Source organism: Bradyrhizobium sp. B120, assembly GCF_049075665.1.
GTDB lineage: Bacteria > Pseudomonadota > Alphaproteobacteria > Rhizobiales > Xanthobacteraceae > Bradyrhizobium.
In genome coordinates, this window is record NZ_CP185242.1 from 3,244,558 (window position 1) to 3,300,325 (window position 55,768).

The 55,768-nt window shown below is 65.7% G+C and carries 53 protein-coding genes and 1 riboswitch (2 of these 54 running past the window's edge); of the genes, 35 read left to right on the forward strand and 18 right to left on the reverse strand.

Going from position 1 to position 55,768, the window contains the following annotated elements:
* The 12 genes from ACOIX3_RS14720 to ACOIX3_RS14775 form a co-directional block, all read left to right on the forward strand.
* Positions 1–754: the 3' portion of a class 1 fructose-bisphosphatase gene (locus ACOIX3_RS14720; RefSeq protein WP_420971734.1), read on the forward strand. The gene continues 266 nt to the left of window position 1, outside the view; the window shows 754 of its 1,020 coding nt (coding positions 267–1,020); its start codon lies beyond the left edge, outside the window; the stop codon is at positions 752–754.
* A gap of 10 nt (positions 755–764) precedes the next feature.
* Entirely contained in the window at positions 765–1,640 is an 876-nt protein-coding gene (locus ACOIX3_RS14725; RefSeq protein WP_420970530.1) for a phosphoribulokinase, read from the forward strand.
* On the forward strand, positions 1,637–3,658 hold the full coding sequence (gene tkt / locus ACOIX3_RS14730; protein WP_420970531.1) for a transketolase: 2,022 nt from the start codon (positions 1,637–1,639) through the stop codon (positions 3,656–3,658). The genes ACOIX3_RS14725 and tkt overlap by 4 nt, the downstream gene beginning before the upstream one ends.
* 15 nt (positions 3,659–3,673) lie before the next feature.
* Positions 3,674–4,756: a class II fructose-bisphosphate aldolase gene (gene fba, locus ACOIX3_RS14735; RefSeq protein WP_420970532.1), complete on the forward strand. Its 1,083-nt coding sequence runs from the start codon at positions 3,674–3,676 to the stop codon at positions 4,754–4,756.
* Positions 4,757–4,789: 33 nt separating this feature from the next.
* Positions 4,790–6,253 carry a form I ribulose bisphosphate carboxylase large subunit gene (locus ACOIX3_RS14740; RefSeq protein ID WP_212310925.1) on the forward strand — a complete coding sequence of 488 codons (1,464 nt, stop codon included), beginning with the start codon at positions 4,790–4,792 and terminating at the stop codon, positions 6,251–6,253.
* A gap of 12 nt (positions 6,254–6,265) precedes the next feature.
* A complete protein-coding gene (locus tag ACOIX3_RS14745) occupies positions 6,266–6,691 on the forward strand; it encodes a ribulose bisphosphate carboxylase small subunit (protein WP_420970533.1) in 426 nt (141 codons plus the stop codon).
* A gap of 110 nt (positions 6,692–6,801) precedes the next feature.
* Positions 6,802–7,728, forward strand: a complete 927-nt coding sequence (gene cbbX / locus ACOIX3_RS14750) for a CbbX protein (RefSeq protein WP_420970534.1) — start codon at positions 6,802–6,804, stop codon at positions 7,726–7,728.
* A gap of 32 nt (positions 7,729–7,760) precedes the next feature.
* Positions 7,761–8,441 carry an HAD-IA family hydrolase gene (locus ACOIX3_RS14755; RefSeq protein ID WP_420970535.1) on the forward strand — a complete coding sequence of 227 codons (681 nt, stop codon included), beginning with the start codon at positions 7,761–7,763 and terminating at the stop codon, positions 8,439–8,441.
* 609 nt (positions 8,442–9,050) lie between these two features.
* Positions 9,051–10,124 (forward strand): multiple monosaccharide ABC transporter substrate-binding protein, encoded by a 1,074-nt coding sequence (gene chvE / locus ACOIX3_RS14760; protein WP_420970536.1) that lies wholly within the window; start codon positions 9,051–9,053, stop codon positions 10,122–10,124.
* A 57-nt stretch (positions 10,125–10,181) separates the two neighbouring features.
* Positions 10,182–11,762 (forward strand): multiple monosaccharide ABC transporter ATP-binding protein, encoded by a 1,581-nt coding sequence (gene mmsA, locus ACOIX3_RS14765; RefSeq protein WP_420970537.1) that lies wholly within the window; start codon positions 10,182–10,184, stop codon positions 11,760–11,762.
* Positions 11,759–12,949, forward strand: a complete 1,191-nt coding sequence (gene mmsB / locus ACOIX3_RS14770) for a multiple monosaccharide ABC transporter permease (protein WP_420970538.1) — start codon at positions 11,759–11,761, stop codon at positions 12,947–12,949. Before mmsA ends, mmsB begins: the two co-directional genes overlap by 4 nt.
* 57 nt (positions 12,950–13,006) lie before the next feature.
* Positions 13,007–13,840, forward strand: a complete 834-nt coding sequence (locus tag ACOIX3_RS14775) for an inositol monophosphatase family protein (protein WP_420970539.1) — start codon at positions 13,007–13,009, stop codon at positions 13,838–13,840.
* Positions 13,841–14,130: 290 nt separating this feature from the next.
* On the opposite strand, the gene ACOIX3_RS14780 is transcribed toward ACOIX3_RS14775, so the two are convergent.
* Entirely contained in the window at positions 14,131–15,357 is a 1,227-nt protein-coding gene (locus ACOIX3_RS14780; protein ID WP_420970541.1) for an ABC transporter substrate-binding protein, read from the reverse strand.
* A 181-nt stretch (positions 15,358–15,538) separates the two neighbouring features.
* Here ACOIX3_RS14780 and ACOIX3_RS14785 point away from each other — a divergent pair, with 181 nt between their 5' ends.
* Entirely contained in the window at positions 15,539–17,170 is a 1,632-nt protein-coding gene (locus ACOIX3_RS14785; RefSeq protein ID WP_420970542.1) for a flavin-containing monooxygenase, read from the forward strand.
* Positions 17,171–17,325: 155 nt separating this feature from the next.
* On the opposite strand, the gene ACOIX3_RS14790 is transcribed toward ACOIX3_RS14785, so the two are convergent.
* Together ACOIX3_RS14790 and ACOIX3_RS14795 are read right to left on the reverse strand one after the other, a co-directional pair.
* Positions 17,326–18,372 carry a LacI family DNA-binding transcriptional regulator gene (locus tag ACOIX3_RS14790; RefSeq protein WP_207836715.1) on the reverse strand — a complete coding sequence of 349 codons (1,047 nt, stop codon included), beginning with the start codon at positions 18,370–18,372 and terminating at the stop codon, positions 17,326–17,328.
* 128 nt (positions 18,373–18,500) lie between these two features.
* Positions 18,501–19,427, reverse strand: coding sequence for a LysR family transcriptional regulator (locus tag ACOIX3_RS14795; protein ID WP_420970543.1), 927 nt, complete (start codon positions 19,425–19,427; stop codon positions 18,501–18,503).
* Positions 19,428–19,540: 113 nt separating this feature from the next.
* On the opposite strand from ACOIX3_RS14795, the gene ACOIX3_RS14800 reads away from it, so the two are divergent.
* The 5 genes from ACOIX3_RS14800 to ACOIX3_RS14820 are packed head-to-tail and all read left to right on the forward strand — an operon-like array spanning position 19,541 to position 24,742.
* Positions 19,541–20,797 (forward strand): CaiB/BaiF CoA transferase family protein, encoded by a 1,257-nt coding sequence (locus ACOIX3_RS14800; protein WP_420970544.1) that lies wholly within the window; start codon positions 19,541–19,543, stop codon positions 20,795–20,797.
* Between the two features lie 57 nt (positions 20,798–20,854).
* Positions 20,855–22,078 (forward strand): ABC transporter substrate-binding protein, encoded by a 1,224-nt coding sequence (locus tag ACOIX3_RS14805; RefSeq protein ID WP_420970545.1) that lies wholly within the window; start codon positions 20,855–20,857, stop codon positions 22,076–22,078.
* 20 nt (positions 22,079–22,098) lie between these two features.
* A complete protein-coding gene (locus ACOIX3_RS14810) occupies positions 22,099–22,716 on the forward strand; it encodes a DsbA family protein (protein WP_158231186.1) in 618 nt (205 codons plus the stop codon).
* A gap of 18 nt (positions 22,717–22,734) precedes the next feature.
* Positions 22,735–23,469, forward strand: a complete 735-nt coding sequence (locus ACOIX3_RS14815) for a glutathione S-transferase N-terminal domain-containing protein (RefSeq protein WP_420970546.1) — start codon at positions 22,735–22,737, stop codon at positions 23,467–23,469.
* A gap of 1 nt (position 23,470) precedes the next feature.
* A complete protein-coding gene (locus tag ACOIX3_RS14820; RefSeq protein ID WP_420970547.1) occupies positions 23,471–24,742 on the forward strand; it encodes a CaiB/BaiF CoA transferase family protein in 1,272 nt (423 codons plus the stop codon).
* A 25-nt stretch (positions 24,743–24,767) separates the two neighbouring features.
* On the opposite strand, the gene ACOIX3_RS14825 is transcribed toward ACOIX3_RS14820, so the two are convergent.
* From ACOIX3_RS14825 to cobU, 5 genes are read right to left on the reverse strand one after another with little or no spacing between them, the layout of a single operon-like run.
* Positions 24,768–25,505, reverse strand: a complete 738-nt coding sequence (locus ACOIX3_RS14825) for a CbtA family protein (protein ID WP_420970548.1) — start codon at positions 25,503–25,505, stop codon at positions 24,768–24,770.
* Between the two features lie 10 nt (positions 25,506–25,515).
* The gene (locus ACOIX3_RS14830) at positions 25,516–25,695 is read right to left on the reverse strand and encodes a CbtB domain-containing protein (protein ID WP_092127074.1); all 180 of its coding nucleotides are present in this window, start codon (positions 25,693–25,695) and stop codon (positions 25,516–25,518) included.
* Positions 25,696–25,724: 29 nt separating this feature from the next.
* Complete coding sequence (locus ACOIX3_RS14835) at positions 25,725–26,069, reverse strand: hypothetical protein (RefSeq protein WP_420970549.1); 345 nt, start codon at positions 26,067–26,069, stop codon at positions 25,725–25,727.
* On the reverse strand, positions 26,047–26,679 hold the full coding sequence (bluB, locus tag ACOIX3_RS14840; protein ID WP_420971735.1) for a 5,6-dimethylbenzimidazole synthase: 633 nt from the start codon (positions 26,677–26,679) through the stop codon (positions 26,047–26,049). The genes ACOIX3_RS14835 and bluB overlap by 23 nt, the downstream gene beginning before the upstream one ends.
* A gap of 32 nt (positions 26,680–26,711) precedes the next feature.
* Entirely contained in the window at positions 26,712–27,215 is a 504-nt protein-coding gene (gene cobU, locus ACOIX3_RS14845) for a bifunctional adenosylcobinamide kinase/adenosylcobinamide-phosphate guanylyltransferase (protein ID WP_420970550.1), read from the reverse strand.
* 167 nt (positions 27,216–27,382) lie between these two features.
* On the opposite strand from cobU, the gene cbiB reads away from it, so the two are divergent.
* Complete coding sequence (gene cbiB / locus ACOIX3_RS14850) at positions 27,383–28,306, forward strand: adenosylcobinamide-phosphate synthase CbiB (RefSeq protein WP_420971736.1); 924 nt, start codon at positions 27,383–27,385, stop codon at positions 28,304–28,306.
* A gap of 11 nt (positions 28,307–28,317) precedes the next feature.
* Positions 28,318–29,283, forward strand: a complete 966-nt coding sequence (gene cobD, locus ACOIX3_RS14855) for a threonine-phosphate decarboxylase CobD (protein WP_420970551.1) — start codon at positions 28,318–28,320, stop codon at positions 29,281–29,283.
* Here cobD and ACOIX3_RS14860 read toward each other — a convergent pair.
* Both ACOIX3_RS14860 and cobO read right to left on the reverse strand, forming a co-directional pair.
* On the reverse strand, positions 29,280–30,728 hold the full coding sequence (locus ACOIX3_RS14860) for a cobyric acid synthase (RefSeq protein WP_420970552.1): 1,449 nt from the start codon (positions 30,726–30,728) through the stop codon (positions 29,280–29,282). The genes cobD and ACOIX3_RS14860 overlap by 4 nt on opposite strands.
* 11 nt (positions 30,729–30,739) lie before the next feature.
* The gene (gene cobO, locus ACOIX3_RS14865) at positions 30,740–31,393 is read right to left on the reverse strand and encodes a cob(I)yrinic acid a,c-diamide adenosyltransferase (RefSeq protein ID WP_298367847.1); all 654 of its coding nucleotides are present in this window, start codon (positions 31,391–31,393) and stop codon (positions 30,740–30,742) included.
* A 36-nt stretch (positions 31,394–31,429) separates the two neighbouring features.
* Positions 31,430–31,646, forward strand: a riboswitch (cobalamin riboswitch).
* A 92-nt stretch (positions 31,647–31,738) separates the two neighbouring features.
* Between cobO and ACOIX3_RS14870 the strand changes: the two genes are divergently transcribed.
* Genes ACOIX3_RS14870 through cobJ form a run of 7 tightly spaced genes read left to right on the forward strand, consistent with a single transcriptional unit; the run spans position 31,739 to position 39,646 of the window.
* Positions 31,739–32,113, forward strand: coding sequence for a DUF1636 family protein (locus ACOIX3_RS14870; RefSeq protein WP_420970554.1), 375 nt, complete (start codon positions 31,739–31,741; stop codon positions 32,111–32,113).
* Positions 32,110–33,144, forward strand: coding sequence for a cobalamin biosynthesis protein CobW (cobW, locus tag ACOIX3_RS14875; protein ID WP_420970555.1), 1,035 nt, complete (start codon positions 32,110–32,112; stop codon positions 33,142–33,144). The genes ACOIX3_RS14870 and cobW overlap by 4 nt, the downstream gene beginning before the upstream one ends.
* The gene (gene cobN / locus ACOIX3_RS14880) at positions 33,144–36,392 is read left to right on the forward strand and encodes a cobaltochelatase subunit CobN (protein WP_420970556.1); all 3,249 of its coding nucleotides are present in this window, start codon (positions 33,144–33,146) and stop codon (positions 36,390–36,392) included. The genes cobW and cobN overlap by 1 nt, the downstream gene beginning before the upstream one ends.
* The gene (gene cobG / locus ACOIX3_RS14885) at positions 36,389–37,552 is read left to right on the forward strand and encodes a precorrin-3B synthase (RefSeq protein WP_420970557.1); all 1,164 of its coding nucleotides are present in this window, start codon (positions 36,389–36,391) and stop codon (positions 37,550–37,552) included. The genes cobN and cobG overlap by 4 nt, the downstream gene beginning before the upstream one ends.
* On the forward strand, positions 37,552–38,181 hold the full coding sequence (locus tag ACOIX3_RS14890) for a precorrin-8X methylmutase (protein WP_420970558.1): 630 nt from the start codon (positions 37,552–37,554) through the stop codon (positions 38,179–38,181). The genes cobG and ACOIX3_RS14890 overlap by 1 nt, the downstream gene beginning before the upstream one ends.
* Before the next feature lie 2 nt (positions 38,182–38,183).
* On the forward strand, positions 38,184–38,915 hold the full coding sequence (locus ACOIX3_RS14895; protein WP_420970559.1) for a precorrin-2 C(20)-methyltransferase: 732 nt from the start codon (positions 38,184–38,186) through the stop codon (positions 38,913–38,915).
* Positions 38,912–39,646 (forward strand): precorrin-3B C(17)-methyltransferase, encoded by a 735-nt coding sequence (gene cobJ / locus ACOIX3_RS14900; protein WP_420970560.1) that lies wholly within the window; start codon positions 38,912–38,914, stop codon positions 39,644–39,646. Before ACOIX3_RS14895 ends, cobJ begins: the two co-directional genes overlap by 4 nt.
* On the opposite strand, the gene ACOIX3_RS14905 is transcribed toward cobJ, so the two are convergent.
* On the reverse strand, positions 39,622–40,371 hold the full coding sequence (locus tag ACOIX3_RS14905; RefSeq protein WP_420970561.1) for a cobalt-precorrin-6A reductase: 750 nt from the start codon (positions 40,369–40,371) through the stop codon (positions 39,622–39,624). The genes cobJ and ACOIX3_RS14905 overlap by 25 nt on opposite strands.
* Between ACOIX3_RS14905 and cbiE the strand changes: the two genes are divergently transcribed.
* Genes cbiE through cobF form a run of 6 tightly spaced genes read left to right on the forward strand, consistent with a single transcriptional unit; the run spans position 40,370 to position 45,487 of the window.
* Positions 40,370–41,551 carry a precorrin-6y C5,15-methyltransferase (decarboxylating) subunit CbiE gene (gene cbiE / locus ACOIX3_RS14910; protein WP_420970563.1) on the forward strand — a complete coding sequence of 394 codons (1,182 nt, stop codon included), beginning with the start codon at positions 40,370–40,372 and terminating at the stop codon, positions 41,549–41,551. The two genes, ACOIX3_RS14905 and cbiE, sit on opposite strands and share 2 nt — an antisense overlap.
* Complete coding sequence (locus ACOIX3_RS14915) at positions 41,548–41,916, forward strand: cobalamin biosynthesis protein (protein WP_420970564.1); 369 nt, start codon at positions 41,548–41,550, stop codon at positions 41,914–41,916. The genes cbiE and ACOIX3_RS14915 overlap by 4 nt, the downstream gene beginning before the upstream one ends.
* A complete protein-coding gene (cobM, locus tag ACOIX3_RS14920; protein WP_420970565.1) occupies positions 41,913–42,698 on the forward strand; it encodes a precorrin-4 C(11)-methyltransferase in 786 nt (261 codons plus the stop codon). Before ACOIX3_RS14915 ends, cobM begins: the two co-directional genes overlap by 4 nt.
* Positions 42,695–44,005: a cobyrinate a,c-diamide synthase gene (locus ACOIX3_RS14925; protein ID WP_420970566.1), complete on the forward strand. Its 1,311-nt coding sequence runs from the start codon at positions 42,695–42,697 to the stop codon at positions 44,003–44,005. The genes cobM and ACOIX3_RS14925 overlap by 4 nt, the downstream gene beginning before the upstream one ends.
* On the forward strand, positions 44,002–44,730 hold the full coding sequence (cobA, locus tag ACOIX3_RS14930; protein ID WP_420970567.1) for a uroporphyrinogen-III C-methyltransferase: 729 nt from the start codon (positions 44,002–44,004) through the stop codon (positions 44,728–44,730). The genes ACOIX3_RS14925 and cobA overlap by 4 nt, the downstream gene beginning before the upstream one ends.
* Positions 44,731–44,737: 7 nt before the next feature.
* Entirely contained in the window at positions 44,738–45,487 is a 750-nt protein-coding gene (gene cobF / locus ACOIX3_RS14935) for a precorrin-6A synthase (deacetylating) (protein ID WP_420970569.1), read from the forward strand.
* A 37-nt stretch (positions 45,488–45,524) separates the two neighbouring features.
* Here cobF and ACOIX3_RS14940 read toward each other — a convergent pair whose 3' ends face one another.
* The 3 genes from ACOIX3_RS14940 to ACOIX3_RS14950 all read right to left on the reverse strand — a co-directional run bounded on the left by ACOIX3_RS14940 (position 45,525) and on the right by ACOIX3_RS14950 (position 47,152).
* Positions 45,525–45,719 carry a hypothetical protein gene (locus ACOIX3_RS14940; RefSeq protein WP_420970570.1) on the reverse strand — a complete coding sequence of 65 codons (195 nt, stop codon included), beginning with the start codon at positions 45,717–45,719 and terminating at the stop codon, positions 45,525–45,527.
* Between the two features lie 353 nt (positions 45,720–46,072).
* Positions 46,073–46,579: a YkgB family protein gene (locus tag ACOIX3_RS14945; RefSeq protein ID WP_420970571.1), complete on the reverse strand. Its 507-nt coding sequence runs from the start codon at positions 46,577–46,579 to the stop codon at positions 46,073–46,075.
* A 36-nt stretch (positions 46,580–46,615) separates the two neighbouring features.
* Entirely contained in the window at positions 46,616–47,152 is a 537-nt protein-coding gene (locus ACOIX3_RS14950) for a carboxymuconolactone decarboxylase family protein (protein WP_420970572.1), read from the reverse strand.
* Positions 47,153–47,283: 131 nt separating this feature from the next.
* Between ACOIX3_RS14950 and ACOIX3_RS14955 the strand changes: the two genes are divergently transcribed.
* Positions 47,284–48,279, forward strand: a complete 996-nt coding sequence (locus ACOIX3_RS14955) for an AraC family transcriptional regulator (RefSeq protein ID WP_420970573.1) — start codon at positions 47,284–47,286, stop codon at positions 48,277–48,279.
* Between the two features lie 54 nt (positions 48,280–48,333).
* On the opposite strand, the gene ACOIX3_RS14960 is transcribed toward ACOIX3_RS14955, so the two are convergent.
* From ACOIX3_RS14960 to ACOIX3_RS14975, 4 genes are all read right to left on the reverse strand, one after another.
* Positions 48,334–49,008 (reverse strand): peroxiredoxin-like family protein, encoded by a 675-nt coding sequence (locus ACOIX3_RS14960; RefSeq protein WP_420970574.1) that lies wholly within the window; start codon positions 49,006–49,008, stop codon positions 48,334–48,336.
* Between the two features lie 166 nt (positions 49,009–49,174).
* Positions 49,175–50,053, reverse strand: coding sequence for a LysR family transcriptional regulator (locus ACOIX3_RS14965; protein WP_420970575.1), 879 nt, complete (start codon positions 50,051–50,053; stop codon positions 49,175–49,177).
* A 94-nt stretch (positions 50,054–50,147) separates the two neighbouring features.
* Positions 50,148–51,074, reverse strand: coding sequence for a response regulator (locus ACOIX3_RS14970; protein WP_420970576.1), 927 nt, complete (start codon positions 51,072–51,074; stop codon positions 50,148–50,150).
* Positions 51,064–54,432 (reverse strand): ATP-binding protein, encoded by a 3,369-nt coding sequence (locus tag ACOIX3_RS14975; protein WP_420970577.1) that lies wholly within the window; start codon positions 54,430–54,432, stop codon positions 51,064–51,066. The genes ACOIX3_RS14970 and ACOIX3_RS14975 overlap by 11 nt, the downstream gene beginning before the upstream one ends.
* Positions 54,433–54,599: 167 nt before the next feature.
* Here ACOIX3_RS14975 and urtA point away from each other — a divergent pair, with 167 nt between their 5' ends.
* Positions 54,600–55,768, forward strand: partial view of an urea ABC transporter substrate-binding protein gene (urtA, locus tag ACOIX3_RS14980; protein WP_050400067.1) — the 5' portion only. It continues 94 nt past the right edge of the window; the window shows 1,169 of its 1,263 coding nt (coding positions 1–1,169); it begins with the start codon at positions 54,600–54,602; its stop codon lies beyond the right edge, outside the window.

The following is a 55,768-nucleotide window of genomic DNA, read 5'->3' on the forward strand; positions in this document are numbered from 1 at the left end:
GGAGACGCTCGATACCGATGCGCCGCTCTGCGTCGCGATCGATCCGCTCGATGGATCCGCCAATCTCGAAAACAACATCTCGATCGGCACGATCTTCTCGATCCGGCCGAAGGGAAACGACATTCTCTCGACCTTCTTCGAGCCCGGTACGGCGCAATGTGCCGCGGGCTGCTTCATCTACGGTCCGCAGACCGTGCTGGTGCTGGCGCTCGACCAGTGCGTCGACTGCTTCACGCTGGATCCGCGAACCGGCGAGTTCGTCCTGACTGCGCGCGACCTCCGGGTGCCGCAGGATGCGTCGGAGTTCGCCATCAACGCCTCGAACCGGCGGCACTGGAGCGGCCCGGTGCGCAACTACATCGACGACTGCCTTGCCGGCGTGAACGGCGAGCGCGGGCAGGATTTCAACATGCGTTGGATCGGCTCGCTGGTGGCCGAGGCCTACCGCATCCTGATGCGCGGTGGCGTCTTCCTGTATCCGGCGGATGCGCGCCAGGGCTACCGCGAGGGCCGGCTCCGCCTGCTGTATGAGGCGCATCCGATCGCGCTGATCATGGAGTGGGCGGGCGGCGCCGCGTCCAGCGGCCGGTCGCGCATTCTCGAACTCTCGGCACGCACGCCGCATCAGCGCGTGCCGCTGATCATGGGATCGGCGCGCGCCGTGCGCGACGTCGATGCGATCCACCTGACCGTCGAGCCGTTGTTCGAGAGCAGCGATGCCCCGCTGTTCGCGCGGCGCGGCCTGTTCCGCTGAGGGGGAGCGCATGTCTCGTCGACATCCTATCATCTCGATCACCGGTTCGTCCGGCGCCGGCACCACCTCGGTGAAGAAGACGTTCGAAAACATCTTCCGCCGCGAGAATGTGGTCGCGGCCTATATCGAGGGTGACGCGTTCCATCGCTACGACCGCGCCGAGATGCGCAGCCAGATGTTGGATAAGGCCGAACGCGGCGACAAGCATTTCAGCCATTTCAGCCCCGAGACCAATCTCTTCGAGGAGCTGGAGAAGCTGTTCAGCGACTATGCCGAGACCGGCACCGGCACGACGCGGCACTATGTGCACGACGAAGAGGAATCGCGGCTCTACGGCGCCAAGCCCGGCACCTTCACCGCATGGGAGGCGCTGCCGGAGAATTCCGACCTCTTGTTCTACGAGGGCCTGCACGGCGCCGTGGTCACCGACAAGGTGAATGTCGCGCAGCACGCCGACCTCAAGATCGGGGTCGTGCCTGTCATCAACCTCGAATGGATCCAGAAGCTGCATCGCGATCGCAGCCATCGCGGCTACTCCACCGAGGCGGTGACCGACACCATCCTGCGTCGCATGCCGGACTATGTGAATTACATCTGCCCGCAATTCAGCGAGACCGACATCAACTTCCAGCGCGTGCCGACGGTCGATACGTCGAACCCGTTCATCGCGCGCTGGATCCCGACACCGGATGAATCGATGGTCGTGATCCGGTTGAAGAACCCGCGCGGCATCGATTTTCCCTATCTGCTCTCGATGATCCCGAACAGCTTCATGTCGCGCGCCAATTCGATCGTGATTCACGGCGCCAAGCTCGACCTCGCGATGCAGCTCATCCTGACCCCGCTGATCCTGCAATTGATCGAACGAAAGAGGCGAACGATATGACCGCACTTGCGTCCGTTGCCAGCCGCCCCGAAATCAGCCACGACGAGATGGCCAACGCCATCCGCTTCCTCGCCATCGACGCGGTGGAGCAGGCGAAATCCGGCCATCCCGGCATGCCGATGGGCATGGCCGATGTCGCGACCGTGCTGTTCACCGACTTCCTGAAATTCGATCCGGCCGATCCGGCCTGGCCCGACCGCGACCGCTTCGTGCTGTCGGCCGGGCACGGCTCGATGCTGCTCTACGCGCTGCTCTATCTGACGGGCTACGAGCGCATGACGCTCGATCAGCTCAAGGCGTTCAGGCAATGGGGATCGCAAACCCCGGGCCATCCCGAGTATGGCCATACGCCCGGTGTCGAGACCACGACCGGGCCGCTCGGGCAGGGGATCGCGACCGCGGTCGGCATGGCGCTCGCCGAGCGGCTGATGAACGCCCGCTTCGGCGACGACCTCGTCGACCACTACACCTATGTGATCGCCGGCGATGGCTGCCTGATGGAAGGCCTCAGCCATGAGGCGATCTCGCTCGCCGGCCATTTGCGGCTGAACCGGCTGATCGTGCTGTTCGACGACAACCAGATCTCGATCGATGGCGCCACCTCGCTGTCCTGTTCGGACGACCAGACGGCACGATTTGCGGCCAGCGGCTGGAACGTCTGCCGCATCGACGGCCATGATCCGCAGGCGATCGCCGCGGCGATCAGGCAGGCGCGAACGAGCGATCGTCCGTCGCTGATCGCCTGCCGCACCGTGATCGGGTTCGGTGCGCCGAACCGGCAGGGCAGCGAGAAGGTGCATGGCGCACCGCTCGGCGCCGATGAGGCGGCGAAGACCCGCGCCGCGCTGCGCTGGCCGTATCCGGCCTTCGAAATCCCCGATGCCGTGCTGGCCGAGTGGCGCGAGCTCGGCGGCCGCGGCCGTGACGCACGGCGCGCCTGGATCGAGCGCTCGCGCAGCGCCTGCAAGGCCGACAAGGCCGAGCGGTCTGCATTCCACGACGCGCTGAACCGGAAACTGCCCTGCGCCTATGCCGAGGCGATGACCAAACTTGTCGGGCGGTTCGCGACCGAGCGGCCGAAGCTCGCCACGCGGCAGGCCTCGCAGCAGGTTATCGACGTGATCGCCGAAGCCTTGCCCAATCTCCTGGGCGGATCGGCCGACCTCACGCACTCCAATCTGACATTGGCGAAGTCGCAGGTTTCGGTGCGGCCGGAAACACTCGACGGCAGCTATATCCACTATGGCATCCGCGAGCACGGCATGGCGGCGGCGATGAACGGTATCGCGCTGCATGGCGGGTTTATCCCCTATGGCGGCACCTTCCTCAGCTTCGCCGATTACAGCCGGCCGGCGATCCGCCTCGCGGCATTGATGGGCATCCGAGTCATCCATGTGATGACCCATGATTCGATCGGGCTCGGCGAAGACGGACCGACGCATCAGCCGGTCGAGCATCTGGCGGCGCTGCGAGCGATCCCGAACCTGCTGGTGTTCCGGCCGGCCGATGCGGTCGAGACGGCGGAAGCCTGGGACTGTGCGCTGAAGGCAGAGACCTCTCCGTCGATCCTCTGCCTGTCGCGGCAGGCGCTGCCGACGGTTCGCGACGGCAGCAAGGACAACCAGGTCGCGCTCGGCGCCTACGTTCTCGTCGAGCCGGCCTTCGGGCGTGACGTCACCCTGATTGCAACGGGTTCGGAGGTGTCGATCGCGCTCGAAGCCGCAAAGCTGCTGGCGGAAGCAGGGGTGAAGGCCGCGGTCGTCTCGGCCCCGTGCTTCGACCTGTTCCGCCAGCAGCCGCGCGACTATCGCGCCGAGGTGCTGGGCAGCGCGCCGCGTGTCGGTGTGGAAGCCGCAGTCGAGGGCGACTGGGCGCGCTGGCTCGGCGACGACGGCGTATTCGTGGGTATGACCGGCTTCGGCGCCTCCGCACCGGCCGATGTGCTCTACCGCGAATTCGGCATCACGCCGGCGGCGGTCGCCGCTGCGGCAAGACAGCTCATACAACGAGCGAATTGAAAGGAGGACGCCACCATGGCGCGGATAACCTTGAGGCAATTGCTGGATCACGCTGCCGAACGCGGCTACGGCGTGCCGGCCTTCAACATCAACAATATGGAGCAGGGCCTCGCCATCATGGAGGCGGCGGCGGCCTGCGATGCGCCTGTCATCATCCAGGCTTCGCGCGGCGCGCGGTCCTATGCCAACGACATCATGCTGGCGAAGATGATCGATGCGCTGGAAGAGATGTATCCGCAGATCCCGCTATGCCTGCATCTCGATCACGGCAACGAAGAGGCGACCTGCGCGACCGCGATCCGCTACGGCTTCACCTCGGTGATGATGGACGGCTCGCTCACGGCCGACGCCAAGACCGCGGCCGACTACGACTACAACGTCGATATCACCCGCCGGGTGGTCGATATGGCGCACTGGGTCGGCGCGTCGGTCGAAGGCGAACTCGGCGTGCTCGGCTCGCTCGAGCATGGCGGCGGCGAGCAGGAGGACGGTCACGGCGTCGAAGGCAAGATCAGTCATGACCAGCTGCTCACCGATCCTGACCAGGCGGTCGATTTCGTCCGCGCCACCAAGGTCGATGCGCTCGCGATCGCGATGGGTACCTCGCATGGCGCCTACAAGTTCACGCGCCGCCCCGACGGCGAGATCCTGGCGATGCGCGTGGTCGAGGAGATCCATACGCGCCTGCCCAACACGCATCTGGTGATGCACGGCTCGTCCTCGGTACCGCAGGCGCTGCAGGACATGTTCAACCAGTTCGGCGGCGAGATGCCGCAGACCTGGGGCGTGCCGGTCGAGGAGATCGTCCGCGGCATCAAGCATGGCGTGCGCAAGGTCAACATCGATACCGATTGCCGCCTGGCGATGGCCGCCGCTTTCCGCAAGGTCGCCGTGCAGTCGAAGAGCGAGTTCGATCCGCGCAAATTCCTCAAGCCCGCGATGGATGCGCTGCGCGAACTCTGCCGTGACCGCTTCGAGCAGTTCGGCACGGCCGGCAATGCCGCCCGGATCAAGGTGGTTGCACTGCCGGAGATGGCCCGACGCTATCGCGCCGGCGCACTCGATCCGCAGATTGGAAAGATCACCCAGGCCGCCTGAGCAGACGGCGACGAACGACGACAGGAGATTGAGATGAACATACAGCCATCGATCACGGTGCGCGGCAAGGATCGCTACAAGTCCGGCGTGATGGAATACAAGCGGATGGGCTATTGGGAGCCGAACTACGAGCCCAAGGACACCGACGTCATCGCGCTGTTTCGCGTCACGCCGCAGGACGGCGTCGATCCGACCGAAGCCTGCGCGGCGGTGGCGGGCGAATCCTCGACCGCGACCTGGACCGTGGTGTGGACCGATCGGCTGACCGCCGCGGAAAAATACCGGGCAAAGTGCTATCGCGTCGATCCGGTGCCGAACTCGCCGGGCAGCTACTTCGCCTATATCGCCTATGATCTCGATCTGTTCGAGCCGGGCTCGATCTCGAACCTGACCGCCTCGATCATCGGCAACGTGTTCGGCTTCAAGCCGCTGAAGGCGTTGCGGCTCGAGGACATGCGGCTTCCGATCGCCTATGTGAAGACGTTCCAGGGCCCGGCGACCGGCATCGTCGTGGAGCGCGAGCGGCTCGACAAGTTCGGCCGTCCCTTGCTCGGCGCCACCGTGAAGCCGAAGCTCGGCCTGTCCGGCCGCAACTATGGTCGCGTCGTCTATGAAGCGTTGAAAGGTGGGCTCGACTTCACCAAGGACGACGAGAACATCAACTCGCAGCCCTTCATGCACTGGCGTGAGCGCTTCCTGTACTGCATGGAGGCGGTCAACCGCGCGCAGGCCGCGACCGGAGAGATCAAGGGCACGTATCTCAACGTCACCGCGGCGACCATGGAGGACATGTACGAGCGCGCCGAGTTCGCCCATGAGCTCGGCTCCAACATCGTCATGATCGACCTCGTGATCGGCTACACCGCGATCCAGTCGATGGCGAAGTGGGCGCGCCGGAACAACATGATCCTGCATCTGCATCGCGCCGGCCATTCGACCTACACGCGGCAGCGCAGCCATGGCGTTTCGTTCCGCGTGATCGCGAAATGGATGCGGCTCGCCGGCGTCGACCACATCCATGCCGGCACGGTGGTCGGCAAGCTCGAGGGTGATCCCAACACCACGCGCGGCTACTACGACATCTGCCGCGAGGACTTCAACCCGATGCAGCTCGAGCACGGCGTGTTCTTCGACCAGAACTGGGCAAGCCTCAACAAGCTGATGCCGGTGGCCTCCGGCGGCATTCATGCCGGCCAGATGCACCAGCTGCTCGACCTGCTCGGCGAGGACGTCGTGCTGCAGTTCGGCGGCGGCACGATCGGCCATCCCCGCGGCATCCAGGCGGGCGCCACCGCCAACCGCGTCGCGCTGGAGGCCATGATCCTCGCCCGCAACGAGGGACGCGACTACGTCCATGAAGGCCCGGAGATCCTGGCCAAGGCGGCGCAGACCTGCACGCCGCTGCGCGAGGCGCTCGACGTCTGGAAGGATGTCACCTTCAACTACGAGTCGACCGACGCCCCCGATTTCGTTCCCACGCCGAGCATGGCGGTCTGACAGGAGGTTCTCATGCGCGTGACCCAAGGCTGCTTCTCTTTCCTACCCGATCTCACCGATGAGCAGATCGCCGCGCAGGTGCAATACTGCCTCGACAAGGGCTGGGCGGTGAACATCGAGTTCACCGACGATCCGCACCCCCGCAACACCTATTGGGACATGTGGGGCCTGCCGATGTTCGACCTGCGCGATGCGGCAGGGATCATGAAGGAGCTCGCCGATTGCCGGCGGGTCTATGGCGACCGCTACATCCGGATCTCCGGTTTCGATTCCAGTCCCGGCTGGGAGTCGGTTCGCATCTCCTTCATCGTCAACCGGCCGCGCGAGGAACCCGGCTTCCGGCTCGACCGCCAGGAAGCCGCCGGTCGCAACCTGCACTACGCGACGCATTCCTATGCGGCTGGTCGCCCCGAGGGCGAACGCTACACCGATCGTTGACCGCGTCCGGCTGAAAAGCCAGGCGGGTTGCTCCCTCGACCGTCTGGTCCGGATGCACTTCTCCGTCGTCGCCGCCGCGGCGACGGAGCTTTTCTCGAAGCGAGAGGACGATGACCCAAGCGCAGGAACAAATCCGCGAGACGCCGCCCGAGACCATCGACCTCCGGCATGAGTTCGCCGACCTCGGCATTGGCGACGTGCTCGACCAGCTCGATTCCGAACTGATCGGCCTCAAGCCCGTGAAGACCCGCATCCGGGAGATCGCCTCGCTGCTGCTGGTCGAACGCATCAGGCGGAAGATGGCGCTGGCGACGACGTTCCCGACGCTGCACATGTCGTTCACCGGCAATCCCGGCACCGGCAAGACCACGGTCGCGCTGCGGATGGCCGGCATCCTGCACAAGCTCGGCTTCGTGCGCCGCGGCCACGTCATCAGCGTCACGCGCGATGACCTGGTCGGGCAATATATCGGCCACACCGCGCCGAAGACGAAAGAGATATTGAAGAAGGCGATGGGCGGCGTGCTGTTCATCGACGAGGCGTATTACCTCTACCGTCCCGAGAACGAACGCGACTACGGCCAGGAGGCGATCGAGATCCTGCTGCAGATCATGGAAGCGCAACGTGAGGATCTGGTGGTGATCTTGGCCGGCTATGGCGACCGCATGGAGAAGTTCTTCCAGAGCAATCCGGGGTTCCGCTCCCGCATCGCGCATCACATCGATTTCCCGGACTATTCGGACGGGGAGCTGCTCTGGATCGCCGAGCTGATGTTGCAGCAGCAGAATTATCGTTTCTCGCCGGAAGCGCGCGAGGCCTTCACCCGGTACATCGGCATCCGCAAGCAACAGCCGCTGTTCTCCAATGCGCGCTCGATCCGCAACGCGCTCGACCGGATCCGGCTGCGCCAGGCCAACCGGATCGTGGCGAAGCTCGACCGCACGCTCACGGCCGACGACGTGATGTCGATCGAGGCCGGCGACGTGCTTGCGAGCCGCGTGTTCGGCAAGGGGATCGCGGCGGGCGAGGGACGATGAACCAGGCGCTCGCCGGCATTAGGAACGCCGGGATGCGCCACATCATTGCGAGCGCCCGCGCCTTGATCTTCGATGTCGATGGCACGCTCGCCGAAACCGAGGAGGTGCATCGTCGCGCCTTCAATGAGGCGTTCGCTGAGGCCGGCCTCGATTGGTTCTGGGACCAGGTCACCTATGGGCGGCTGCTTCGGGTCGCCGGGGGCAAGGAGCGCATCCGCGCCTTCGACCAGAGGAACGCTGTCCCGTCGCTGACATTCGCCGATATCGCCGACCTGCACGGGATCAAGACCGCGCGCTATGCCGCACTGATTGCGGCGGGCGGCTGCCCGTTGCGGCCGGGCGTGAGGGCCTGGCTCGCCGGCGCGCGCAGCCGCGGCCAGCGTCTGGCGCTCGCCACGACGACGTCGCATGGCAATATCGATGCGCTGCTGTCGGTTGCGTTCGGGCTGGATTGGGCCGATCTGTTCGAGGCTGTTGTCGCCGGGGATGATGTGCCGCGGAAGAAGCCGGCGCCGGACGTCTATGTTGAGGTGCTGGCGCGGCTCGGGCTCGGACCGGCGAATTGCATCGCGGTCGAGGATTCCGACAACGGTCTCGCCGCCGCCGCTGGGGCCGGCATCCCCGTGGTCATCACGCGCAGCACCTATTTCAGCGACGACGATTTCGCCGGAGCCCTGCTGGTCGTCGACGATCTCTCCGAGATCGACGCCTGAAGGCCGTTGCCGCCGCCGCGCAGCAGTTCGATTAATTTATTCGCACAGTGAAATAAATGGTACTTGCGTCCATCGCACAGGAGAGGCACAATCTCGCCAAAGGTTGCGAGAAGTCCTGCCGCACCCCAGCGGACAGTAGACTTGCCAGTAATTTCGGGAGACAACGCCTTATGATCCGCCGCTCTCCGGTCAATTTATTCGGGCACTTAAATAAATGACCAGTTGGCGCTTGCATCCATATGGTGGGGACGACGTCCACCAAAGGTTGCCGGAAGCAAAGTGCCGCACCGCCAGAAGTTCGGGCGGAGGCCGGCGCTCGTCAACGATTCCGGGAGACAGGCGCCTCATGATCCTCCACGTCATCCCTGCGCCTCGTTCGTCGTACGACATGACTCGCGGATGAACCCGGCATTCCAGGATCGACTGATCGTGCGGAGTGAGCATTGGCGCTGTTGACGGGTTCAATCGACATTCCGCAATTTCGGTTCGTGACGGCCCCGGCGCCGATCCGACATCGCCGTAGACCTGCGGCCGGCCCACGAACGATCACCGTCGATTGACGCTATCTACGGCTACGGTACCCCAACTAAAAAACCAAGGGAGTGAAGGATGTTCAAATTGAAGACCGCCTTGTTCGCGCTCGCGCTGGCCGGCCTTGCCGCGACGGTGTCCGATCGCGACGCCATGGCCCAGGCCAAGCCGACCGTGGGGATCGCGATGCCGACCAAATCCTCGGCGCGCTGGATCGACGACGGAAACAACATCGTCAAGGTACTGAAGGAACGCGGCTACGGCACCGACTTGCAATATGCCGACGACGATATCCCGAACCAGCTCTCCCAGGTCGAGAACATGGTGACCAAGGGCGCCAAGGTGCTGGTCATCGCGGCGATCGACGGCACCACGCTGTCCGATGCGCTGAAGCAGGCCAAGGCCCAGGGCATCACGGTGATCGCCTATGACCGCCTGATCCGCGACACCCCTAATGTCGACTACTACGCGACCTTCGACAATTTCCAGGTCGGCGTGCTGCAGGCGAGTTCGATCGTGAATGCGCTCGGGCTGAAGGACGGCAAGGGGCCCTTCAACATCGAGCTGTTCGGCGGCTCGCCGGACGACAACAACGCCTATTTCTTCTACGACGGCGCGATGTCCGTGCTGAAGCCCTATATCGACAGCGGCAAGCTCGTGGTCGCGAGCGGCCAGACGGGCATGGGCAAGGTCGCGACCTTGCGCTGGGACGGCGCCACCGCGCAGGCGCGGATGGACAATCTGCTCAGCGCCTTCTACGGCAAGAAGCGCGTCGATGCGGTGCTGTCGCCCTATGACGGCCTGTCGATCGGCATCATCTCCTCGCTGAAGGGCGTCGGCTACGGCAGCAAGGATCAGCCGATGCCGTTCGTCAGCGGCCAGGACGCCGAGGTGCCCTCGATCAAGGCGATGCTGCGCGGCGAGCAGTATTCGACCATCTTCAAGGACACCCGCGATCTCGCCAAGGTCACGGCCGACATGGTCGATGCCGTGCTGAGCAAGAAGGACGTCACCGTCAACGACACCAAGACCTACAACAACGGGGTCAAGGTGGTTCCGTCCTATCTGCTCAAGCCGGTCGTGGTGGATAAGACCAATTGGGAGAAAGTCCTGATTGACAGCGGCTACTACAAGCGCTCGCAATTCGACTAGGGCAGGTGAACGGGGCTGAAAGCGCCGAGGCCGAGTGACGTTGCGGGACATGATCCGATGACGGCGATGCTTGAGATGCGTAACGTCAGCAAGAGCTTTGCCGGCGTGCAGGCATTGCGCGACGTCAGCCTCACCGTGGAAGCCGGGCAGATCCATGCGCTGGTCGGCGAGAATGGTGCGGGCAAGTCGACCCTGATGAAGGTGCTGAGCGGGGTCTATCCCGCCGGCAGCTATGAAGGGTCGATCCTGTTCGACGGCGATGAGCGCCGGTTCCGCGACATCAACGACTCCGAGGCGCTGGGGATCATCATCATCCACCAGGAGCTGGCGCTGATCCCGCTGATGTCGATCGCCGAGAACATCTTTCTGTCGCGCGCGCCGTCGCGGTTCGGGGTGGTGGACCGCAATGCGGTGTACCGGCGGACGGCAGAGCTGCTGGCACAGGTCGGCTTGCGGGAATCGCCGGATACGCTGATCACCGATCTCGGCGTCGGCAAGCAGCAACTGGTCGAGATCGCCAAGGCGTTGTCGAAGAAGGTGCGGCTCCTGATCCTGGACGAGCCGACCGCGAGCCTCAACGAGGCCGACAGTGCCGCGCTGCTGGACCGGCTGCTGGTCTTCCGCGAGCAGGGCATCGCCTCGATCCTGATCTCGCACAAGCTGAACGAAGTCGCGCGGGTCGCCGACCGGATCACGGTGCTGCGCGACGGCCGCACCGTCGATAGCCTCGATTGCCGAACCGAGCAGGTCGACGAGGACCGCATCATCCGCAGCATGGTCAACCGCGATCTCGCGCATCGCTTCCCGGAGCGAAACGTTGCGATCGGCGATCCCGTGATGACGGTGGAGAACTGGTCGGTGTATCACCCGCTGCATACCGCCCGGCAGGTGATCAAGAACGTCGATTTCAGGGTGCGCCGCGGCGAGGTGGTCGGTATCGCCGGCCTGATGGGCGCCGGCCGCACCGAGTTCGCCATGAGCCTGTTCGGCAGGGCCTGGGGCTACAATATCTCCGGCAAGATCAGCCTTGACGGCCGCGAGGCCAGCCTTGCCAGCGTGCCGGCCGCGATCCATGCCGGCCTTGCCTATGTCACCGAGGACCGCAAGCAGCTCGGGTTGATCCTCGCCGACGACGTCCGCAAGAACGTGACGCTGGCGAGCCTTCGCCAGGTGTCGGATCGTGGCGTGATCGACGATGTCGTCGAGCTGAAGGCCGCGAGCGACTACCGCAGCCGGATGCGGATCCGGTGTTCTGACGTCTATCAGGAGGCCGGCCAGCTCTCGGGCGGCAACCAGCAGAAGGTGGTGCTGTCGAAATGGCTGATGACCGATCCACAGGTGCTGCTGCTGGACGAGCCGACCCGCGGCATCGACGTCGGGGCAAAATACGAGATTTATTGTATCATCAACGAGCTCGCGGACGCCGGCAAGGGCGTCGTGGTGATCTCGTCGGAAATGCCGGAATTGCTCGGCATCTGCGACCGGATCTGTGTGATGAATGACGGCGCTTTCGTCGGCGAGTTCGCCAAGGGCGATGCGACGCAGGAGAAGATCATGCGCGCCATCATGCGCAATGTCAGGATGTCCGGAAGCGGCGCCCCTGCCGGTGAGGTGCGGGCGGGAGGCGGAGCACAATGACCGACAAGACGGTGTCACTTCCCGAGACCCCCAAGCATTCCGGCTTCATCAAGAACAATCTGCGCAACTACGGCATGCTGCTGTCGCTGCTTGCGATCATGCTGTTTTTCGAGATCGTGACCGACGGCACGCTGTTGCAGCCGGTCAATCTCACCAATCTCGTGCTGCAGAACAGCTACATCGTGATCATGGCGCTCGGCATGCTGCTCGTGATCGTCACCGGGCATATCGACCTTTCGGTCGGCTCGGTCGCGGGCTTCGTCGGCGCGGTCGCGGCGGTGCTGATGGTGACCTACCATGTCGACTACCCGACCGCCTTTATCGTCTGTCTCTTGGTCGGTGCTGCGATCGGCGCGGCGCAGGGCTACTGGGTCGCCTATTTCAAGATTCCCTCCTTCATCGTGACGCTGGCGGGCATGCTGGTGTTCAAGGGCCTTGCGCTCGCGGTGCTGCAGGGCCGGTCGGTCGGGCCGTTTCCGCCGACCTTCCAGAAGCTGTCGTCGGGCTTCATCCCCGAGCTGTTTCCGAGCGCCGGCACGCTCTACCCGACCTCGCTGCTGATCGGCGTCGTGCTGGCGTTCGCGCTGGTGCTGGCGAGCGCCAAGAGCCGGGCGCGCGAGCAGTCGCACGGCATCGAGGTCGAGCCCTACGCGTTCTTCATCGCCAAGAGCATCGCGCTGGCGGGCGCGGTGCTCTACTTCACCTATCTGATCGCCTCGCATCGCGGCCTGCCGAACGTGCTCGTCATCATGACGGTGCTGATCGCGCTGTACGGTTTCGTCACGCGGCGGACCGTGATCGGCCGCCAGATCTATGCCGTTGGCGGCAACGCCAAGGCCGCGAAGCTGTCGGGCGTCAAGACCGAACGGCTGACTTTCTTCACCTTCGTCAACATGGGCGTGCTGGCGGCGCTCGCCGGACTGGTGTTTGCTGCCCGCCTCAACACCGCGACGCCGAAGGCCGGCCTCGGCTTCGAGCTCGACGTGATCGCCGCCTGCTTCATCGGCGGCGCCTCGGCCTATGGCGGCGTCGGCCGGGTCGGCGGCGCGGTGGTCGGTGCCATGATCATGGGCGTGATGAACAACGGCATGTCGATCCTCGGCATCGGCATCGATTATCAGCAAGTGATCAAGGGCCTCGTCCTGCTGGGCGCTGTCTGCATCGATGTCTACAACCAGCGCCGGTGATTGCCGCGCAGTCATGATCCTGCGATAGAATGACGGCGCAACGCAGGAGAATGCCGCGTGAAGCTGTCCCATGCCGATGCGCTGAACATCGGAAACATCCTCGCCCAAGTCGGCCGTACCGAGATCATGCCGCGGTTTCGCCGCGTCCGGGAGATCGAGGTCCGTACCAAGACGTCGGCATTCGACGTGGTGACCGAGGCCGATGAACTTGCCGAGCAGGCGATCTCGGCCGCGCTGCTCCGAGCATTTCCGAACGCGGTCGTGATCGGCGAGGAGGGCACGGCACGGGATCCGGCCGCGCTCGATCAGGTCGGAACCGCGGAGCTCGCCTTCATCATCGATCCGATCGACGGCACGCGGAACTTCACCTCGAGCCTGCCGCTGTTCGGTACCATGGTGGCGGCCACGATGCGCGGCGAGATCGTGTTCGGCGCGATCCACGACCCGGTCAGCAACGACACCGCGTTCGCGCTGCGTGGCGAGGGCGCGTGGCTCGAAATGCCGGACGGCAGGCGACATGATCTGAAGGTGGCCGCGGCGGTGCCGGTCAAGCAGATGGACGCGGTGATCGGCGTCAACTTCCTGCCTGAGGCGCTGCGCCCAATCGTCGCCGGGAATCTATCCAAGCTTGGTGTCAGCGCCTGGCTCAGATGCGCCGCGCACGAGTATCGCATGGCGGCGTCCGGCCATTGCCATCTCTTGTTCTACAACAAGCTGATGCCGTGGGATCATGCCGCGGGCTGGCTGTTGCATCGCGAGGCCGGCGGCTACAGCGCGCATTTCGACGGATCGCCCTACAAGCCGGTCAACCTGACCGGCGGCTTGCTGTGCGCGCCCGACGAAGCGAGCTGGCATGCGGCACAGCAGGCGATCCTGACGCCGGCCGGGTAGAGGCGGGATGCGCTAGGGGATTGAGTTTCGAGCTGAACTGTCGAACAACCCGCTCGGTGTCGTCCCTGCGAAAGCAGGGACCCATACTCCGCGGCGGGTGTTGTGATTGGGACTCCTCGTTCCGGCGTCGCGCAATAGCGACCCGTTTGTGGTTATGGGTCCCTGCTTTCGCAGGGACGACATCGAATTTGTTGCACGGTCTGTGAGTCAGACTTGCGCGTTCTCGCGACGCGAATTGCCTCGGCTTTGAGTCTCGTCCCACTTCTCATCGAACAGAGCGCGTAGGCTCACTATTCGCTGCCGACCTCGCCGGTGATGATGTTGCCGAACAGCTTCCAGCTCTCGCCCTCGAACCGCATCAGTTGCGACTGTTCGATCGGACGGAAGTCAGTCGCGCTGGTGTTGATCCTGATCCCGGGCAGGATCATCTTCGGCGCGAAGTCCTTCAGGCCGGCGGCCTGCTTCATCACGTTCTCGCGTGTGAGATCGTCGCCGCACTGCTTGAGCACCTGCGCGAGCGTTTGCGCGGCGGCGTAGCCATAGACGTGATTGCCGTTGGTCTTGTCGCCGTCGGGCATGTACTTGTCCATGAACGCCCGCCATTCCCTGGTTTCGGCATCGTCGTTCCAGATCGTGTCGGTCGGATCTTTGAGGTAGGCGACCGAGATGATGCCCTGCGAATGCTCGATGCCGGCGGCGCGCATCACCGAGGCGACCGACGTCGCCGTCGAGGTCAGGAAGAAGGTCGGCTTCCAGCCGAGCTCGGCGACCTTCTTGATGGTCTGTGCCGCGCCCTTCGGCGCCGCCCAGGTGAACAGGATGTCGGCGCCCGAGGCGCGCAGCGCCACGATCTGCGAATCCAGCGTCGGATCGGTCAGCTCGTAGGACTTGTCGGCGACGATCATGCTGCTCGCCTTGTCGCCGAGGCCGTCGCGCAGCCCCTTGAGCGCATCCTTGCCGGCATCGTCGTTCTGCCAGAGCACCGCGATCTTGCCGTTCGGAAATTTGTCGAGGATGTATCTGGCGTAGATCCGTCCTTCGCTCTGGTAGTTCGGCTGCCAGCCCATCGTCCAGGGAAAGCCTTGGGGATCGCCGAAACGTGTCGCGCCCGATGCGATGAAGAGGTGAGGGACCTTCTTGGCGTTCAGATATTTCTGGATCGCGACATTGGGCGCGGTGCCGAGCGGCTGGAACACCAGCAGCACCTCGTCGCCTTCGACCAGCTTGCGCGCCTGCTCGACCGATTTCGGCGGCGAGAAGCCGTCGTCATAACTGATGAAGTTGATCTTGCGGCCGTTAATGCCGCCCTGGTCGTTGATCATCCTGAAATAGGCCGCTTCGGTCCGGCCGATCGCGCCATAGGCGGAAGCGGGACCGCTATAGGGCATGATGTTGCCGATCTTGATCTCGGTATCCGAGACCCCCGGGCCGTAGTTCTTCTGCGCGAGCGCCGGCGACAGCGCGCCGATTGTTACCGCGGCCGCCAGGCACGCGCGAAGACAAAATCCGTCCAACATCCCTCAGTCACTCCCTGATTGTCCGCTGATCGCCTTGTGACGTGCGCGCGGCCCTCTGCCGAGGGCCGGTGCGTTGACGCCCGGCGACAATTATCGTATGCGCTTCCGGTCTGGAAACGTTTCCAGACTAGCGCGCGTTCCCACCGATGGCAATATTCCTGCGGCCGGAGAGATGTGACAAATGAGCAGACTGAAGCAGACGAGCCCGGACCATGGCGCGAGGCCGCCGCTGGTCGCCGAATGCGATGCCGTCGTGGTCGGTGCCGGCTTCGGCGGGCTCTATGCGATCTATCGGTTGCGCGAGCTCGGGCTGAAGGTGATCGGCATCGAGGCGGCATCCGATGTCGGCGGCACCTGGTACTGGAATCGCTATCCCGGCGCGCGCTGCGACATACCGAGCCTGTTCTATTCCTACAGCTGGTCGGAGGAACTGCGGCAGGAATGGCGCTGGAGCGAGAAATACGCCGCCCAGCCGGAGATCCTGCGCTACGCGCAGCGCGTCGCCGACCGCTTCGATCTGCGTTCCCTGATCCGCTTCGACACCCGCGTGACAAGCGCCGACTGGGACGAAGCAGGCGAGAGCTGGACGTTGCGCACCGATCGCGGCGATTGCATCGTCGCGTCGACTTGCGTGATGGCGACCGGCAATCTCTCGGTCCCCAACAAGCCGAAGCTCGCGGGCCTCGCGCGTTTTGGTGGGCCGGTCTATCATACCGGGCAGTGGCCGCATCAGGAGATCGATTTTTCCGGCTTGCGCGTTGCCGTGATCGGCACCGGCTCGTCGGGTGTGCAGACGATCCCGATGGTCGCGAAGGCGGCGAGCCGCCTGACCGTATTCCAGCGCACGCCGAACTACTCGGTGCCTGCACGCAATGCGCCGCTGTCCGAAGCCGACATCGCTGCCGCCGAGCCCGTGATCGCGAAATATCGCGAGAGCCTCGAGACGCCGGAGTTCGGGCGGGTGCCCGCGAATGCCTTCGACGCGCCGGTGCCCGAGCGGGACGCGCAGTGGGCACGCTATGAACAGCTCTGGGAGCAGGGCGGCGGCGGCATCCTGACCGCATTCCCGAACATCTTGACCGATGCGGCCGTCAACGACGTCGCCTGCGATTTCGTGCGCGACAAGATCCGCGGCATCGTGAACGACAGGGCGACGGCGGAGGCGCTGTCACCGAAGGATTATCCGCTCGGCGTCAAACGCATCTGCATCGATACCGGCTATTTCGCGACCTACAATCTGCCGCATGTCGAGCTGGTCGATCTGCGCACGGAGCCGCTGGAGACCGTCACCGAGACCGGCGTCGAGACCGCGACGCGGTCCTTTACGCTCGATGCGCTGGTGCTCGCGACGGGCTATGACGCGATGACCGGGGCGCTCGCCGCGATGCAGATCCGCGGGCGGGACGGCGCGACCCTGAAGGAGGCCTGGGCCGACGGACCCAGCGCCTATCTCGGCCTGATGGTGTCGGGCTTTCCGAACCTGTTCGTCGTGACCGGGCCCGGTAGCCCCTCCGTCATCGGCAACGTGATCCACGCCTGCGAGAATCATGTCGAGTGGATCACGGCCTGCCTCGGCAGCATGCGCGCCAAGGGACAGACGCGGATCGAGCCGGAACGCGACGCCCAGCGCGCCTGGATGGCGCATGTCGCCGACGCCGCCAGCCGCACGCTCTATCCGAAGGCCAATTCCTGGTACCAGGGCGCCAACATCGCGGGCAAGCCGCGCGTGTTCATGCCCTATGTCGGCCAGGGTTACCGCCACCGCATCGCGCAGATCGCGCAGCGCGGTTACGAGGGGTTTGTGCTGCGCTGAAGCCGCGTCTCGCTCCGTCATTGCGAGGAGCGAAGCGACGAAGCAATCCATCGTTCCGCATGATCGGTCGCCGTGGATTGCTTCGCTTCGCTCGCAATGACGTGGATGGAGTTATCCGATCGAAGGGCTGGAACCGTTTCCAGTGACGGCTTGGATTATTTCCGCCCTCGCGCGGGCGTTGCCGGCGCAGCGCAGGAATGGCGCAGGATGAGGCGCGTCGGCAGGAACACCGGGGCGCTGCTGCCGGCCTTGTCGGGCTCGCGGATCCGTTCCAGCAACAGCCGCGCGGCGGTACGGCCGACCTCGTTCATGTCCCAGCTCAGGGCTGAGATCGCGGGCGTCGCATGGCGGGCGAGGTCGGTGTCGCCGCTGCACACGATCGAGACGTCCTGCGGATAGCGCAGGCCGTTGCTGGTGATCGCCTCCAGCACCTCGGCCAGCATGCTGGTGCCGAGCGAGATGATCGCGGTCGGCGGCTTTGTCATTTGCAGCAGCTGGCACACCGAGCTGAAGGCGGTGTTGGCGCCCTGCATGTGCGGGCGGATCAGGGTGGGATCGACCTCGATCTTCGCTTCCTGATGCGCCTGCCGGTAGCCCGCAAGTCGCTCCGAGCTCGGCAGCACCGCGGCGCTGCCGGTCAGCAACGCGATGCGGCGATGGCCGAGGCCGATCAGATAGCGCGTTGCCTCCAGCGCCCCGCCGCGGTGATCGACGCGAACCATGACGCTATCGGGCACCTCGCGGTCGACGGTGACGCAGGGCAGGTCGAGCGTCGCCAACCCCTTCATGAAATCCTTGTGTGAATTGTCACCGGCGAACAGCAACAGTCCGTCCATCTGGCGCCGCCGCACCGCCGACAGGAACGCCGCCTCGCGCGCCTCCTCGTGCTTGGTCGCTGCCAGCATCAGCAGGAATCCGGCGCGCTGGAATTCCTCCTCCGCCGCGCTCACCATGCCGGTGTAGTGCGGATTGGAGAAATCGGCCACCATGCAGCCGATCGTGTTGGAGGCCCGCGACCGCAGCGCCTGCGCCGCCTGGTCGGGCTCGAAGCCCAGACGCTTCACCGCGCGCATGATGCGGGCATGCAGTTCGGCGCTGGTATAGATGCCGCCATTGAGCGTGCGGCTGACGCTCGAGACGGAGACGCCGGCCTCGGCCGCGACGTCACGAATCGTCGGTCGTGTCCGTCGCGTCCTGGTCATCGGTGGTCGGGCCCTGTCGGTTCGGCATTGCCGCGGTCAGGCGCGCCAGGTGCGGCGTGCAGCAGACGGCATCGCCGAACCTAATCAGGCTCCGCCGTGAATCTCAAATGATTCTTGGGAGTCTTGGGCTATCGCCGTGACGCGCTCAGGAACAGCGGCCGGAAGATATCCAGAAATCCGGTCGCGGCCGGCGTCAGCGGGCGGTTCTTCAGCCGCAGGATCCCGATCTTGCGAACCAGCGGCGGCGACACCAGCCGCTTGACGATTACGCCGCGCGGGGCGCGCGGCGGCACGGCCGAGGCGGGAACGATCGAGATGCCGACATTGGCCGCGACGAAATCGTAGAGCGTGCCGAACTGCTCGACGATGGTGCTGTGATTGAGCACGATGCCGCTTGCGGTTGCGGCGCTGTCGATCTGCTTGCGCAGGCCCGAGCCGGTCGGAAGCGAGACGAAGGTTTCGTTGCGCAGCTCGCGGAGGCTCAGCGTGCTGTTGTTTCGCAGCGGATGGCGCGAGGGCAGGATCGCGAAGCACGACTCCTGTACCGCGTCGTCGCTGACGACCTCCTGGCCGAGCGCGGTGACGTTGCCGACGCCGAAATCGGCGAGGCCGCTGCGCACATCTTCATAGACCTCGCTGCCGAGCCCCTCGCGCAGGTGGATTTCGACGCCGGGATGCGCCTTCCTGTATTTCAGCACGGCCTCCGGCACCACGTGATGCGTGAGTGACAGCAGGCAGGAGACGATCAGGCGCCCCTTGATCTGCTCGCCGAGCGCGCGGGCGTTATCGACCTGGGCGCCGAGATCGGCGAGCAGGCGCTGCGTCGATGCCGTGAATTCGCGGCCCGGTGCGGTCAGGATGACGTTGCGCGTCGATCTGAGGAACAGCGAGACGCCGAGCTGCCGTTCGAGCTGGAGCACCAGGCGGCTCACCGCCGATTGCGTCATGCCGAGGTCGGCGGCGGCCGCCGTGAAGCTGCCATACACCGCGACCGAGTTGGCGGCGCGAAGATGTTTGAGGCTGACCTCGAACCGGCGTGGGCGTCGCTCGCGCATCATTCATTCCATTTTCGCATCAATAATCCAGATCGGAAAATATTTGACCTATATGCTCGCCGCGTCAACGATGAAGACAACGACGGAGCAGCAAGCGGGAAGGGAAATTGCGGATGACGGCGGGCCCGACGATGACGAGGCAAGGCGCGCTGCACGGGGTCCGCGTTCTCGATCTCACGCGGTTCTATTCAGGTCCGTTTGCGACCTTGATGCTGGCGGGCTTCGGCGCCGAGGTCATTCGCATTGACGCCCCGGAGCAGGGCGATCCGACCATGACCGGGCCGCCGTTCCTCGGCAAGGACGGCGTCTCGCTCGACCGCAAGCACGACAGCGATCTCGGTCTCGCCTATCTGAAGCGCTGCCGCGACAAGAAGTCGATCACGTTGAACATGCGCACGGCGGAGGGCATGGAGTTGTTCCATGCGCTGCTGCGCAAGTCCGATATCCTGGTCGAGAATCTGCGTCCCGGCGCGGCCGAGCGGCTCGGCATCGACTATGAGGCAAACCGCCAGGTCAACCCCGCGATCGTGCATTGCGCGCTGACCGGCTACGGCTCGACCGGCGCCGACCGGCGTCTCAAGGCCTACGATTTGATGATCCAGGCGGCGTCCGGTCTGATGTCGATCACCGGTGCGCCGGACGGCGACCCCAGCAAGGCCGGCACCGCGCTGGCGGACGGCATCACGGGCGCCTTTGCCGTCTCCGGCATCCTCGCCGCGCTGACCGAGCAGCGCGTGTCGGGACGCGGCCAGTTCGTCGACGTCGCGATGGCCGACTGCCTGTTGTCGCTGGTGCTCGACGAGCCCTTGGATTGCTACACGCAGATGGGGATGGCGCCGCGGCAGGGCAATCGCATCATGCGGTTCTCGCCCTTCAACACCTATGCCACGCGCGACGGCGCGATCGCGCTCGGCGCCGCCACGAATGAGGACTGGCTGGCGCTGCTCGGTGTGATGGACCGGTTGGATCTCGCCGCTGACGCGAAGTTCATGAACACCGGCTGGCGCGTCGCCAACAACACCATCGTCGATGCGATCGTCAGCGAATGGACGCTGGGCCGCACCACGCTCGAGGCGATCGAGGCGCTCAATCGCGGCGATGTCGCCGCAAGCCCGATCCGCGACATCGACGACATCCTCGCCTGGGAGCATCTCGGCGCGCGCGACATGCTGCAGGCGGTCGTGCATCCGACCGAACCGCTGGAGCAGCGCGTGATCGGCGCCGGGTTCCCGATCAAGATGGGACGGACGCACAAGGGATACACCGCGCCGGCGCCGACGCTCGGGCAGAACAATCAGGAGATCTATGGCGGGCTGCTCGGCCTCTCCGGGCAGCGGATCGACGATCTGACGTCCAGGCGGATCATCTGAAAGCAAAGAAGGCCGGCACATGCATGCCGTCCCAAGCGGGCAGCGTCGAGGATAGTCATGGCGACGAAACGAACAACCACAGTTGCGGCGATCGCGTTGCTGGTCGGCAGTGCGATGCTGACGCCGGTACAGGCTGAGGATGCGCAGCCGGTCAGGATCGGCGTGCTCACCGACATGTCGGGGATGTACCGCGACATCATGGGGCCGGGCTCGGTGCTCGCCGCCAGGATGGCGGTCGAGGATTTCGGCGGCAAGGTACTGGATCGTCCGATCGAAGTGATCTCCGGCGATCACCAGGCGAAAGCCGATGTCGGCGCGGCGATCGCCCGCAACTGGTTCGACAATGGCGGTGCTGACGTCGTCGTCGACGTCGCGCAGTCGGCCGTGGCGCTCGCCGTTCAGGAGTTGGCGCGAACGCGCAACAAGATCGTCATCCACGGCGTGACCGGAAGTCCTGCAATCACCCAGCAGGCCTGCGCGGCGACCGCCTTCTCGTGGTCACTCAACGCCTACGCGATCTCGGCGCCGCTGCCGAAGCCGCTGATCGAGCGCGGGCTCGATACGTTCTTCTTTCTCTCAGCAGACTATTCTTTCGGCAAGGCGATGGAGGACGCCGCGGCGGGTGCGATCAAGGCGGCCGGGGGCAAGGTGCTGGGCTCGGTGCGCTTCCCGCAGAACAATCCCGACTTCAGCTCCTTCCTGCTGCAGGCGGTGGCGTCAAAGGCCAAGGTGATCTGGCTGATCTCGGCGGCCGAGGACACCACCAACGCCCTGAAGCAGGCCAAGGAGTTCGGCATCGCCGAGGGCGGTCAGCACATCGTGGTGCCGCTGACCTACATCACCAATGTGCACGCACTCGGGATCGCGAACGTGCAGGGTCTGACCTTTGCGACCCCGTTCTACTGGGACCGGACCGACAAGACGCGTGCCTGGTCGGAACGTTTCTTCAGGCAGCATCACGCAATGCCGACCATGGACCAGGCCGCGGTCTACTCGGGAACGCTGCACTATCTGCGGGCGGTCGCTGCCGCCAGGACCCTGGACGGCCTGAAGGTCGCCGACGAGATCCGGAAGCTGCCGGTCAACGACATGTATGTCGAGAACGGTTTTGTGCGCGCCGACGGCTGGTTGATGCATCCGTTCTACATGGCGAGCATCAAGGCCCCCGGCGAGGTCAGGAAGCCCTGGGACTACTACACCATCGAGAAGGTCATTCCGGCATCCGAGGCGGCGCAGCCGTTGTCGGAGAGCCAGTGCCCGCTCGTCGCTCAATCGCAATGACATCGGCAAAAGGAGAGACAATGTCCCGCGAAGTTCTCAAGATGTATTCGGACTACAAGAGCCCCTATGCCTGGCTGGCGTTCGACCCGGTGTTCGAGCTCGAGAAGAAGTTCGACATCAAGGTGCAGTGGCGGCCGTTCCAGCTTCGGATCAAGGGTTCCGGCCAGCGCAGCGTCTATTCGGAATACAAGGTCAAGTATTCCTACATGGATGCGCGGCGGAGCGCGAACGAGCGCGGCGACAAGAAGATCATCCGCGGCCCGCTGAAGATCTTCGACACCGCGCCGGCGCTGATCGGCGGGTTGTTCGCGGAGAAGCAGGGGCGGCTGATCGAATACAGCCGTCTGGTCTACGAGCTGTTCTTCCGCCGCGAGCTTGCGGTCGACGAGGTCGATGCGGTGGAGCGCTTCATCGAGTCGCTCGGGATGTCCGGCGCTGAATTCCGCAGCTATTTCGAGGGCGACGGCCGGCGCGAATATGAGGAGGCGCAGCAGGAGAGCCAGGGCGATCATATCTTCGGCGTGCCGATCTGCGTGTTTCGCGGCGAGCAGTTCTGGGGCAACGATCGCGTGCCGATGCTCGAACGCCGGCTGCAGGAGGCGGGCCTCTCGCTGTCGCGCGAAAAGCAGCTGGCCTGAGCCGTGCCGGAGGCTCCGATGATCGATCTTCATTTCGCGCCGACGCCGAACGGCTGGAAGGTCTCGATCATGCTCGAGGAATGCGGGCTGCCGTACACCGTCGTGCCGGTCAACATCACGCGCGGCGACCAGTTCAAGCCCGAATTCCGCAAGCTCAATCCCAATGGCCGGATTCCTGTCATCGTCGACAGGGATCCGCCCGGCGGAGGCGAGCTGCTGACAATCTTCGAGTCCGGGGCGGTCTTGCTTTACCTCGCGGAGAAGACCGGCAGGTTCGTTCCGCGTGATCTGCATGGCCGCACCCGCGTGCAGCAATGGCTGATGTGGCAGATGAGCGCGCTCGGGCCGATGCTGGGCCAGAACGGGCACTTCTCGCTCTATGCGCCGGACAGGATTCCCTATGCGATCGAGCGCTACGGCAACGAGGCCCGCCGTCTCTACGGTGTGCTCAACGATCGGCTCGGCGAAAGCACCTATGTCGGGGGTGACGACTATTCGATCGCCGACATCGCCTGCTTTCCCTGGGTGATGACCCACAAGGCGCAAGGCTTCACGCTCGACGGTGTCCCGCACGTCAGGCGCTGGTTCGCTGAGCTGCGCGCGCGGCCGCTGCTCCAGAACGGGCTCGCGGTCGGGCGGCGCGCCGTGCGCAAGGCGCTCGACGCGCAGGCCCGCAGCAATCTGTTTGGAACGAGGCCCGCGGGCGGAGACGCGCCCGCCGAAACTCTTCAGTCACAACAACTGGACAATTGAGATGACTCTGCCTCCGAAAATGCTGACCGGCTATCGCGTGCTCGATATCACCCAGTTCGTCGCAGGGCCGACCTGCACGCGTCTGCTGGCCGAAGCCGGCGCCGACGTGATCAAGATCGAGCTTGCGCCGTTTGGTGACCGATCGCGCTTTCAGGGTCTGAAGCCGCGCGACCCCGCGCACAAGAACACCTCGCAGAGCACGTATTTCTTCCAGCAGAACCATTCGAAGCGCAGCCTCGCGCTCGACTTCAAGCACGAGAAGAGCCGCCAGATCCTGACCCGGCTCGCCGCCAAGGCCGACGTTCTGGTGGAGAACTTCACGCCCGGTGTGATGGAGCGCGCCGGACTTGGTTACGAGACGCTCAGGAAAATCAATCCGCGGCTGATCATGTGCTCGATCTCGTTCGCTGGACAGACCGGCCCGCTGAGCGACAAGCCCGGCTTCGACTACATCGCGCAGGCCTTCGCCGGCATCACCGGCGTGATCGGCGATCCCGACGGGAAGCCGGCGCAGGTGCCGGTCGCGATCGGAGACGCCTCGACCGGTGTTGCGGCGGCGATGGCGGTCGGCTTCGCGCTGCTGCACCGCGAGCGGACCGGAGAGGGACAGTTCATCGAATCGACGCTGCTCGACACCTACTTTCACATGCACGAGGCAAATGTGCCGAAGGTCTCGCTGCGCGGGGATAGCTTCGTGCCGCAGCGGGAGGGCTCGCTGCACCCGAATGGCGGCCCGGTGGGCGTGTTCGATTGCGGCCGGGGTGAGTTTCTCGTGATCTGCGCGCTGGCGCATCAATGGCCGCAAATGGTTCGCGCGCTGGGGCGGCCGGAGCTCGAGAAGGATCCGCGGTTCGAGTCCGCACGCGCCCGGGCCGACAACAGGGTGCTGGTGGGGGAGATCGTCGAAGCCTGGCTCAAGACGTTTCCGTCACGCGATGCGGCGATCGCCGCACTGGAGCAGGAACGGATCCCCTGTGCGCCGGTGCTGACCCTGAATGACGCCATGGCCCAGCCGCATCTGATCGAGCGCGGCACGGTCCGCCATGTCAGCGATCCCCGGATCGGCGAGTTTGCGATTCCGGGCGCGCCGATGCGCTTCTCGGAATGGCCGCAGCGCACTGGGCTGAGGGCCGACCTGCTCGGCGAGCACAATGAGGAGATCCTGGGCGAACTCGGGCTGTCCGAGCACGAGATCGGCGAGCTTTATGCGGAGAAGGTGCTGGTGCAGGACAGGGAGCTACGGGCCGGCAAGCCGCTCAGGCAGGCGAGCTGAGCGGCCACGATATCAGGCAGGGGCGTCACGCCGATGCGGGCCGATCGAAATAGGCGAACGCGGCGCTGGTCAGGCCGCCCAGCAGCGACCAGAACACCAGGCTGGTCAACGTGACCGCGACCACGAATTGATGCGACAATGACGAGGGCACGTTGGTCTCGACATGCTCGAGCTCGGGCGCGCCGATCAGATGCGGCAGCATGATCAGGACCACGCCGGCGATCGCGGCCGGCATCGAGCGCCGGAACACGATCAGCCCTAGGCCGGCCGATGTCGCCAGCACCGCCGTTACCCACCAGATCTGACGCGACAACAGTGGTGCGGTGGGGACCCCCGGCAGTTCAGGCGGCAGCCCAAGGCCCGGCGCAATCGTGAAGACGGCAAAGCCTGCGAGGCCCCACATCAAGCCTTCGTGCCACGAGATCGGCTCGCCGGTCGCGCCACTGCGCACCGAAAAGAAGCCGCACAGCAGCAGCGCAAAGCCGATCCCGGTCAGGATGTTCGCCCCCGCGGTATAAAGATTGCGCTCCAGGCCGTCGCGCGGCTCCCACGCCTCGGCGCCGTGATCATGTTCCGCATGATCGTGGACGAGGATGGCCTGCGGTGGCGCGGCGGCTTCGTGCTTGTGCTCGGCCGCCTTCTCATAGACCTCGGCCTTGAGGATCAGCGGAACGGTGCCGAACTGCTGGGCCGCGGTGACGATCAGGCCAACGATGAATCCAGCGATGACCGAGGAGAAGACGATCGAGCGAAACGTGCTCATGCCGGCGGGGTCAGTGGCAGGGGAAGGCGTTGGAGTGGCGCACATCGTGTGCGGCGTTGTGGATCACGTCGATGTGCGAGAAGCCGACCACCCCGACAATGAACAGGCCGAGCGACATCGCCATCAGGGACTGGGCAAGCCGTCCGACCCGTCCGGTCGCGACCGGCAGATGCGTGACCTGGGATTGCATGACCTGGGTTTGCGCGGCCGGGGACTGGCTCATGGTCGTTCTCCACATTCGATTTGGTCGGCTTCTAGCAGCTTTCGAGCGATGTCGCGACTGGTAAGATGCAGATTTGTTCCAAGGGGGATGCGCTTGCGCAGGATCTTGGCGCGCGCCGCGGCCCTGAACGCGTCTTCAAACCGCGCGAAATAGCCGAGGCAGCCGTCCGGCGTCGGGTCGGCGCCAAGCAATGTTCGAAACGCGCCCCGATGCACCGCGCAGATGGCGCCGTGGTCCGGGAGCGGAAAGACCAGCGAGGCGATGTCGGCGCGCCAGTGGGCAGCGCCGTTCGAGGCGCCGCTGCCAGTCGGAGATTGGTCAGCGCCGGATGGTGAATTCATCCGGACCTCGCCGCGATTCCCACTTGGCCTGCTCGAGCTCAGGACGGTCGCATTCCGCCTGGGGGTAGCCGATGCAGAGGTAGCCGATGAATTTCCACGTATCGGGTATCTCCAGAATCTCGTGAACGCGGCCTGGATTGAAGATCGAGACCCAGCCGAGCCCGATGCCTTCCGCGCGCGCGGCAAGCCACATCGAGCAAATCGCGGCGACCACCGAGTATTCTGTTGTCTCCGGCATCGTCGCGCGCCCGAGACCGGAGCCGATTTGGTCGGTCTTTTCAGCAAACACGGCCAGATGGCCGGGCGACTCTTCGAGGCCCGATAGTTTCAATGCGGCATATTTTGCTGCACGCTCGCCGGAATAGGATCGCAGCGCGTCGGCGTTGCAGGTCTTGAAGTCCTCGATGACAGCGCGGCGCCGTGCCGCATCGTCGACAATGACGAATCGCCAGGGCTGGCTCAATCCGACCGAAGGCGAGAGGCAGGCGATCTCGATCAGCCGCTCGATCGTACCGTCCGGAAGTGGATCGGTCCGGAAGCGGCGCACGTCGCGCCGCCACACGAAAAGCTCGTGCAGTTGCCGGCGAAACGCATCGTCGAACGAGACCATCGCGGGGCCTTTGCCGGGATCGATCGTGTTGCTCATTTCAGCTTCATCGGCAGACCCGCAATGACGAACTCGACTTCGTCCGCCGCGCCGGCAATGCTCTGGTTCATGAGACCTGCGGCGTCGCGGAAGGTCCGCGCCAGTGCGTTGTCAGGCACGATGCCGAGGCCAACCTCGTTGGTGACCATGATGACCGGGCTGCGCTGGCGCGACAACGCGTCCGTCAGCCGCGTCACTTCCTGCGACCAGTCGCGCTCCGCATGCAGCAGGTTGGATAGCCAAAGCGTCAGGCAATCGACCAGCCTTGCGCCGCCGCCATCGGTCTCGGCCAGTGCCTCGACGAGGTCGAGCGGCACCTCGCGTTCGATCCAGTCGCTGCCGCGCCGTGCGCGATGCTTGGCGATGCGCTCATCCATTTCCGCGTCGAGCGCCTCGGCGGTCGCAACATAGACCGGCTGACCTGGAAAGCTGCGCGCGCGCAATTCTGCGCGGCGGCTTTTTCCGGACCGGGCCCCGCCGGTGATCAGAATGACGGCCATATGGTCTCCCGTTGCGAACCGGTATCCGCTTCGCCTCGAAAACGCTCTAACCACCAATCGCGGCAAAAGACAAAGCCGAAATCCGTCCCGGAGGGCTTGCACTCGGCCGACGTCTTGCGCATCAGGGGGATCGCGGTGAGGAGAGGTGCGTGGGTTTTGCGGGAGCGATGGCGGTGGCGATGGCTGTGGACGCCTTGATCGGCTGGCCGGATTGGCTGTTTGCCCGCATCGGCCATCCCGTGACGTGGCTCGGCCGGCTGATCCATCTGGTCGATACCGCCTGGAACCGGGCCTCCGATCCGCCGGCGTTTCGGCGCGCCGCCGGTGTCGCGGCTACCATCCTGGTGATCGCGCTGGCGACGGCGCTCGGTTTGGCCGTGCAGTCTTTACTCCCATCCGGATGGGTTCACATCGTCTTTGTCGGTGTGCTGGCGTGGCCGCTGGTCGCGCTGCGCTCGCTGCATGACCATGTCGCGGCGGTGGGACATCCGCTTGCGTCCGGCGACATCGCGGCCGCGCGTTCGGCGGTCGCGCAGATTGTCGGTCGTGATCCGGCAACGCTCGACGCCGCCGGCATCGCGCGCGCGACCATCGAGAGCCTCGCCGAGAATGCATCCGACGGCATCGTGGCGCCGGTGTTCTGGGGCGCGCTGTTCGGCCTGCCGGGAATCCTTGGCTACAAGGCGATCAACACGCTGGACTCGATGATCGGTCATCGCACCGAGCGGCACGAGGCATTCGGCTGGGCGGCCGCCCGGATCGACGATCTTGCCAATCTCATTCCGGCGCGGCTGACGGGGCTGCTGTTCGTGCTGCTCGCGCCGCGGCCATCGCAAGCCTGGTCATGCATGCTGCGCGATGCGCGGCGCCATCGCTCGCCGAATGCCGGATGGCCGGAGGCTGCGATGGCCGGCGCGCTCGGTGTGCGGCTCAGCGGGCCCCGCATCTATCACGGCAGCACCGCCGATGAGCCCTGGCTGAACGAGGGCGCGCGTGATCCGGCTGCCGCTGATGTCCTCATCGGGCTGAAACTCTATCGTTACGCCATGATGCTGCTGGCCGCGGCGTTCGTCGCCCTGGCGCTGGCGTGAAGGAGCGGCGCATGCGTGAGCATGGCGGAAATCTCGATGTCGCCCAGCAGCGCTTCGGCGGCGCCGCGGAAGATTGGATCGATCTGTCGACCGGGATCAATCGGGTGCCCTATGCTGACGTCGATGTCGAGCTGCGGCACTGGAACGCGCTGCCGTCGCGATCCGAGATTGAGTCCCTCCATCACGCCGCGCGGCAGGCCTACCGCACTGACGCGCCGATCGTGGCGATGGGAGGTGCGCAGGCCGCCATTCAGTTGCTGCCGCATCTGGCGCCTCGCGGGCGAGCGCGTATCCTTGCGCCGACCTATAACGAGTATGCCGGGATGTTGTCGGTCGCTGGTTGGGACGTGACCGAGGTGTCCGATCTTGCAGCGCTTGCGGGAGCTGATCTTGCCGTCGTCGTCAATCCGAATAATCCGGATGGAACATGCCATGATCGGCGCGAACTGCTCGCGCTGTTGCCCCGCGTTGGCCGGCTCGTCATTGACGAGAGTTTTGCGGACGCCGTACCCGACCTGTCGCTTGCTGCGGAGGCCGGACAGCCTGGGCTCCTGATCCTGCGCTCATTCGGCAAATTTTACGGACTTGCGGGCTTGCGGCTCGGCTTCGCCGTTGGCAGCGAGCCGGATATCGCCGCGCTTGCGGCGATGGTGGGACCATGGCCAGTTTCCGGTGCGGCAATCGCAATCGGACGGCGCGCGTTGCTCGATCGCGGCTGGGCAGCGGCGACAATTGCACGGCTGGCGGACGATTGCGCCAGGCTCGATACGGCGGCGCGATCGCAGGGCTGGACGCTGCTCGGCGGCACGCCGCTGTTCCGGCTCTACGAGACCGGCGATGCCTTGGCTGCGCAGGAGAAGCTTGCCCGAGCGCTGATCTGGTCGCGCGCGTTCCAGCAAAAGCCGGGATGGTTGCGCCTCGGTCTGCCGGGCAGTGAGGCCGAATGGTCCCGTCTTGCCGCAGCGTTGTCGGTTTAACGCGCCAGCGCGAGCAGGCCATCGACATCGAGATGGGTCTCGAGGTGCTCGGCAAGCGCGTCGAGCGCGCTCTCGACCCTGGCGCCGTACGGCTGATCCGCCGCAGGGATATCGAGCTGCGCAAGGAACGCCTTGCGAAATCCGTCCGAGGTGAACAGGCCGTGCAGATAGCTGCCGTGAACGCGTCCGTCGCTCGACATGGCGCCTTCCGGCGCGCCGTCAAGCATTGAAAAGGGCCGCGCGCGATCCGGGCCATCGGTACGCCCGATATGGATTTCGTAGGCGCTGATCGGCTGATGGGTCGCAGCGTGCACCGCGTTGACGCGGGTCAGCGTCTTCTGTTCGGACATAACAGTCGTGACGTCGAGTAGTCCGAGGCCGCGCGTTTCGCCGGCGAGTCCCTCGATCCCATCAGGGTCGGCGACGTTCTGCCCAAGCATCTGGTATCCGCCGCACAACCCAAGGATATGGCCGCCGCGGCGATGATGCGCCAGAAGGTCGATGTCCCAGCCTTGCGCGCGCAGGAAGGCGAGATCGCCGCGGGTCGATTTCGAGCCGGGCAGGATGACGAGCTTCGCGTCGCCCGGGATGGCTTCGCCCGGCCGCACCATCACGAGATCGACACCAGGTTCCAGCTTCAGCGGATCGAGGTCGTCGAAATTGGCGATCCGCGACAGCGCAAGAAACGCGATCTTGCACTGGCCGGGCCTGCGTGCCTCGCCGAGCCCGAGCGCGTCTTCGGCGGGAAGCTCGCCGGCGCGCGCGAACCAGGGCAGCACGCCAAAGCCGCGCCACGCGGTTCGGGATTCGATCAGGCGGTAGCCGTCGTCGAACAGCGTCGGATCGCCGCGGAACTTGTTGATGACAAAGCCCTGGATCATCGCAGCATCATCGGGATCGATCACCGCCTGGATGCCGACGAGCTGCGCGATCACGCCGCCGCGGTCGATATCGCCGACCAATACCACGGGCACGTCGGCCCGGCGCGCAAAGCCCATATTGGCGATGTCGGACTTGCGTAAGTTGACCTCGGCGGGGCTGCCGGCGCCCTCGACTAGCACGAGGTCGGCGCGCGCCTTCAGGCGCCCAAAGCTCTCCAGCACCGCGCCCATCAGCGACGGCTTCATGGCGGTATATTCGCGCGCGCGGGCGGTCGCGATCCGCTTGCCGTGCACGATGACCTGCGCGCCGACATCGGTTTCGGGCTTCAGCAGCACCGGGTTCATGTCGGTGTGCGGCTCGACGCCGGCGGCGAGCGCCTGCAAGGCCTGCGCCCGTCCGATCTCGCCGCCGTCGACCGTCACAGCGGCGTTGTTCGACATGTTCTGCGGCTTGAACGGCAGCACGCGCAGGCCGCGTTGTCTGGCGGCACGCGCGAGGCCGGCGACGATGAGCGACTTGCCCACGTCCGAGCCGGCTCCCTGGATCATCAATGCGCGCGCCATGGCAATAACTGTCAGAACTCGACGCCCGGCTGGGCCTTGATGCCGGAGCGGAAGGGGTGCTTGACCAACGTCATCTCGGTGACGAGATCGGCGATCTCGATCAATTCGTCCTTGGCGTTGCGCCCGGTGAGCACGACATGCGTCATCGGCGGCTTCGATGTGGTCAGGAAGTCGACGACATCGGCGATCGCCAGATAATCGTAACGCAGCGCGATGTTGATCTCGTCGAGCACGACCATGCGCAGGCTCGGATCCGCGATCAGCTGCTTGGCCTTTTCCCAGCCGGCTTGCGCCGCCGCGATGTCGCGGGCGCGATCCTGGGTCTCCCAGGTAAAGCCTTCGCCCATCGCGTGGAATTGACAGAGATCGCCGAAATGCCCGGTGAGCAGGCGGCGTTCGCCGGTATCCCAGGCGCCCTTGATGAATTGCACCACGGCGCAGGGAAAGCCATGCGCCACGCAGCGCACGATCATGCCGAAGGCGGAGGAGGATTTTCCTTTACCGGCGCCGGTATGAACGATGATCAGGCCCTTTTCACCGCTTTTGGTCGCCATGATCTTGTCGCGGGCGACCTTCTTTTTCGCCATCTTGGCCGCATGGCGCGCATCCAATGAAGGGTCGGTGCCGACGGCGCCGTCTTCAGCGTCGTTTCCATCAGAAATCATCACGTTCCTTCGGCTTGACAAGTGCGAGGCCAGGACGAATGGTGACCCCGCGTTGGTTCCTGTCCTACGACAGGCGAAGAGGGAATGCGATAGGGCTCGGACCGCAAGGTTTGCCCGAAGCGCAGCCGCCCCCGCGACCGTGACCGGAGAGATGCCCAAGCCACTGATTCCCTGATGGAGTCGGGAAGGTGGGCATCACGGGAGAAATCCTACTCCGCAAGCCGGGAGACCTGCCGACGCAGTGTGTTTGAGACCGGCGGACGGGGTGTTCCGCGACGGGGAACGGACCTGTTCACGTCAGGTTCGTGTGCCTCATCGCTTCCCGCAGTCAATCCAGGAAGGGCGATGAGCGTTACACTTCATGTCTGTATCACCTGTCGCGCGGGCCAGACGCTCGCGGAAGGTGAGGTCGCGCCCGGTGCGCGCCTGCACGCCGCGCTTGTTGAGGCGGGTGTGCCCGATGACGTTAATCTAGTTCCCGTCGAATGCCTGTCGGCTTGCAGCCAAGGCTGCTCCGTCGCGCTCAGCGCGCCTGGGCGGTGGTCCTATGTCTACGGCCGCCTGTCCGCGGACAATGCCAAGGATGTGATCGCCGGCGCTACCGCCTATGCCGCGGCGCCTGACGGCATCGTGCCGTGGCGCAGCCGTCCCGAAATCTTTCGCAAGCAATCGCTTGCCCGCATTCCCCCCATCGCCGTCGTGCCGGAGGCCGCAGAATGACCACGCTCGCCAAGGTTCCGGTCACCGTCGTGACCGGCTTTCTCGGGTCCGGCAAGACGACGCTGATCCAGCACCTGATCCGCAATGCCAACGGCAAGAAGCTCGCGGTGCTGGTGAACGAATTCGGCAGCGAAGGCGTCGACGGTGACATCTTGAAGTCGTGTGCGGACGCCAATTGTCCGACCGAGAACATCGTCGAGCTCGCCAATGGCTGCATCTGCTGCACCGTCGCCGACGATTTCATCCCGGCGATGGAGCAGCTGCTCGCGCGCCCCGTGCGGCCCGATCACATCGTGATCGAGACATCCGGCCTCGCGCTGCCGAAGCCGCTGTTGAAGGCGTTCGACTGGCCGGAAATCCGCTCGCGGATCACGGTCGACGGCGTGATCGCGCTGGCCGATGCGGAGGCCGTTGCCGCCGGTCGCTTTGCGCCGGACCCGGCCGCGGTGGATGCGCAGCGCGCGGCCGACGACAATCTCGATCACGAAACGCCGCTGTCCGAAGTGTTCGAGGACCAGATCGCCTGTGCCGATATCGTGCTCCTGACCAAGGCCGATCTCGCCGGAGCCGAGGGGATCAAGGCCGCCAAGGCGCTGATCGCGGCCGAGATGCCGCGCGAGGTGCCGATGTTGCCCATCGTCGATGGCGCGATCGATGCCCGCGTGATCCTCGGCCTTGAAGCGGCGGCAGAGGATGACCTCGCGTCGCGGCCGTCTCACCATGACGGCGAGGACGAACACGAGCACAATGATTTCAACTCAGTGGTGATCGATCTGCCCGAGATCGCGGATGTCGATGCGCTGATCGCCTCGATCAAGGGGCTGGCGCGCGAGCAGAACGTGCTGCGCGCCAAGGGCTACATCGCGGTCGAGGGCAAGCCGATGCGGTTGCTGGTGCAATCGGTCGGCGAGCGGGTCAGGCATCAGTTCGACATGCCCTGGGGCGTGCGGGCGAGACAATCAAAGCTCGTCGTGATCGGCGAACACGGCGATATCGATGAAGCCGCGATCAGGGCGCGACTAGGTGTCTGATGCACGTCGTCTTCCGCGAGAGCCGTGGCCTTGAGGAGACCGCGACGCCAAGAGACCTCGGTCAGGATCCGGCCGATCTCGTGGTGTTGTCGTTTTCCGACAGCGATCTCGCTGCGTTCGCGGCCGGCTGGCGGCGGGGCCGTGCCGCATTGCCGTCGCTGCGGCTCGCCAATCTCGCGGAGCTGCGCCATCCGTTGTCGGTCGATACCTATATCGAGCGGACACTGTCGCAGGCGCGCGGCATCCTGGTGCGGCTGATCGGCGGCGAACCGTATTGGTCGTACGGACTGGCCGCGGTGCACCGGCTGGCGAAGGAACGTGGCATCGCCCTGGTGGTGCTGCCGGCGGATGGCCGCGACGATTTGCGGCTGGATGAATTCTCGACCCTGCCGGTCTCGACGCTGCGCCGCCTGAAGGTGCTGTCCGACAAGGGCGGCCCGGTTGCCGCGCAGGCCGTGATCGCGCAGCTGGCGCTGGCGTCCGGACTTTATGCCGGGCCGGTCGTCGGCGAGATCGATCTTCCCGAGATCGGGGTCTACGATTCGCGGCGCGGCGCCGTCGCGGCGCTGCCGGCATCGGATGGCCGGCCGCTTGTGCTGGTGACCTTCTATCGCTCCTACCTGGCGGCCGGCGACACGGCGCCGGTCGATGCACTGATCGATGCGTTGCGCGAAAGGGGATTTGATGCCCACGGCGTGTTCGTCACCTCGCTGAAGGCGGCCGGCGTCGCCGATTGGCTGCGCGCTCAATTCGCGCAATGTACGCCCGCCGCCATCGTCAATGTGACCGCGTTCTCTGCGGCGGGTGACGACGGCACGACGCCGTTCGATGCCGCATCGTGCCCGGTGTTCCAGGTCGCGCTGTCGACGGCGCGGCGCGAGGATTGGACCTTGTCGCTACGCGGTCTGTCGCCCGGCGATCTCGCGATGCATGTGGTGCTGCCGGAGGTCGACGGCCGCCTGTTCACGGGCGTCGTCAGCTTCAAGTCGCCAGGCGAGCGCGATCCCGATCTGCAATTCGCGCATCTTGCGCACCGGCCGGATGCCGAGCGCGTCGCAGCGGTCGCCGCGCGCGTGGCAGCCTGGCACCGGCTTGCCGGCAAGCCCGCCGCGGACAAGCAGCTTGCGCTCGTGCTCTCGAACTATCCCGGCCGCCCGCACCAGATTGCGCATGCCGTTGGCCTCGATGCGTTGGCTTCGGTGGAGACGCTGCTGGCCGATCTCGCGGCTGCAGGCTTTGATCTTGAGCCGGTGGCGTCGCTGGGCGGCGTGCTGCTGCACCGGAAGCTGACATGGGACGTTGCCGAATATCACGCACTGGTCTCCAGCCTTCCGCAGCCGCTCCAGGACGATCTTGCGCGCGCATGGGGCGCGCCGGAGGACGATCCCGATTGCCGTGACGGCGCGTTTCATTTCTCGGCGATCAAGTGCGGCAAATCGATCATCGCGGTTCAGCCGGAGCGCGGTGACGTCGGTCAGCGCGATGCCGACTATCACGACCTCTCGCGCACGCCGCGCCATGCCCATGTCGCGTTTCATCTGTGGCTCAGGCAGCAGGGCATCGATGCCGTCGTCCACATGGGCGCGCATGGCACCTTGGAGTGGCTGCCCGGCAAGTCGGTTGCGCTGTCGTCCGCATGCTGGCCGGAAGCGCTGATCGGCGATCTGCCCGTCGTCTATCCCTTCATCGTCAACGATCCCGGCGAGGCCGCGCAGGCCAAGCGCCGGATCGGTGCCGTGACGATCGGCCATCTGCCGCCGCCGCTGGGGCAGGCGGCGGTGCCGGAGGGCTTGCGCAGGCTCGAGCGTTTGCTCGATGAATATTCGACTGCGGACGGCCTCGATCCGGCGCGGCGGCAGCGCCTGATTGCCGCGATCCGCGAGGAAGCCCGCATCGCCGGGCTGGAGGACGATCTCGGTCTCGCGGCGTCAGTCTCGGCGGCCGAGGCCATTCCGCAGATCGATCGCTTCGTCTGCGATCTCAAGGAAAGCCAGTTCGGCGATGGGCTGCATGTGTTCGGGCAGGGAGCTTGTGGCGCGGCGGAGAGGGCAGCGCTGCGCGATGCGCTCGCGGGACGCCGTGTTGCGCCGGGGCCGTCGGGCTCGCCCTATCGCGGGCGCAGCGACGTTCTGCCGACCGGACGCAATCTGTTTGCGGTCGATCCGCGCGCGGTGCCGACGCCGTCGGCGCATGCGCAAGGCGTCAAGCTCGCCGAGGAACTGCTGCGCCGTCATTTGCAGGATCACGGCGACTGGCCGAAAGGGCTGGTCGTCGATCTCTGGGGATCGTCGACGATGCGCACCGCCGGCGAGGATTTTGCGATGGCGCTGCATCTCGCCGGGATCGCGCCGCGCTGGGATCATGGATCGGGCCGGGTGTCGGGCTACGACATCATCGCGCCGGCAGAGCTTGGCCGTCCGCGCATCGACGTGACGCTGCGCGTGTCGGGGCTGTTCCGCGACGTGTTCTCCGGTCTTGCGCAGTTGTTCGAAGCTGCGACCGAGGCGTTGTCCGAACGCAGCGAGGAGGCGGAGGAGAATCCCTACCGGCAGCGCGTCTCGCGCGTGTTCGGTCCTCGCCCCGGACACTATGGCGCCGGCATTGCGTCTGTCCCGGACGTCTTCACGGAGGAGGCGCGCGACGCGGCCGGCGAAGCCTGGCTGTCGGCATCGTCCTGGGCCATTGCATCCGATGGCGAGATCAGGCCTGACCGTGCCGGCATCGAGGCAAGGCTTGCTGCTGCCGACAGCTTCGTCCACACCCAGGACTTGCCGGAGACCGATCTGCTGCTGGCAGCGGACTATGCCGCGCATGAGGCCGGCATTGCCGCTGCGGCGCGGCGGCTTGGCGCAAAGGTCCCGTCGCTCTATCACCTCGATGCGACGCGGCCGGATCAGCCGCATGCTCGTTCCTTGACCGAAGAAATCTCGCGCGTGGTGCGCGCGCGTGCCGCCAATCCCGCCTGGATCGCGGGCATGATGCGCCACGGCTTCCGCGGCGCCGCCGAAATATCGGCGACCCTGGAGCACATGGCGGCGTTCGCGCACCTCGCCGGTGCGGTGCCGCCGCACCTGTTCGACCTCTATTACGACGCGACGCTCGGCAATGACGACGTTCGCGCCTTCATGGCGCGCGAGAATCCGGCGGCGCTGGCTGCGATCGAAACCTGCTTCACCCGGCTGCATGACGCATCGCTCTGGCAGACGCGGCGCAATTCGATCGCGGCAGCGCTGCAGGAGGCCTCATGAGCGCGGTCGCGATCAAGGGCTGGTGTCCCGGCGCGCTGCGGCCCATGCAATCAGGCGATGGCCTCGTGGTGCGCATCCGTCCGCGCGGCGGGCGGCTGGATGCGGTGCAGGCTGCGGGAATTGCCGACCTCGCTGGGCGATACGGCAACGGCCTGATCGATCTGACCAGCCGCGCCAATCTCCAGATCCGCGGCGTCAGCGATGAGGGTTATCCGGCCTTGATCGATGGGCTCGCCGGGCTCGGGTTACTTGACGCGGATTCGGATACCGAGGCGCAACGTAACATTCTGGTGACGCCGTTCTGGACGCCCGATGACGACACGCCTTTGCTCGCGGCCGAGCTTGAGCGGGCGCTCGCCGGCGCGTCGCTCGATCTTCCGACCAAGTTCGGCTTCGCGATCGATGATGGCAGCGCGCGCGTGCTGGCCGGCGCGTCGGCGGATATTAGGATCGAGCGCGATCGCAACGGCGGACTGCTGGTGCGTTCCGATGGCGCACAATTCGGGCTGTCCGTCGCGCGGAGTGAGGCCGTGCAGGCCGCGCTCGCGATGGCCGAATGGTTCGTCGCCTCCGGCGGGGCCAAGGGTGAAAAACGACGGATGGCAGCTCATCTGGCCGGCGGCGCGAGCTTGCCGCAGTCGCTTCGCGGCGACGCCGAGCCCGTGGCCCGATCGGCGGACCCTGTTCCCGGCCTCTACTCGACTGGCGCGATGGTCGGCCTGGCCTTCGGGCAAATGCCGCACCAGACGCTCAGCCATCTCGCCGGGTGCGCGCAGGCTCTCCGCATGACGCCGTGGCGGATGCTGCTGGCGGAGGGGATGCATGAGATGCCCCGCGGCGCGGACCTGGTCACTGATCCAAATGATCCGGCGCTCCGTGTGATCGCTTGCAGCGGCGCACCGCTCTGTCGTGAGGCGCATGCCGACACGCGTGCATTGGCATCGGCGCTTGCATCGTTTGTCCTGGACGATGCCCGGCTTCACGTGTCGGGCTGCGCCAAAGGCTGTGCCCATTCCGGTTCGGCTGACGTCACCCTCGTTGCGTCAAGCGAGGGCTTTGACCTCATCCGTCGCGGCACCACGCGGGACGTGCCGGCCCTGCGAGGCCTGACCCGTTTGGACCTCGTCGCAAATCCCTCCGTGCTGATGGGAGGCCATTGATGCCGCACGTCTATGAGACCGATGGTGCGGCGATCTATCGGCAGTCCTTTGCCACGATCCGGTCGGAGGCCGACCTTGCCCGCTTTACATCAGACGAGGAGCCGGTGGTCGTGCGCATGATCCATGCCGCGGGCATGGTGGGTCTGGAAGCGCATGTCCGCTTCACGCCCGGCATGGCCGCCCGCGCACATACCGCCTTGCAGAACGGCGCGCCGATCCTCTGTGACGCACGCATGGTGTCGGAGGGCATCACGCGCGCGCGGCTGCCGGCCGGCAACGCCGTCATCTGCACGCTCGGTGATCCCAAGGTTCCCGAACTCGCGCAATCGATGCACAACACGCGCTCCGCGGCGGCGCTCGAGCTGTGGCGGCCGCATCTGGCCGGGGCCATCGTCGCGATCGGCAACGCGCCGACGGCGCTGTTCCATCTGCTCAACATGCTGGAGGATGCCGACTGTCCGCGGCCGGCGGCGATCATCGGCTGCCCGGTCGGCTTTGTCGGAGCGGCCGAGTCCAAGGCGGCCTTGATGGCCGCGCCGCCGGTGCCGGCACTGACGGTCGAGGGACGCCTCGGTGGTTCGGCGATCACGGTCGCCGCCGTCAATGCGCTGGCAAGCCGGAGCGAATAGCGATGGGACGCATCATTTGCTGCGGCCTCGGCCCAGGCGATCCCGATCTGATGAGCGTGCGTGCCGACCGCATGGTGCGCGCCGCGAAGCACGTCGCCTACTTCCGCAAGAAGGGGCAGCTCGGGCAGGCGCGCCGCATTGTGGACGGATTGCTCGCCGCCGATGTCCGCGAGTATCCGATGGAATATCCGGTCACCACGGAGATCGCTTTCGACAGTCCGGACTATGCACGGCTGCTCGCGGGCTTCTATGACGAATGGGCCGAGCGCCTGGCGCGGCTTGCCCGCGCGGTCGACATCGTCGTGCTCTGCGAGGGCGATCCCTATTTCTACGGCTCGTTCATGCACCTGCATGCGCGCCTGCAGGGGCGGGTCGAGATCGAGGTAGTCGCCGGCATTCCCGGCATGGTCGGTTGCTGGAATGCGGTCGGCCAGCCGATCGCGCTTGCAGACGATGTGACCACCGTGCTGATGGGGACGCTGCCTGAGGTGGAGCTCGCGCAGCGGATGCGCAGCTCCGATGCGCTGGTCGTGATGAAGACCGGCCGCAATCTGACGAAGATCCGCCGCGCGCTCGCCTCCGCAGGCCGTCTCGACGATGCGTGGCTGGTCGAACGCGGCACCATGCCCGATCAGCGGGTCGCGCGGGTCGCGGATCTCGGCGAGGCCGACTGTCCGTACTTTGCGATCGTGCTGGTGCACGGGCAGGGACGGCGGAGAGGGGCGGCGCAATGACCGGCACGCTGACCATTGCGGGCCTGGGGCCGGGCGACGAGGCGCTGATCACGCCGGAGGTCTCCGCTGCGCTCGCGATGGCGACCGACATCGTCGGCTATGCGCCGTACGTGACGCGCGTGCCGCCGCGCGAAGGGCTCACGCTGCATCCTTCGGACAATCGCGTGGAGCTGCAGCGCGCCGGTGAGGCGCTGCGGCTTGCGGCCGAAGGGCGGCAGGTCGTCGTGGTGTCCTCGGGTGACCCCGGGGTCTTCGCGATGGCATCCGCCGTGTTTGAAGCGCTGGAGGATGCGCCGCAATGGCACGACCTTTCCATTCGCGTCCTGCCCGGCGTGACGGCGATGCTGGCGGCAGCCGCAAGTGCCGGCGCGCCGCTCGGTCATGATTTTTGCGCGATCAACCTCTCCGACAATCTCAAGCCATGGCTGCTGATCGAGCAGCGCCTGCGGCTGGCGGCCGAAGCCGATTTCGCGATCGCGATGTACAATCCGCGCTCGGCAAGCCGTCCGGAAGGCTTTGCGCGGACGCTCGAGATTTTGAAAGAGGCGGGCTGTGGCGAGCGCATTGTGATTTTCGCGCGCGGCGTCAGCACGCCTGACCAGCGCATCGAGACCGTCGAACTGCGCGACGCGCGGCCCGAGATGGCCGATATGCGGACGCTTGTGATCGTCTGCAATTCGACGACGCGGCGGGTCGGCCGCTGGGTCTATGCGCCGAGGCAGGTCCGATGACCGAGCCATTCCATCACCTCGCTCACGCTTTCCACCCGCGGCCGCTCGGGCAGCAGCGGCCGCATGATCATGATGACCGGAAGGCCAAGCGTGCGGGCGGCGTCGATCTTGGCGCGCGCGCCACCTCCGCCGGAATTGCGGGCGACGATCCACGCGATAGAGCGCGCACGCATCATCTTCAGCTCGTTGTCGAGCGTGAACGGGCCGCGCGAGACGATGACGTCGGCACCGGGCAATGGCAGTTTTTCGTCGGGTGGGTCGACGAAACGCAACGTATAGGCATGCTGCGGCCGGCTACCGAACGGCGCAATGTGCTGGCGGCCGATCGCGAGGAACACGTTGGCGCGACTGTCCGGCAACGCCGCGACCGCCGAGGCGACGTCCGCGACCTCGATCCAGCGGTCGCCGGATGTCTTGTCCCAGGGTGCGCGTTCGAGCGCGAGCAGCGGCGTTGCGGTTTGCGCGCAGGCGGCGACCGCGTTGCGGCTCATCTCGGCGGCGAAGGGATGCGTCGCGTCGACCACACGCGTGATGCCTTCGCGACGAAGGTAGTCGGCAAGACCACTGACGCCGCCGAAGCCGCCGATCCGGGTCGGCAGAGGTTGTTCGGCGGGAGCGGCGGTGCGTCCGCCATAGGAATAGACCGCATCGATCCCCGCGCGCGCGATTGTCGCGGCGAGCGAATTGGCGTCGGCCGTTCCGCCCAGGATCAGGGCGCGCATCATGGGTAGTCCCTGGTTGACCATCATCGGCATCGGCGAAGATGGCCTTGCCGGCCTCTCCGACGCAAGCCGAAAGGCGCTTGGTGAAGCCGAAACGGTGTTCGGCGGCGAGCGGCACCTCGCGCTGGCCGGGATCACCGACCGCGGCCGCGTCTGGCCGGTTCCGTTCGATGCGGAGATTGTGCTTGAATGCCGTGGTCGTCCGACCGTGGTGCTCGCTTCGGGCGATCCGTTCTGGCATGGCGTCGGCGGCAGCCTTGTCGGGAAGTTGCAGGTCGGCGAGTGGGTCGCGCATTCCGCTCCGTCGACGTTCTCGCTGGCGGCGGCACGGTTGGGCTGGCGTCTCGAGAATGTCATCTGTCTCGGCCTTCATGCCGCACCGTTCGAGCGGCTATTGCCGCATCTCGCGCGTGGCGCACGGATCATCTGCCTGGTGCGCGACGGCAGAGCGGCTTTCGATCTCTCGCAATGGCTCACGGACCATGGCTGGGGTCCGTCGGCGGTGTGGACGCTTTCCGCACTTGGCGGGCCGCGTGAGTCCGTCGCGCAGCATCGCGCTGACAGCTATGCCGGCGATTCAAGCAACAGTCTGGTCGCTGTTGCACTGGAGGCTGCGGGAGCGCAGGGGATCGCGCGCAGCTCGGGGCTTCCCGACGCACTCTTTGTGCATGATGGGCAGTTGACGAAACGGCCGGTGCGCGCGCTTGCGCTGTCGGCGCTTTCGCCGCGGCCTGGTGAGCGGCTGTGGGATGTCGGCGCGGGCTCAGGCTCGATCTCGATCGAATGGGCGCTCTGCGGCGGGACGGCGATCGCAGTCGAGGCCCGCGGCGAACGCGCCGCCAATATCCGCAGCAATGCGGCAAGCTTCGGCTTGACCCACCGGATCACTATTATCGAGGGAGAGGCTCCCGGCATTTTGTTGGACCTCGAATCGCCCGATGCCGTGTTCGTCGGTGGTGGCCTCGATGCCGCGATGTTCGATGCGATCTGGCCACGCATCGCGCCGGGCGCACGACTGGTCGCGCATGCCGTGACGCTGGAAACCGAGGCGCTGCTCTCCGATCTGCACCAGCGTTATGGCGGCGAATTGATGCGCCTGGAAATCGCTCAGGCCGAGCCGTTGGGGCGGTATCGCTCCTGGAAGGCTGCGCGGCCGATCGTGCAATGGAGCGCGGTCCGATGAAGGTCGCGGGTCTGGGGTTCAGGAGCAATGCCAGTGTCGCGTCCTTGCGCGAGGCGCTCGACGCGGTCGGCGGTTCCAAGGGGCTTGCGGCGATTGCGACAGTCACTGACAAGGCCGGCGCTATGGCATTGCAAGCGTTGGCCCAGGAATTGGGATTGCCGATCCGGAGCATTCCTGCCGAGATGTTGGCCAAGATAAAGACCGCAACGCAATCCGAATTCGCTAAAGCCAGGTTCGGGACGGGTTCGGTCGCCGAAGCAGCCGCGATCGCAGCCGCAGGGCGCGGCGCGCGTCTGATTTCGGTCAGGGCCGTGTCGCAGGATCGGATGGCCACTGCGGCGATCGCAGAAGGAGACGGTGAATGACGGTGCATTTCATCGGCGCAGGGCCAGGCGCCGCCGATCTCTTGACCCTGCGCGGCCGCGATCTCATCGCCGCTTGCCCGGTCTGTCTCTACGCCGGATCGTTGGTCCCCGAGGGCGTGTTGGCGCATTGCCCGAAGGATGCGCGCATCGTCAACACGGCATCGATGTCGCTCGACGACATCATCGCCGAGATCGCTGCAGCGCATGCCGAGGGTAAGGACGTGGCGCGGCTGCATTCGGGCGATCTCTCGATCTGGTCGGCGATGGGCGAGCAGCTGCGCCGGTTGCGCGCGTTGCAAATTCCCTATTCGGTCACGCCCGGCGTGCCGGCGTTCTCAGCGGCCGCTGCGGCATTGGAGGCCGAATTGACGCTGCCCGGCCTTGCGCAATCGGTGGTGCTGACGCGCACGCCGGGCAGGGCGAGCGCGATGCCTGATGGCGAGACGCTTGCGGCCTTTGCCGCGACCGGTGCGGTGCTCGCGATCCATCTGTCGATCCATCTGCTCGACAAAGTCATAGCCGAGCTCACGCCGCATTATGGCGCCGACTGCCCGGTGGCGATCGTCTGGCGCGCAAGCTGGCCGGAGCAGCGCATCGTGCGTGCCACGCTCGCAACGCTCGATGCCGCCGTCGGTCCGGAGCTCGAACGCACCGCGCTTATCCTGGTCGGCAAGACGCTCGGCGCCGGCGAATTCGCCGAGAGCCGGCTCTATGCGGCCGATTATGACCGCCGCTATCGCCCGGTCGGAGCGGAGCCGCGCTTTCCGGAATCATCGCAATGACCGCGGGGCTCGTGATCTCTGCACCGGCATCGGGCGTCGGCAAGACGACGCTGACCCTGGCGCTGGCCCGCGCCTATCGCAATCACGGGCTGACGGTGCAATGCCTCAAGAGCGGGCCCGATTACATCGATCCGGCGTTTCACGCGGTCGCAACCGGACGCGCATCCGTCAACATCGACAGCTGGGCGATGTCGGGCGAAGCGATCGCGCATCTGGCGGGCCGTGGAGCGGATGCCGATCTCGTGCTGGCCGAAGGCTCGATGGGATTGTTTGACGGCGTCGCGACCCGCGGCGTCTCGGGTACCGGCGCCACCGCCGATATTGCCGAGATGATGGGATGGCCGGTGCTGCTGGTGATCGATCCCTCCGGCCAGGCACAGACCGCGGCGGCGGTCGCGGCGGGATTGCGCGATTTTCGCGCCGGCGTGCGGCTTGCGGGTGTCGTGCTCAACCGTGTCGCCAGTGCGCGGCACGAAGCGCTGGTGCGCAGCGCCATGGCGGGCGCGGGCATTCCGGTGTTGGGTGCGCTGCCCCGCCACGCCGAGATCGCGTTGCCGAAGCGGCATCTCGGCCTGGTGCAGGCCGAAGAGCAGGCTGAGATCGACGGTCTGATCAATGAGGCCGCGCGCTTCGTCGTCGAGCATGTCGATCTCGACGCCGTGTTGCAATCGGCGCGCACCTGGTCGCCGCAATCGGCCGCGCGCAGCCTCGACATCACGCCGCCCGGCCAGCGCATTGCGCTCGCGCGCGATGCCGCATTCTCCTTTGTCTACCCGCATATGCTGGAAGCCTGGCGCGCGGCCGGCGCCGAGATCGTGACCTTCTCGCCGCTTGCCGACGAAGGCCCCGACGCGGATGCCGATGTGTGCTGGCTGCCTGGCGGTTACCCTGAACTGCATGCGGGGCGACTTGCTTCCAACATGCGATTTCTCGGGCAGTTGCGCGCCTTTGCGGAGACGAAGCCGGTGCATGGCGAGTGCGGCGGCTACATGGTGCTGGGCACCGCGTTGACCGACGTTGACGGCGTGCGCCATGCGATGGCGGGATTGCTCGGCCTTGAGACCAGCTATGCCAAGCGCCGCATGCATCTCGGCTACCGGCTCGCCGAGCTGGTCGCTGCGATGCCGGGGCAGGCTCCCGGCGCACGCCTCCGCGGCCACGAATTTCACTACTCGACGATCATCGCGCAGCCGGACACGCCGCTCGCGGTTGTGTGCGATGCGACCGGCGCGATCGTGGCCGAGACCGGATCGCGGCGGGGTAACGCAACGGGCACATTCTTCCATCTGATTGCGGAGGACCGGTGAGCGGATTCGTTTCCTTCGTGTCGGCCGGCCCCGGCGATCCCGAGCTCCTGACCATGAAGGGAGCCGCGCGGCTGCGCGAGGCCGACGTGGTTCTCTACGATGACCTCGCCTCGGGCGCGATCCTCGATCTCGCACGCACAGGCGCCAATCTCGTCGCGGTCGGCAAGCGCGCCGGCCGTCTCTCGGCGAAGCAGCATCATGTCAGCCGGCTGCTGGTCGACTATGCGGCGGCTGGCGTGCGCGTGGTGCGGCTGAAATCCGGTGACGCCGGCATTTTTGGCCGGCTCGAGGAGGAGATCGAGGCGCTGCGCGCGGCCGGCATCGGCTACGAGATCATTCCCGGCGTGACCTCGGCCTCGGTCGCCGCGGCGCAGGCCGGCATTCCGCTGACGCGGCGACTGACCTCGCGCCGCGTCCAGTTCGTGACCGGCGCCGATGTCACGGGCGAGTTGCCCACGGATTTGAATTGGGCGGCGCTGGCCGATCCCGAGGCCACCACTGTCGTCTATATGGGCCGGCGCACCTTTCCGGCCCTGGCCGCGAAGCTGATCGCGCATGGCCTCGCCCCCGAGACGCCTGCGCTGCTCGCGGAGTCGCTTGGCCACGTCGATGAGCGCTTGATCCGCACCACGATCGCAGAGCTCGCCGAGCGGCTCACGCAGGCAGGCGCCGCCACCGCGGCTGCCGTCATTCTGTTCGGTGCGCTGGCGCCGGAGCAAGGTTGATACGGCCATGTTGACGCTTTCCCTGATCGGTATCGGTTGTGGCGATCCGCAGCAGCTCACGCTTGCTGCGATCGCCGCGATCAATGCCGCCGACCTGGTCCTGATCCCGCGCAAGGGGACCGCGAAGGCGGATCTCGCGGACTTGCGCCGAACGATCTGCGCAGAGGCGTTGAACAACGACCGCACGCGCATTGCCGAGTTCGACCTGCCGGTGCGTGACGCCGGCGAGGCGGACTATCGCAAGGGCGTCGACGATTGGCACGATGCGGTCGCTGCGACCTGGTCACAGGAGATCGCGCGCCATCTCGGCGGCGAGGGCAGCGTCGCCCTGCTGATCTGGGGCGATCCCTCGCTCTACGATTCGAGCCTGCGGATCGCGCAACGGCTCGATCCGTTGCCGTCGATCGAGGTGATCCCGGGCATCACGTCGATCCAGGCGCTGTGCGCGGCGCATGCGCTGCCGCTCAACGAGATCGGCGAGCCGTTCCTGGTCACGACCGGCAGGCGGCTCCGCGAGGCCGGTTGGCCGCCGGGCGTCGACACCATCGTCGTGATGCTCGACGGCGGCGCCGCATTCCAGACGCTGGATCCGGAGGGCTTAAAGATCTGGTGGGGTGCCTATCTCGGCATGCCCGATCAGATCCTCATGGCGGGCGAGCTGGCCGAGGCAGGCCCTCGCATTGTTGCCACGCGCCGCGATGCGCGTGAGCGGCACGGCTGGATCATGGACAGCTACGTCCTCAAGCGGCGATCGTGATCGCGGGATTGCGTCGGCATTCCATGCAGCAGGGCGGCTATCCGGTCTTCAGCCCGCGAATCGAGGGTTGGATCGTCAGGCGGTAGGCCACGAGCGTGTCGCCATCGAACCGCTCGAGCGTTGTCTCACAGACCGGGCAGCGATACTCGCCCTTGCTTCCCGATCCGGATGACAGCTCAAGGCGCCGGAATCCAGCCCCGCAGCGCGGACACGTGACGTCGTCCTTCTTCATCAACTCACCCCAGAACAACACCGGCGGTATTTTGTAACCTAGACCGCACGGCAGAACTATGGTCATGGCCGGGAGAGCGACCGATCATTCCTGCATGGCAACGCTGACGCGATCGAGATCGAACATCCGGATCGCCAGTCCGATCCCGCACAGGAACGGACCGGCAACTGCAACGCATTCCGCAAACTCAGCAACAACTTATGGCGTGACGTCGAAGCACGATCTGACCTCGCCCGCACCGCAACAATGGCTGCGATGTCGCGACGCCCGCGGTCCCCCCGACCCCCGATCAACGCGCGATCGCCGGCGAACGCAGGGTTCGCCGGCGATCCATCGCCATCAGCGGACGCCACCTATTGCCGCGTCAGGCGAACCACGTCCTGCCTCAGCAGGTAGAGCGACACGGCGAGCAGAACGACGTCCTTCATCAGGAAGGGCACGTTGCCGGTCATTGCAGGGAAGCCTCCCGCGGCAACGTCCCAACCATCCGGCATGAACGGGATGATGGTGACGGTCGCGATGAAGGTGCCGGTCGAGCCGAGGGCGCCGAGCACGCCGAGGCGCTTGTCCCAGAAGCCCGCCAGCAGCAGCGAGCCGAACGTCCACTCCGAGGCGCCGAGGAAGTAGCTGGCGCCGGCATGGCCGAAGGCTGGATAGAGCCACCAGATCAGCGGCCCGTTGCTGATGAACGGGACCAGCCGTTCGAATTCGTACGGAAACCACTTCTGGTAACCGAAGAACAGGAACATGATCACCATCGCGGCGCGGACGACGTGGTAGTCGAGATCATCCGCGAGCAGGCCGGACCTGTAGAGTGCGCGGACAAGCGGATTCTGTGTGGTGTTGGTAAGCGTGGTCATGGTCGTGATCCCTTCGTGTGACATCGCGCGGTCGCTCTAGGCGACCGCGGGGAAGTCGATGTCGGTGTCGTTGATGCGGTTGAAGACGTTGGTGAAGACGATGGTCGCGAACGCCAGGCTGATCTCGACCAGCTGCGCGTCGCTGTAGCCGGCGGCCTTGATCGCGGCGAAATCCGCGTCGCTCACGGTGCCGCTCGACTGCGCGAGCTTACGGACGAAATGCACCAGCGCATCGCGCTTGGCGTCACCGGTCGGCGCGCCGCCGCGGATCTGCTGGAGGACATCCGCGTTCACGCCGGCCAGCCTGGCGAGATGGGAATGCGCGGCGACACAGTAGTCGCAGCCGCCGGCGGCGCTGACCACGAGCTTGATGATCTCCCGATCGCGCTTGGAAAGGCTTCCGCCGGCGAGCACCGCATCGGCGGCGAGCATCGACTTGAGCGCGGCCGGGCCGTGGGCGGCGATCGCCGCGTAGGCGTTCGGAACGCTGCCGGCCGCCTTCTTGATCTGGGCGTAGATCTGGCCCGAGGGGCCGGTATCGGTTTCGAGATTGGGGACTGAGAGACGGGACATGGTGGCACTCCTTGTTGGGGTTGGTGAACGATTGCGGAGTGACAATAGGATCGAGATGTGAGACATTGAATGTTGATTAGGCTCATAAATATGCTCAATCGTCTCAATCCGGTCGCTTTTGGGGGGCTGCCATGGACTGGCTCAGCGGGCTGTTCGCGATGATGCCGGTGCGCGGGCGGCTCGACCTGCGTTGCAGCTACAGCGTGCCCTGGCGCATCGACCAGGGGCCGGGCGCAACCAACGAGATCCCCTATCATGCGGTGCTTGCCGGCTCGGCGATCCTGGATGATCCCGCAGGCGGTCGGCCGTTGCTGCTGAAGCCGGGCGACATTCTCCTGCTGCCAGGCAACCCGCGACACGTGATGCATGACGGCAGCGGGGCGGCACCGCTGCCGGCGCGCAACCGGGCGGCACAGAATTTTACGATCAGCGAGAACCTGGGTTCGGACGAGCGGCTTGACCTGCTGTGCGGACACTTCGCGATTGCGCCCCCGCACGACCGTCTATTGCGCACCTATCTTCCGCCGCGTCTTGTCGTGCATGCCGGCCCGCGGACGGGAAAGGGAACGGCCGCACAGCTCGCCGGGCTCGTGTCCCTGATGCGCAGCGAAACGGCCGACGATCATCTGGGCGGCCGCGCCATGCTGGACGCGTTGTCCACGGCGATGTTTGCGCTTGTGCTGCGGCTTGCGAGCGAGACCGATGACAGGTCACACGGTCTGCTGGCACTGGTCGGCGATCCCCGTCTGGCGCCGGCGGTGGCGGCCATGTTCAACCAGCCTGCGCGCGCATGGTCGCTGCCGGAGCTTGCGCGTCTCTGCAACATGTCGCGCGCCACCCTTGCACGGCAGTTCCAGGAGAAGCTCGGGCGATCGGCGAGCGATCTGCTCACCGATATCAGGATGACGCTTGCGGCGAACGAGTTGAGGAGATCGTCGCTGTCGACCGGCGCCGTTGCGGAGATGGTCGGCTACCAGTCCGAGGCCGCATTTCAGCGCGCCTTCAAGAGCCATATGGGCGTGACGCCGGCGCAGTGGCGAAAGGCGCAGCACTCCGGCGAGGATGCATTGGCCGGACCTGGCGCAACCGCCGATCCGGATGGGAGTTCGGCGGCTGCGCATGAATAACCTGCAAGAGGAAAGCGGCCGATGGCTAGTCGCCACCGGCCGCTCTGCGCGCTGTCATGCCTTCACGGCGGCCGCCTGCTGGAGAACCGCGATCATGTCCTCGGGCTCCGGGCGGCGGGTATAGTCGGGGTTCACTTCCGAGTAGAGGATCACGCCGTTCTGTCCGATCACGTAGCGGGCCGGCATCGGCAACGTCCAGCTCGGATCGTCGTTGAAGGTCGGCAGATCGTTCTTCAGCTGCTTGTAGAGATCGACCAGATAGTCGGGCAGATGGAAGCGCAGTCCGAAGGCGTCGCCGATCTGGCCCTTCGCGTCGGACAGGATCGGGAACGAGAGCTTGTTCTGGCGCACGGACTTGCGGCTGTTCGGCGCGGTCTGCGGCGAGATCGCGACCAGCGAAGCTCCGTATTTGTCGAATTCCGGCTTGGTGGCTTCCAGCGCCTGCAGCTCCATGTTGCAATACGGGCACCAGACGCCGCGGTAGAAGCTGAGCACCAGCGGGCCGCGCTTCAGCAGGTCGGCCGAGCTGACGATATTGCCGTCCGGATCACGCAGCGAGAAGGCGGGGGCGACATCGCCCGCCTTCTTGGCGCGCTGGGCGGCACCGGACGCGACAAGCTCCGCGGTGGCGCGGTGCATGATCTCGATGACGGCTGGCGGAACGTTGTAGGGCGGCTTTCCGGCTTCGAAGTCGGCCTTGAAAGCGTTGAGCTTGGCTTGCAGCGACATGGCGGTTCTCCTTGGCTTCTGCGTGGTGGACGGCAGCGCCGTCCGTTTGTTGAAATCACACGCAGGAAGCTAAAGGAGATGGCCGCGCAGGGTAGCGCTGCCGCTGGACTAGCGCTTATTCCTGACCGGAATAAGCGCGAACCCGCTTCAACTGTCGGATGACGCGTCATGCATTGAAGCTGCGCTCGAAGAAGTTCACGAATGCGCGGGCCTTGGCGGTCGCGGCGCGCCCGGTCGGAAGCACGGACCAGAGATCGAGCGCAGGGAGGCTCCATTCAGGCAGGACCGCACGCACCGTGCCCGCTTTCAGTTCGGGGCTGAACATCCACTCCGAGGCGATCGCGAGCCCGGCATCGGCGAGCACCGCAGCCCGGACGCCTTCGGCTGCGGTGACCCGCAGTCGGCTCCGCACCGTGACGGCGAGTTCAGTGCTCTCGCGATGAAACGACCACACGCTGCCCTCGCGGAGATAAACGACGGCCTGGTGCCGGCTCAGTTCGCTCGGCGTGGCAGGCGTGCCGGCGCGGTCGAAATAGGCCGGCGTGCCCAGCACGAGGCGCTTGCATCTTGCGACACGGCGTACCGTCAGCGTCGAGTCCGCCATTTTGCCCATCCGCAGCGCGACGTCGATGCCTTCCTGCACGAGATCGATCTGGCGGTCGTCGAGCACGACCTCGAGCTCCAGCTCCGGGTGCTGCGCGAGAAACTTCGGCAGCATCGGAATGAGATGGATCCGGGCGAAGGTGACGGCGGCGCAGATCCGCAATCGTCCCCTGAGGCCGGCTCCGGCGCCGCGCGCCGCAACCTCGGCTTCGGCCGCCTCTTCAAGCGCGCGCCTGGCGCGCTCGAGATAGCCTAGCCCCGCTTCGGTCGGGGTCAGCCCGTGGGTGGAGCGCGTGAGCAACTTGACCCCGAGAAATTCCTCGAGCTGCGCGACCGATTTCGAGACCGACGGCTGGCCGACCCGGAGCTGCCGCGCCGCTCCGGAGAACGAGCCGGTCTCGACCACCCGCACGAAGGTCTCCATCGCCGCCAGACGATCCATGGCTATTCTCCACAGGAATGAGCGATCATGCCCATCCTGTCACGGTCCGATGCGATTGGCCATTTCCGGACGCGCCGGCAGCGGAGGCGGCAGGCTACGACTTGCGATGCCTCGCGTTGACCGCGATCGCGGCGGCGGCGGTGCGGTTCTCGACGCCGAGCTTGGCGTAGATCTGCTCGAGGTGCTTGTCGACGGTGCGCGGGCTGAGGCCCAGGATTTGCGCGATGTCGCGGTTGGTCTTGCCCTTGGAGAGCCAGGACAGCACCTCGCCCTCGCGGGTGGTCAGGCCGAGCTCGCTGGAGAACTCGGCCGGCATGTCGCCGCTGGTGTCCTTGGCCAGCCGCAGCAGGAATTCGTTGGGCCCGAGCTTGCCCATGAATTGCAAGCGAAGCTGCTCGCTGCCGGGGAAGGGCGCCACGGTTGCGGTCTTCGCTCCGGCTTTGCCCTTCTGCGCCTGGTCAAGCCATTGCGGCATCGGCTCCGGCAGCACGAAATTGTCGGCGGCGTCGGCAAGCGTATCCGACAGCAGTCGCTGTGCCTGCGGCGTCGCCCATAGCAGCGCGCCCGCGCTGTTGACCGCGAGCAGATAGCGGCCGGAGACGTCGAGCGCGGCGCGAGCGCTCTGCGTCATCCGCGCATTGGCGAGATGGACCCGGATGCGCGCCAGCATTTCCTCGACCACGATCGGCTTGGTGACATAGTCGACGCCGCCGGCCTCCAGCCCGCGCACGATGTGCTCGGTTTCGGCCAGCCCCGTCATGAAGATGATCGGCACGCCGTCGAGCCCGGCGTCGCGCTTCAGCCGCCGGCAGGTCTCGAACCCGTCCATGCCGGGCATCACGGCATCGAGCAGCACGATATCGGGCGTGATCTGGTCGACGATGCGCATCGCGGAGGCGCCGTCGAGTGCGACCATCACGGTCATGCCGGCGCCGTCGAGCGCGTCGGTGAGCAGGCGCAACGTCTCGGGCGAGTCGTCGACGACAAGGGCGACGTCGCGCTTTCGCTGTTCAATGGTCATAGCTGTGCAATGTTTTCAACGTCGCCATATATTGATCGAGATCGAACCGGTCGATCAGCGTGCGCATCTGGCCGACGAAATCGGCATGTTCGGGACATTCGTTGCCGATCTCGTCGAGCTTGAGCTGGATCGCCCTGATATAGCCGAGCTGGCCGAGGCTGATCAGCTCTTCGACAAATTTCACCGGCGGGCGCGAACCAGTGTCGGGCTTCCATTGCGGGGGCGGAATCTGTTCGGCCTCATACTGCCACTCGATCTTGAGCAGCTGGCGGATGCTCTCGAGCAGCCGCGGGATGTCGATCGGCTTCATCAGATAGCCGTCGTGGAACGGTTGCGCCAGCGGCGCGCCATGTGCTTCCAATGCGCTCGCGGATATCATCAGGATTCGGGCCTGGTGATGGCCTTCGGAGCGTAAGGTCTCGGCGACCGTCCAACCGTCCATGCCCGCCATCGAGATATCGAGCAGGAACATGTCCGGCCGGCAATGCTGCGCGAGCGCAAGGCAGCCCGGTCCGTCCGGTGCGCTGAGCAGGATGAAGCCGAGCGGCGCCAGGATCTCGCGCAGGAGGTCGCGGTGGGTCGGGTCATCGTCGGTGATCAGGATCGTCTTGCGCGGGCCGTGATAGCCGTACACCGGAGCATCGACCGGCGCATCGCGGCGCGGATTGGTGACCTCGGACAGCAGCAGCTTGACGCGGAAGGTGCTGCCGGCGCCGACCGTGCTCAACACCTTGATGTCGCCGCCCATCACACCCGCGAGCAGGCGGCTGATGGTGAGGCCAAGCCCGGTGCCGGTCTGCGGCTGGCTGACGCCGAGCGCGCCGCGCTCGAACGGGGCGAAGATCCGCTCGAGGTCGTCGGGCTGGATGCCCGGCCCGGTATCGATCACCTCGAACTCGGCGACCGGGCTGCGATAATGCACCACGAATTGCACCTTGCCGGTCTGCGTGAACTTGATCGCGTTCGAGAGCAGGTTGATCAGGATCTGCCGCAGCCGCTTCTCGTCGGCATAGACCACGACCGGCAGCACCGCCGGCCGCCTGAACACGAAGTCGATGCCCTTGGCCGCGGCCTGCAGGCGGAACATGCCGACCAGCTGCTCGAGGAAATCGTTCAGCCGCACCTCATCGCGCGAAAGATAGAGGCGGCCGGCCTCGATCTTGGAGATATCAAGAATGCCGTCGATCAGTCCCGACAAATGGTCCGCGCTGCGGCGGACCACGCGCACTTGCCCGCGGGGCCGCACCGGGAGGCTGTCGTCCTGCTCCAGCAGCTGCGCGTAGCCGGAGATCGCATTCAGCGGCGAACGGAGCTCGTGGCTGAGGCCGACGACGTATCGGCTCTTGGCGAGATTGGCGGCCTCGGCGACTTCCTTGGCGCGCTGCAGTTCGGCATCGGTGCGCTTGTGGGCGTCGATCTCCTGGATCAGCAGCGTGGTCTGCCGGCGGGTTTCGTCTTCGGCGGCGCGCCGGCTCTGTTGCGCCAGCACGAACAGCCAGGCGACGACGCCGATGATCAGGGTCAGCGCAAAGAACACCTTCCACAGCACGTCGGCCAATAGCTCGTTAGCGTGTACGGCTGCGGTGGTCTGCAGATAGATCAGGCCGAGCACCAGCGCCACGAGACCGGCCGAGACTGCGAACACGCCGAGGTAATGGCCGAGCTGCGAGTTGATGCGGGCGTAGATCGGCTGCGGCATCATCTTGCCCAGGGCGTCCGAGACCTGCGCGCCGATCCGCCCATGCGGCTTGCAGAGGTCGTGGCAGCGCGCGTCGAGCGAGCAGCACAATGAGCAGATCGGGCCGGCATAGGCCGGGCAGGCGGCCATGTCCTCGGGCTCGAAGGCATGCTCGCAGATGCAGCACTGGATCGATTCAATGTTCTGCCAGCTCCGCTTCGGCTTGCGGGCGATGTAGTACTTGCCGCCGGTCGCCCAGGCAATGAGGGGCGCCGTGATGAAGGCGACCGCAAGCGCGACGAAGGCCGACAGCGCTTTCGCGGTCGGGCCGAACAGGCCGTAGAACGCGCTGATCGAGACCACGGTCGCGATCGTCATGGCGCCGACACCGACCGGATTGATGTCGCAGAGATGGGCGCGCTTGAACTCGATATGCTGCGGCCGCAAGCCGAGCGGCTTGTTGATGACGAGATCGGCCACCAGCGCGCCGACCCAGGCGATCGCGACGTTGGAGTAGAGCGCCAGCGTCTGCTCCAGCGCCTTGTAGACGCCGATCTCCATCAACAGCAACGCGACCACGACGTTGAACACCAGCCACACCACGCGGCCGGGATGCGAATGGGTGAGGCGGGAAAAGAAGTTCGACCAGGCGATCGAGCCGGCATAGGCATTGGTGACGTTGATCTTGACCTGCGACAGGATCACGAAGGTCCCGGTCAGCGCCATCGCGAGATCCGGCTGCGACAGCACGTAGCGGAAGGCTTCGAGATACATGTTCGCCGGCTCGGCCGCGTGCTCGGCCGAGACGCCGTGGCTGAGGGCGAAGAAGGCCAGGAACGAGCCGGCGAGCAGCTTGAGCGCGCCGAGCACGATCCAGCCGGGACCGGCGCTGAGCAGCGCGATCCACCAGGCCTTTCGCGAGGTGCGGCGATCGCGCGGCAGGAAGCGCAGGAAGTCGACCTGCTCGCCGATCTGCGCCACCAGCGCGAACACGACCGAGGCCGCGGTGCCGAACAGCAGGAGATCGAGGTTGCCCGCGGGATCGCCGTGCTCGCCGGCGAACTTACGCCACTCGGTGAACGAATGCGGATTCGCCCAGGCGATCGCCGCGAACGGCATGATGTGGAGGATCACCCACAGCGGCTGGGTCCAGAGCTGAAAGCGGCTGATCAGCGTGATGCCGTAGACGACCAGCGGAATGATCACGACCGCGCTGATCAGGTAGCCGATCGGCCGCGGGATGCCGAAACACATGTCCAGCGCGCTGGCCAGGATCACGGCCTCGATCGCGAAGAAGATGAAGGTGAAGGAGGCGTAGATCAGCGATGTGATGGTCGAACCGATATAGCCGAAGCCGGCGCCGCGGGTCAGCAGGTCGATATCAATGCCGCTTTTCGCGGCATGGTAGGCGATCGGCAGCCCGCAGAGGAAGATGATGACGCTGACGACCAGGATCGCGGCGGAGGCGTTCATCGCGCCATAGTTCAGCGTGATGGTGCCGCCGATCGCCTCCAGCGCGAGGAAGGAGATCGCGCCGAGCGCGGTGTTGGCGACCCGGGCGGCGGACCAGCGCCGCGCGCTCTTGGCGGTGAAGCGCAGCGCATAGTCTTCCAGCGTCTGGTTGGCGACCCATTGATTATATTGGCGCCTGACGCGGTCAATCCGCTGCCGCCCTGCCACTCGCTCTACTCCTGGTCCACGATGCTCTGATCGCGGGCAAATCCCGTACCAAAAACCTACGTCGCTATTTTGCGGTGCAGTATACGCGATCTCACGTATCAGTGCGCTGCACAAAAGTGAGCAATCCTCGCCTGATCAATAAGCGTTCTCGAACCAATGGGGTGCTCATGTCAGACGAAACCAAACCAGGCCTGAAGTCTCCGCTCCGCCGCAAGCTCTTGATGGGAATGGCGGCTTTGCCGGCTGTTTCGATGCTGGGCCGTCCCGCCTTTGCCGACGTTCCTGCAACCTCCGCGGTCAACACCACGGGTCTTGCAGTCACCGATAGCGAAGTCACGGTCGGCATCCTGCACTCCGTGACCGGCACCATGGCGATCTCCGAGACCGGGTCGGTCGAGGCCGAGAAGCTGGCGATCGAGCAGATCAACGCCGCTGGCGGCGTACTCGGCCGCAAGATCAAGTTCATCCAGGAAGACGGGGCGAGCGACTGGCCGACCTTCGCGGAAAAGGCCAAGAAGCTCCTGGTCAACGACAAATGCGCGGCCGTGATGGGCTGCTGGACCTCGGCCTCGCGCAAGGCGGTGCTGCCGGTGTTCGAGCAGTACAACGGCATGCTGTACTACCCGACCTTCTATGAAGGCCTCGAGCAGTCCAAGAACGTGATCTACACCGGGCAAGAGGCGACGCAGCAGATCATCGCCGGCCTCGACTGGGTCAACAAGACCAAGGGCGCCAAGAGCTTCTATCTGCTCGGCTCGGACTACATCTGGCCGCGCACCTCGAACAAGATCGCGCGCAAGCACATCGAGAACCATTTGCAGGGCTGCAAGGTGGTCGGCGAAGAGTACTTCCCGCTCGGCTCGACCCAGTTCAACTCGGTCATCAATAAAATCAAGCTGACCAAGCCGGACGTGATCTACGCGATCATCGTCGGCGGCTCCAACGTCGCGTTCTACAAGCAGCTCAAGGCGGCCGGCATCGACCTGTCCAAGCAGACGCTGCTGACCATCTCGGTGACCGAGGACGAGATCGACGGCATCGGCGGTGAGAACATCGCCGGCGCCTATGCCTGCATGAAGTACTTCCAGTCGCTCGACAATCCGAACAACAAGGCCTTCGTGCCCGCGTTCAAGAAGATGTGGGGCGAGAAGACCGTGATCGGCGACGTGACACAGGCTGCCTATCTCGGCCCGTGGCTGTGGAAGTTGACGGTGGAGAAGGCGGGCTCCTTCGACATCGACAAGATCGCGGCGGCGTCGCCCGGCGTCGAGTTCAAGGGCGCGCCAGAAGGCTACGTCCGGATCCACGAGAACCATCATCTGTGGTCGAAGACCCG

What these genes read in the sequence shown, in the direction of transcription:
- ACOIX3_RS14725 (WP_420970530.1), top strand. Translation starts at nt 765, where the DNA reads ATGTCTCGTCGACATCCTATCATCTCGATCACCGGTTCGTCCGGCGCC.
- tkt (WP_420970531.1), top strand. Translation starts at nt 1,637, where the DNA reads ATGACCGCACTTGCGTCCGTTGCCAGCCGCCCCGAAATCAGCCACGAC.
- fba (WP_420970532.1), top strand. Translation starts at nt 3,674, where the DNA reads ATGGCGCGGATAACCTTGAGGCAATTGCTGGATCACGCTGCCGAACGC.
- ACOIX3_RS14740 (WP_212310925.1), top strand. Translation starts at nt 4,790, where the DNA reads ATGAACATACAGCCATCGATCACGGTGCGCGGCAAGGATCGCTACAAG.
- ACOIX3_RS14745 (WP_420970533.1), top strand. Translation starts at nt 6,266, where the DNA reads ATGCGCGTGACCCAAGGCTGCTTCTCTTTCCTACCCGATCTCACCGAT.
- cbbX (WP_420970534.1), top strand. Translation starts at nt 6,802, where the DNA reads ATGACCCAAGCGCAGGAACAAATCCGCGAGACGCCGCCCGAGACCATC.
- ACOIX3_RS14755 (WP_420970535.1), top strand. Translation starts at nt 7,761, where the DNA reads ATGCGCCACATCATTGCGAGCGCCCGCGCCTTGATCTTCGATGTCGAT.
- chvE (WP_420970536.1), top strand. Translation starts at nt 9,051, where the DNA reads ATGTTCAAATTGAAGACCGCCTTGTTCGCGCTCGCGCTGGCCGGCCTT.
- mmsA (WP_420970537.1), top strand. Translation starts at nt 10,182, where the DNA reads ATGACGGCGATGCTTGAGATGCGTAACGTCAGCAAGAGCTTTGCCGGC.
- mmsB (WP_420970538.1), top strand. Translation starts at nt 11,759, where the DNA reads ATGACCGACAAGACGGTGTCACTTCCCGAGACCCCCAAGCATTCCGGC.
- ACOIX3_RS14780 (WP_420970541.1), bottom strand. Translation starts at nt 15,357, where the DNA reads ATGTTGGACGGATTTTGTCTTCGCGCGTGCCTGGCGGCCGCGGTAACA.
- ACOIX3_RS14785 (WP_420970542.1), top strand. Translation starts at nt 15,539, where the DNA reads ATGAGCAGACTGAAGCAGACGAGCCCGGACCATGGCGCGAGGCCGCCG.
- ACOIX3_RS14790 (WP_207836715.1), bottom strand. Translation starts at nt 18,372, where the DNA reads ATGACCAGGACGCGACGGACACGACCGACGATTCGTGACGTCGCGGCC.
- ACOIX3_RS14795 (WP_420970543.1), bottom strand. Translation starts at nt 19,427, where the DNA reads ATGCGCGAGCGACGCCCACGCCGGTTCGAGGTCAGCCTCAAACATCTT.
- ACOIX3_RS14800 (WP_420970544.1), top strand. Translation starts at nt 19,541, where the DNA reads ATGACGGCGGGCCCGACGATGACGAGGCAAGGCGCGCTGCACGGGGTC.
- ACOIX3_RS14805 (WP_420970545.1), top strand. Translation starts at nt 20,855, where the DNA reads ATGGCGACGAAACGAACAACCACAGTTGCGGCGATCGCGTTGCTGGTC.
- ACOIX3_RS14810 (WP_158231186.1), top strand. Translation starts at nt 22,099, where the DNA reads ATGTCCCGCGAAGTTCTCAAGATGTATTCGGACTACAAGAGCCCCTAT.
- ACOIX3_RS14815 (WP_420970546.1), top strand. Translation starts at nt 22,735, where the DNA reads ATGATCGATCTTCATTTCGCGCCGACGCCGAACGGCTGGAAGGTCTCG.
- ACOIX3_RS14820 (WP_420970547.1), top strand. Translation starts at nt 23,471, where the DNA reads ATGACTCTGCCTCCGAAAATGCTGACCGGCTATCGCGTGCTCGATATC.
- ACOIX3_RS14825 (WP_420970548.1), bottom strand. Translation starts at nt 25,505, where the DNA reads ATGAGCACGTTTCGCTCGATCGTCTTCTCCTCGGTCATCGCTGGATTC.
- ACOIX3_RS14830 (WP_092127074.1), bottom strand. Translation starts at nt 25,695, where the DNA reads ATGCAATCCCAGGTCACGCATCTGCCGGTCGCGACCGGACGGGTCGGA.
- ACOIX3_RS14835 (WP_420970549.1), bottom strand. Translation starts at nt 26,069, where the DNA reads ATGAATTCACCATCCGGCGCTGACCAATCTCCGACTGGCAGCGGCGCC.
- bluB (WP_420971735.1), bottom strand. Translation starts at nt 26,679, where the DNA reads ATGGTCTCGTTCGACGATGCGTTTCGCCGGCAACTGCACGAGCTTTTC.
- cobU (WP_420970550.1), bottom strand. Translation starts at nt 27,215, where the DNA reads ATGGCCGTCATTCTGATCACCGGCGGGGCCCGGTCCGGAAAAAGCCGC.
- cbiB (WP_420971736.1), top strand. Translation starts at nt 27,383, where the DNA reads ATGGCGGTGGCGATGGCTGTGGACGCCTTGATCGGCTGGCCGGATTGG.
- cobD (WP_420970551.1), top strand. Translation starts at nt 28,318, where the DNA reads ATGCGTGAGCATGGCGGAAATCTCGATGTCGCCCAGCAGCGCTTCGGC.
- ACOIX3_RS14860 (WP_420970552.1), bottom strand. Translation starts at nt 30,728, where the DNA reads ATGGCGCGCGCATTGATGATCCAGGGAGCCGGCTCGGACGTGGGCAAG.
- cobO (WP_298367847.1), bottom strand. Translation starts at nt 31,393, where the DNA reads ATGATTTCTGATGGAAACGACGCTGAAGACGGCGCCGTCGGCACCGAC.
- ACOIX3_RS14870 (WP_420970554.1), top strand. Translation starts at nt 31,739, where the DNA reads ATGAGCGTTACACTTCATGTCTGTATCACCTGTCGCGCGGGCCAGACG.
- cobW (WP_420970555.1), top strand. Translation starts at nt 32,110, where the DNA reads ATGACCACGCTCGCCAAGGTTCCGGTCACCGTCGTGACCGGCTTTCTC.
- cobN (WP_420970556.1), top strand. Translation starts at nt 33,144, where the DNA reads ATGCACGTCGTCTTCCGCGAGAGCCGTGGCCTTGAGGAGACCGCGACG.
- cobG (WP_420970557.1), top strand. Translation starts at nt 36,389, where the DNA reads ATGAGCGCGGTCGCGATCAAGGGCTGGTGTCCCGGCGCGCTGCGGCCC.
- ACOIX3_RS14890 (WP_420970558.1), top strand. Translation starts at nt 37,552, where the DNA reads ATGCCGCACGTCTATGAGACCGATGGTGCGGCGATCTATCGGCAGTCC.
- ACOIX3_RS14895 (WP_420970559.1), top strand. Translation starts at nt 38,184, where the DNA reads ATGGGACGCATCATTTGCTGCGGCCTCGGCCCAGGCGATCCCGATCTG.
- cobJ (WP_420970560.1), top strand. Translation starts at nt 38,912, where the DNA reads ATGACCGGCACGCTGACCATTGCGGGCCTGGGGCCGGGCGACGAGGCG.
- cbiE (WP_420970563.1), top strand. Translation starts at nt 40,370, where the DNA reads ATGGGTAGTCCCTGGTTGACCATCATCGGCATCGGCGAAGATGGCCTT.
- ACOIX3_RS14905 (WP_420970561.1), bottom strand. Translation starts at nt 40,371, where the DNA reads ATGATGCGCGCCCTGATCCTGGGCGGAACGGCCGACGCCAATTCGCTC.
- ACOIX3_RS14915 (WP_420970564.1), top strand. Translation starts at nt 41,548, where the DNA reads ATGAAGGTCGCGGGTCTGGGGTTCAGGAGCAATGCCAGTGTCGCGTCC.
- cobM (WP_420970565.1), top strand. Translation starts at nt 41,913, where the DNA reads ATGACGGTGCATTTCATCGGCGCAGGGCCAGGCGCCGCCGATCTCTTG.
- ACOIX3_RS14925 (WP_420970566.1), top strand. Translation starts at nt 42,695, where the DNA reads ATGACCGCGGGGCTCGTGATCTCTGCACCGGCATCGGGCGTCGGCAAG.
- cobF (WP_420970569.1), top strand. Translation starts at nt 44,738, where the DNA reads ATGTTGACGCTTTCCCTGATCGGTATCGGTTGTGGCGATCCGCAGCAG.
- ACOIX3_RS14940 (WP_420970570.1), bottom strand. Translation starts at nt 45,719, where the DNA reads ATGAAGAAGGACGACGTCACGTGTCCGCGCTGCGGGGCTGGATTCCGG.
- ACOIX3_RS14945 (WP_420970571.1), bottom strand. Translation starts at nt 46,579, where the DNA reads ATGACCACGCTTACCAACACCACACAGAATCCGCTTGTCCGCGCACTC.
- ACOIX3_RS14950 (WP_420970572.1), bottom strand. Translation starts at nt 47,152, where the DNA reads ATGTCCCGTCTCTCAGTCCCCAATCTCGAAACCGATACCGGCCCCTCG.
- ACOIX3_RS14955 (WP_420970573.1), top strand. Translation starts at nt 47,284, where the DNA reads ATGGACTGGCTCAGCGGGCTGTTCGCGATGATGCCGGTGCGCGGGCGG.
- ACOIX3_RS14960 (WP_420970574.1), bottom strand. Translation starts at nt 49,008, where the DNA reads ATGTCGCTGCAAGCCAAGCTCAACGCTTTCAAGGCCGACTTCGAAGCC.
- ACOIX3_RS14965 (WP_420970575.1), bottom strand. Translation starts at nt 50,053, where the DNA reads ATGGATCGTCTGGCGGCGATGGAGACCTTCGTGCGGGTGGTCGAGACC.
- ACOIX3_RS14970 (WP_420970576.1), bottom strand. Translation starts at nt 51,074, where the DNA reads ATGACCATTGAACAGCGAAAGCGCGACGTCGCCCTTGTCGTCGACGAC.